Source organism: Gardnerella piotii, from assembly GCF_049815665.1.
GTDB classification, from domain to species: Bacteria; Actinomycetota; Actinomycetes; order Actinomycetales; family Bifidobacteriaceae; genus Bifidobacterium; species Bifidobacterium piotii.
Genome location: NZ_CP187450.1, coordinates 1 through 57,671, shown reverse-complemented (window position 1 = coordinate 57,671; position 57,671 = coordinate 1). Strand labels below are relative to the sequence as shown.

At 45.4% G+C, this 57,671-nt stretch carries 34 protein-coding genes, 2 tRNA genes and 3 rRNA genes (1 of these 39 running past the window's edge); 30 read left to right on the top strand and 9 right to left on the bottom strand.

The features are described from left to right. The 8 genes from ACPEIW_RS00195 to ACPEIW_RS00160 form a co-directional block, all read left to right on the top strand. On the top strand, window positions 1-884 hold the 3' end of the coding sequence (locus tag ACPEIW_RS00195; protein ID WP_020757050.1) for an HsdM family class I SAM-dependent methyltransferase. 919 nt of this gene lie to the left of the window's left edge; 884 of the gene's 1,803 nt are visible here — the last part of the coding sequence; its start codon lies beyond the left edge, outside the window; the stop codon is at window positions 882-884. Beyond that, window positions 877-1,953 (top strand): restriction endonuclease subunit S, encoded by a 1,077-nt coding sequence (locus ACPEIW_RS00190; protein ID WP_425663705.1) that lies wholly within the window; start codon window positions 877-879, stop codon window positions 1,951-1,953. Before ACPEIW_RS00195 ends, ACPEIW_RS00190 begins: the two co-directional genes overlap by 8 nt. Before the next feature lie 304 nt (window positions 1,954-2,257). Next, entirely contained in the window at window positions 2,258-4,645 is a 2,388-nt protein-coding gene (locus ACPEIW_RS00185) for a heavy metal translocating P-type ATPase (RefSeq protein WP_425663703.1), read from the top strand. Between the two features lie 192 nt (window positions 4,646-4,837). Further along, a complete protein-coding gene (locus ACPEIW_RS00180) occupies window positions 4,838-6,346 on the top strand; it encodes an FAD-dependent oxidoreductase (RefSeq protein ID WP_425663701.1) in 1,509 nt (502 codons plus the stop codon). Between the two features lie 184 nt (window positions 6,347-6,530). Then, window positions 6,531-7,574: a M48 family metalloprotease gene (locus ACPEIW_RS00175; protein WP_425663699.1), complete on the top strand. Its 1,044-nt coding sequence runs from the start codon at window positions 6,531-6,533 to the stop codon at window positions 7,572-7,574. A 99-nt stretch (window positions 7,575-7,673) separates the two neighbouring features. Next, a tRNA-Gly gene (locus ACPEIW_RS00170) sits at window positions 7,674-7,747 on the top strand. A 183-nt stretch (window positions 7,748-7,930) separates the two neighbouring features. Continuing rightward, entirely contained in the window at window positions 7,931-8,248 is a 318-nt protein-coding gene (locus ACPEIW_RS00165; protein ID WP_016635840.1) for a hypothetical protein, read from the top strand. Window positions 8,249-8,841: 593 nt separating this feature from the next. After that, on the top strand, window positions 8,842-11,589 hold the full coding sequence (locus tag ACPEIW_RS00160) for a sialidase family protein (RefSeq protein WP_050567570.1): 2,748 nt from the start codon (window positions 8,842-8,844) through the stop codon (window positions 11,587-11,589). A 520-nt stretch (window positions 11,590-12,109) separates the two neighbouring features. Here the strand turns inward: ACPEIW_RS00160 and ACPEIW_RS00155 are convergent. Further along, the gene (locus tag ACPEIW_RS00155; protein WP_016801883.1) at window positions 12,110-13,000 is read right to left on the bottom strand and encodes a Fic family protein; all 891 of its coding nucleotides are present in this window, start codon (window positions 12,998-13,000) and stop codon (window positions 12,110-12,112) included. Between the two features lie 925 nt (window positions 13,001-13,925). Here ACPEIW_RS00155 and ACPEIW_RS00150 point away from each other — a divergent pair. Further along, window positions 13,926-15,128, top strand: coding sequence for a hypothetical protein (locus ACPEIW_RS00150; protein ID WP_425663696.1), 1,203 nt, complete (start codon window positions 13,926-13,928; stop codon window positions 15,126-15,128). Window positions 15,129-15,608: 480 nt separating this feature from the next. On the opposite strand, the gene ACPEIW_RS00145 is transcribed toward ACPEIW_RS00150, so the two are convergent. Further along, the gene (locus ACPEIW_RS00145) at window positions 15,609-18,263 is read right to left on the bottom strand and encodes a Rib/alpha-like domain-containing protein (RefSeq protein WP_425663694.1); all 2,655 of its coding nucleotides are present in this window, start codon (window positions 18,261-18,263) and stop codon (window positions 15,609-15,611) included. Between the two features lie 268 nt (window positions 18,264-18,531). Here ACPEIW_RS00145 and ACPEIW_RS00140 point away from each other — a divergent pair, with 268 nt between their 5' ends. From ACPEIW_RS00140 to nagA, 10 genes are all read left to right on the top strand, one after another. Next, window positions 18,532-19,464 carry a DUF4862 family protein gene (locus tag ACPEIW_RS00140; RefSeq protein ID WP_425663692.1) on the top strand — a complete coding sequence of 311 codons (933 nt, stop codon included), beginning with the start codon at window positions 18,532-18,534 and terminating at the stop codon, window positions 19,462-19,464. A gap of 66 nt (window positions 19,465-19,530) precedes the next feature. Then, on the top strand, window positions 19,531-20,547 hold the full coding sequence (locus tag ACPEIW_RS00135) for an ROK family protein (protein WP_425663690.1): 1,017 nt from the start codon (window positions 19,531-19,533) through the stop codon (window positions 20,545-20,547). A gap of 98 nt (window positions 20,548-20,645) precedes the next feature. Next, window positions 20,646-21,314, top strand: coding sequence for an N-acetylmannosamine-6-phosphate 2-epimerase (locus ACPEIW_RS00130; RefSeq protein ID WP_425663688.1), 669 nt, complete (start codon window positions 20,646-20,648; stop codon window positions 21,312-21,314). A 322-nt stretch (window positions 21,315-21,636) separates the two neighbouring features. Continuing rightward, window positions 21,637-23,202, top strand: a complete 1,566-nt coding sequence (locus ACPEIW_RS00125; RefSeq protein WP_422112849.1) for an ABC transporter substrate-binding protein — start codon at window positions 21,637-21,639, stop codon at window positions 23,200-23,202. A 196-nt stretch (window positions 23,203-23,398) separates the two neighbouring features. Next, complete coding sequence (locus ACPEIW_RS00120; RefSeq protein ID WP_004131261.1) at window positions 23,399-24,304, top strand: ABC transporter permease; 906 nt, start codon at window positions 23,399-23,401, stop codon at window positions 24,302-24,304. A gap of 1 nt (window position 24,305) precedes the next feature. After that, window positions 24,306-26,330 (top strand): dipeptide/oligopeptide/nickel ABC transporter permease/ATP-binding protein, encoded by a 2,025-nt coding sequence (locus ACPEIW_RS00115; protein WP_004131264.1) that lies wholly within the window; start codon window positions 24,306-24,308, stop codon window positions 26,328-26,330. Further along, window positions 26,327-27,187 (top strand): ABC transporter ATP-binding protein, encoded by an 861-nt coding sequence (locus ACPEIW_RS00110; protein WP_016635891.1) that lies wholly within the window; start codon window positions 26,327-26,329, stop codon window positions 27,185-27,187. The genes ACPEIW_RS00115 and ACPEIW_RS00110 overlap by 4 nt, the downstream gene beginning before the upstream one ends. Window positions 27,188-27,365: 178 nt before the next feature. Further along, a complete protein-coding gene (locus tag ACPEIW_RS00105; RefSeq protein ID WP_016635892.1) occupies window positions 27,366-28,325 on the top strand; it encodes a dihydrodipicolinate synthase family protein in 960 nt (319 codons plus the stop codon). 213 nt (window positions 28,326-28,538) lie between these two features. Further along, window positions 28,539-29,351, top strand: coding sequence for a glucosamine-6-phosphate deaminase (gene nagB, locus ACPEIW_RS00100; protein WP_020757458.1), 813 nt, complete (start codon window positions 28,539-28,541; stop codon window positions 29,349-29,351). 70 nt (window positions 29,352-29,421) lie between these two features. Continuing rightward, on the top strand, window positions 29,422-30,681 hold the full coding sequence (gene nagA / locus ACPEIW_RS00095; protein ID WP_425663684.1) for an N-acetylglucosamine-6-phosphate deacetylase: 1,260 nt from the start codon (window positions 29,422-29,424) through the stop codon (window positions 30,679-30,681). Between the two features lie 103 nt (window positions 30,682-30,784). Here the strand turns inward: nagA and ACPEIW_RS00090 are convergent, their stop codons facing one another. From ACPEIW_RS00090 to tgt, 4 genes are all read right to left on the bottom strand, one after another. Then, window positions 30,785-31,576 carry a FadR/GntR family transcriptional regulator gene (locus ACPEIW_RS00090; protein WP_016636256.1) on the bottom strand — a complete coding sequence of 264 codons (792 nt, stop codon included), beginning with the start codon at window positions 31,574-31,576 and terminating at the stop codon, window positions 30,785-30,787. After that, window positions 31,560-34,274, bottom strand: coding sequence for an exo-alpha-sialidase (locus tag ACPEIW_RS00085; RefSeq protein WP_425663682.1), 2,715 nt, complete (start codon window positions 34,272-34,274; stop codon window positions 31,560-31,562). The genes ACPEIW_RS00090 and ACPEIW_RS00085 overlap by 17 nt, the downstream gene beginning before the upstream one ends. A gap of 179 nt (window positions 34,275-34,453) precedes the next feature. Further along, a tRNA-Leu gene (locus ACPEIW_RS00080) sits at window positions 34,454-34,536 on the bottom strand. Window positions 34,537-35,046: 510 nt separating this feature from the next. Then, window positions 35,047-36,372, bottom strand: a complete 1,326-nt coding sequence (tgt, locus tag ACPEIW_RS00075) for a tRNA guanosine(34) transglycosylase Tgt (RefSeq protein WP_425663680.1) — start codon at window positions 36,370-36,372, stop codon at window positions 35,047-35,049. A 293-nt stretch (window positions 36,373-36,665) separates the two neighbouring features. Between tgt and ACPEIW_RS00070 the strand changes: the two genes are divergently transcribed. Together ACPEIW_RS00070 and ACPEIW_RS00065 are read left to right on the top strand one after the other, a co-directional pair. Then, window positions 36,666-38,558 (top strand): S1C family serine protease, encoded by a 1,893-nt coding sequence (locus ACPEIW_RS00070; protein ID WP_425663678.1) that lies wholly within the window; start codon window positions 36,666-36,668, stop codon window positions 38,556-38,558. A gap of 9 nt (window positions 38,559-38,567) precedes the next feature. Then, window positions 38,568-39,278, top strand: coding sequence for a nitroreductase family protein (locus tag ACPEIW_RS00065; protein ID WP_425663676.1), 711 nt, complete (start codon window positions 38,568-38,570; stop codon window positions 39,276-39,278). Window positions 39,279-39,345: 67 nt separating this feature from the next. Here the strand turns inward: ACPEIW_RS00065 and ACPEIW_RS00060 are convergent, their stop codons facing one another. Both ACPEIW_RS00060 and rlmB read right to left on the bottom strand, forming a co-directional pair. Beyond that, window positions 39,346-41,127, bottom strand: coding sequence for an ABC transporter ATP-binding protein (locus ACPEIW_RS00060; RefSeq protein ID WP_425663674.1), 1,782 nt, complete (start codon window positions 41,125-41,127; stop codon window positions 39,346-39,348). Window positions 41,128-41,173: 46 nt separating this feature from the next. Further along, window positions 41,174-42,169 (bottom strand): 23S rRNA (guanosine(2251)-2'-O)-methyltransferase RlmB, encoded by a 996-nt coding sequence (gene rlmB, locus ACPEIW_RS00055; RefSeq protein WP_032815218.1) that lies wholly within the window; start codon window positions 42,167-42,169, stop codon window positions 41,174-41,176. A gap of 179 nt (window positions 42,170-42,348) precedes the next feature. On the opposite strand from rlmB, the gene ACPEIW_RS00050 reads away from it, so the two are divergent. The 6 genes from ACPEIW_RS00050 (at window position 42,349) to ACPEIW_RS00025 (ending at window position 50,966) form a co-directional block, all read left to right on the top strand. Then, window positions 42,349-45,306, top strand: a complete 2,958-nt coding sequence (locus tag ACPEIW_RS00050) for a cation-translocating P-type ATPase (protein ID WP_425663671.1) — start codon at window positions 42,349-42,351, stop codon at window positions 45,304-45,306. Window positions 45,307-45,396: 90 nt separating this feature from the next. Continuing rightward, window positions 45,397-45,978, top strand: coding sequence for a dCTP deaminase (gene dcd, locus ACPEIW_RS00045; RefSeq protein WP_016635257.1), 582 nt, complete (start codon window positions 45,397-45,399; stop codon window positions 45,976-45,978). A 280-nt stretch (window positions 45,979-46,258) separates the two neighbouring features. Continuing rightward, on the top strand, window positions 46,259-47,143 hold the full coding sequence (locus ACPEIW_RS00040; protein ID WP_425663669.1) for an alpha/beta hydrolase: 885 nt from the start codon (window positions 46,259-46,261) through the stop codon (window positions 47,141-47,143). Continuing rightward, a complete protein-coding gene (locus tag ACPEIW_RS00035) occupies window positions 47,140-47,604 on the top strand; it encodes a nucleoside deaminase (protein WP_032839364.1) in 465 nt (154 codons plus the stop codon). The genes ACPEIW_RS00040 and ACPEIW_RS00035 overlap by 4 nt, the downstream gene beginning before the upstream one ends. 240 nt (window positions 47,605-47,844) lie before the next feature. After that, window positions 47,845-48,813: a ketopantoate reductase family protein gene (locus ACPEIW_RS00030; RefSeq protein WP_032817083.1), complete on the top strand. Its 969-nt coding sequence runs from the start codon at window positions 47,845-47,847 to the stop codon at window positions 48,811-48,813. 182 nt (window positions 48,814-48,995) lie between these two features. After that, a complete protein-coding gene (locus ACPEIW_RS00025; RefSeq protein WP_425663666.1) occupies window positions 48,996-50,966 on the top strand; it encodes an alpha-glucosidase in 1,971 nt (656 codons plus the stop codon). A gap of 63 nt (window positions 50,967-51,029) precedes the next feature. Here the strand turns inward: ACPEIW_RS00025 and ACPEIW_RS00020 are convergent, their stop codons facing one another. Then, window positions 51,030-51,824 (bottom strand): SIR2 family NAD-dependent protein deacylase, encoded by a 795-nt coding sequence (locus ACPEIW_RS00020; RefSeq protein WP_425663664.1) that lies wholly within the window; start codon window positions 51,822-51,824, stop codon window positions 51,030-51,032. Between the two features lie 557 nt (window positions 51,825-52,381). Between ACPEIW_RS00020 and ACPEIW_RS00015 the strand changes: the two genes are divergently transcribed. The 3 genes from ACPEIW_RS00015 (at window position 52,382) to rrf (ending at window position 57,628) form a co-directional block, all read left to right on the top strand. Then, a 16S ribosomal RNA gene (locus tag ACPEIW_RS00015) occupies window positions 52,382-53,909 on the top strand. Window positions 53,910-54,286: 377 nt separating this feature from the next. Beyond that, window positions 54,287-57,345, top strand: a 23S ribosomal RNA gene (locus ACPEIW_RS00010). Window positions 57,346-57,511: 166 nt separating this feature from the next. After that, window positions 57,512-57,628 (top strand): 5S ribosomal RNA (rrf, locus tag ACPEIW_RS00005). The 16S, 23S and 5S rRNA genes sit together here, the layout of an rRNA operon. Window positions 57,629-57,671 lie beyond the last annotated feature (43 nt).

Sequence of the window (57,671 nt, the reverse complement as noted above, 5' to 3'; positions counted from 1 at the left end):
GCGGTAGCGGCGGCTTTTTGGTCAAGGCGATGGCAAATATGATTCAGGAGTCAGGTGGCTCACAGACCAATAAGGCAAAGGAAATCAAGAAACATCAGCTATACGGTATCGAATTTGACCGCGAGATTTATGCGCTTGCGTGTGCAAACATGTTGATTCATAAGGATGGAAAGACAAATCTCGAACAGCTGGATGCTAGAACGGAAAAGGCTGCAGAGTGGATTGGCAAACAGGAAATCACGAAAGTTCTGATGAATCCGCCGTATGAGAATAAGTACGGCTGCATGAAGATTGTCGAGAATGTTCTTGACAGCGTGCCTGCCCATACAGCCTGCGCGTTCATCCTTCCAGATAAGAAGCTTGAAAAGGCTTCAAAGGCTCAGATGAAGCGAATCCTTTCACATCATCGCCTGAAGAAGGTAATCAAACTTCCTGAAGACCTGTTCTTTGGCGTTGGCGTCACAACGAGCATCTTTGTGTTCGAGACTGGTATCGGACAGGACGCCAAGGACATTTTCGCTTGCTATATGGAGACCGATGGGCTTGCGACAGTCAAGAACAAAGGTCGCCACGATGTGTACGGTAAATGGGCTGCTATCGAGGACTACTGGGTCGATGTGGTCGAGAAGCAGTCAGGGGACGACACATGCCAGTGGGTCAAGTCTGACGAGCACCTGTCGTATCAGGTGCCGCAGAAGCCTTTCGAGATTTTCGAGGAAGACTTCAAGAAGACCGCTATGGACTATCTCATGTTCAAGGAAGGAATCGACGCAAAGGCATTTGGCGACAAGCTGCTTGAAACAGCAATGTATTCGAGCATAGTGAGCGCAGATGATGCGAGCGTGAATATTGCTCTGAAGAAGGGCGGTGAGAAGAATGAATAGGATTGATACGAGTAAGTGGAAGCCATTTGCCATTGGGGAATTGTTTGAGGTGAAACGACCTGTTGCTAGAAGTCAAGCAGCATACTCTGATGGTAATGTTCCATTTGTGGCATCTGGGAATTTCAATAACGGTGTAGTGAAATATTGTGAACCAAAAGATAATGAAGCATTGGATGCCGGAAACTGTATTACGGTTAGCCCATTAGATGGGTCTGCATTCTATCAAGCGAAAGATTTCCTTGGTAGAGGTGGTGCTGGGTCAGCAATTTTGCTTTTGTATAGCGATAAGCTGACTGAATTAACAGGATTGTTTATTGCGGCAGCTATACGAGCCTCGCTGACAAGATATTCGTATATTGACCAGCTAAATTCGCAAACAATTGTTGAAGAACATATCAAATTGCCTGCGGATAAATCAGGTAGCCCTGATTGGGCTTATATGGATTCGTTCATGCAGAATGTCATGAACGAATCTAAGGCTTGCCTTGGCAATCTAAGGCTTGCCAAGGAAGAGAAGTCTGCGGTTGATGTATCTAGTTGGCTGCCGTTTAAGATTGGAGACTTGTTCGAGAAGTTACAGTTGAATATCAAGAACCCTGACTTCAACAAGACGTTAGATGTTTCAGAGGAACAGACCAGAGAGTTTAATCTACCTCTGGTAAACGCTAAACATGGCAATAACGGCATTATGTATTACGGGCGTGAATCAGACTTTGAGACCGCTGAAATGACAATAGACATTGTGCAGAATGGAGCAATAGCTACAGGCGATGTTTATGCGCAGCCTCAGAAGACAGGGGTTTTATGGGATGCATACTTGATTAAGCCATTTGCAGATATTCAATCTGAGTATACGTTGATGTTCCTTTCCACAGTGATTGAACGTTCAATCAAGGAGCATTTTAGCTATGAAGATAAATGTGTGTGGAATAAAGTATCGCAGCTGTATGTGTCTCTTCCTGTTGATAAGGCGGGGTGTCCTGATTGGGCATATATGAATTCGCGCATGGAAGCTGTATTAACGCAAAGCAAGAAATCAATGAAAGAATTGAGGGAGGTGAATTATTAGGTGCCAAATAGAAAGAAGTTTAAGCAGAACGACAATAACCTAGCCGTTGCCTACTACCGCTACTCCTCGCACTACCGTCTTCTTTCGTGCGTTCCTTGTGCTTGCGCGCGTCTTGTTATGTGAGAATGCTTCTCATCAAGGCCTTTTGATAAACTAAATTTGTTAAGTCAATATAACCTCTTACGCCGTGTATTGGGCTTGCTGTTATAAATCTTATAAATATCTGCTCAATGGGTTAACAAGGCGTGAAATCGTGTGTTAGCAGCGTTTAGCGCAGTTAGCCTGATCAGCGTAAGGAAAGTGTATGCGTAAACTTTTAGCGTATTGCCGTCGTGCTCCTCAATTAGCAATAGTTTTAGTTTTGTTTCCGTTTATTGCGGCGTTTTATTCTAGAAATCTGACTTTTATACTCGACTTTTGCAAAGTTATAAGCAAGACGTTAAATTACCTATTTTCATTGATAAATTTTGATTTTAATGTGCAAATAAGCCTTACAATCGGGCAAAGTATAATAACATGTTTAGTTTTATACACATGTGTTAAGTCGCTTTTAAGTATGATTGATGATTTGGCGCATGGCACACTTGGAATTGACTTGCTTGCGTTTGTTGCATTGCTTGCAACGCTTTGTATAGGCGAATTTTGGGCAAGTTATTTGATTGTTGTAATGGTGTTTACAGGCGGTGCAATAGAAGACTTTGCGCAAGATGCAGCGCAGAAAAATCTATCTCTTTTAGTAAATGCGTCTCCTCAAACCGCGCATTTAATGACACTTCCTGGAATAGTGTGCGGTGAATCTTGTGAGCAATGTGCTCTGCTTGATCATAGTCATTTTAGAAAAGTCAGCGATGAATCTTCGCTAGAGGCATCGCAAGAACCTCAAGATTTTACTAGTTGTGAATCGTGTAAAAAATGTCACAATAACTCTAAAGAATGCCCAATATTGCAAGATGTAAAGTCTTCTAGCCAATTACAAAGATACAAAACAGTTCCAGTTGAAGATCTAAAAATCGGCAATGTAATAATTGTTCTTCCAGGGGAAACGGTTCCTGTAGACGGTGAGCTTTTAAGCGGTTCTGCTGTTCTAGACACAAGCGCAATAAACGGCGAGTCTCTTCCGCGCGAAGTGTTTGCTGGCGCACAAGTGTTGTCTGGATGCGTAAATGGTGGCGTTGTGTTAATTATGCGCGTAACTAAGTTATCGCAAAATTCACAATACCAAAAAATCATGAAGTTGGTGGAATCTGCAAGATCTTCTAAAGCCGCAGTAGTGCGATTCGCGGATATGCTTTCCGTTCCTTTTACGGTGATTTCTTTTGTGATTGCATTTAGCGCTTGGGCTGCATCTGGTCAGGCTTTAAGATTTGCGCAAGTGTTGGTGCTAGCTACGCCTTGCCCGCTATTAATCGCTGTGCCAGTGGCGTTTATGGCAGGAACAGGAAGGCTTGCAAAGCTTGGGATTGTTGTAAAAAGTCAGGATGTTTTAGAGCAATTAAGTTGTGTAAGTGATGTTTTCTTCGACAAAACAGGAACGCTTACTGTTAAGCAGCCTCAAGTTGTTAGAGTGGATTTAGCGAATCATCAAGATAGCGAAAATCAGGAAAATCAAGAAAATAGCGAGTTGCAAAATATAATACTAATGTTTGCAGGCGTTTTGGAAACATACTCGCAGCACATTCTTGCAGGAGGAATTGCAAAAGCTGGAGCAGATCTTTGGCAAAACACGCATCCGTCTGCCGTTCCGCAACTTCCAAGCGTGCGCGAATATCCAGTTATAAGCGGTGTTAAAGAAACTGCTGGCCAAGGTATATGCGCAAGTGTGGATGGTGTAAACGTTAGAGTTGGGCGAAAAAGCTACGTTTTGAATGCGCCAGCTGGCTGCCTCGAGGAAAAGTCGCAAGCAACCGAAGATAAAGCCAAACGTGCAAATGTAGAAAATATAGAAAATGCAGAAGATGCAAAAAATGTAGAAAATGTATCAAAAATAGAAAGCAATTTTGAAGAGCTTTCTGCAGACGAGATGGCAACATACGTTTCTTTTGATGGCAAACTTGTTGGGCGAATTGTTCTAAAAGATGTGCCTAGAGAAAATGCAAAATCAACGATCCAAAAGCTAAAGGAGCTTGGTGTTCGTTCAATAAGCATGCTTACTGGAGATGGTCTGCAGGCTGCTCAAACAATAGCAAAAAGTGTTGGTATTGAGCGAGTAAAGGCTAATTTGCTGCCACAAGACAAGCTTGAGTGCATAAAACAGCACTATAGCGGTTATAAAAGCGAAGAAGATTGCGGCAGTTTTGGCAGTTTTGGCAGTTTTGGCAGCTTTATGCATAAGAAAAAAGATAAGCGCGTAACGATGATGGTTGGAGATGGCGTAAACGATGCCCCAGTTTTGGCTGCAGCAAACATTGGCGTGGCATTAACAGATGGCACGGATACAGCAGCTTCGGAGTGCGCGCAAGTTGTGATTATGAACAACAACATTTATGCTGTAGCAAACGCTGTAAGCGTTGCAAAACACACGAAGCGAGTTATGATTCAAGCTGTTCTGTTGGGAATTGGTTTGGCTGTTATAAGCATGATTGCGGCTGCTTTTGGGCTGATTCCTGCTGTTCTTGGAGCTATGATGCAAGAGATGATTGATGTTGTGTCTATTTTGTGGGCGCTAACAGCGTTGAAAGGCAAGCGTGTGTAAGTGACAATATTCACTTTGCTCTTTTCTTGAATGAACCAAGGCGCTAGTCTAAGTAGTGGAGCATAAAAGCCAGCGATTTTATTTAAATCTTCAAAAAGATTAGGCTTAAGAATGCTCGAAACACGCAAAATGTAATGTTTTAACATAACAAAAGTTGAATAACAAAATTTGAATAACAACATGGGAAAATTTATGGAAATGAATTATGATGCGGATTCGCACGAATTGCGAATCGCAGTTATTGGCGCGGGGCCTGCTGGAATCTACTCGTCAGATATTTTCCTTCGTCAGCTTAAAAAACTAGGCGACGAAATGGGCTTAGGTACGGCAGCTAGAATCGATTTATTTGAAAAGCTACCAGTGCCATTTGGGCTGGTTCGATATGGCGTTGCTCCAGACCATCCGAGTATAAAATTCATTGCAGATGCTTTGGCTAAAACGCTTGATAATCCAAATATTCACTTGTATGCGAATGTCGAATTTGGCAAAGATATTACACTAGACGACTTGTTGCCAAGATATGATGCGGTATTGTTTGCTACTGGCGCTGTAGAAGATAAGCCGCTTAGTATTCCAGGCTCCTCATTGTGTGGCGTTTATGGCGCTGCAAAGTTTGTGGAATGGTACGACGGATATCCTACCAGCGAGCGTACATGGCCGCTTGATGCAAGCGAAGTGGCTGTTATTGGCGGCGGAAATGTTGCTATGGATGTTGCGCGCGAGCTTTTGCGAGATGCGGATTATCTTAGAGAGCACACGGATATTTCCGACGATGTTTACAATGGTTTGCTTAAAAATCAGGCTAAAACACTTCACTTGTTTATTCGACGAGGCGTTGCACAAGCTAAATTCTCTGTGCAAGAATTGCGCGAGATGGAAAAGCTTTCTGGCGTGCAAATAGTTGTAAACGAGAGTGATTTTGACCTGGACGACGAAACAATTGATGTTGCTGGAAAAGACAAGCTGACTCGCCAAATGGTAGAAGAGCTTTTTGCTATACGAGATTTGAGCGAAGATATGCAAGACGGTGGAAACGTTGACTTTGAAGGCAATCCTGCAAATAAGCGCTACGTTATTCACTTTAACGCAAATCCAGTTGAGATTCTGGGAGAAAATGGGCAGGTTGTTGCGATTCGTGTAGAGCGCACGGCTACAAGCGCGGATGGCAAAATGACTTGCACTGGCGAGTTTGAAGAATATCCAGTTCAGGCAGTTTACCATGCGATTGGATATAAGCCTGCGCAAGTTAGTGGAGTTGCTTACGATTCTTCTCGCGCACTTCTTGCAAATAGCGATGGTAGGATTTTAACTTCTGCGCAAAATGGGGTTGTTTGCCCACGCTTGTATGCAACTGGTTGGGCTAAGCGAGGGCCAGTCGGGTTGATTGGTTCTACAAAGTCGGATGCTTTGCAAGTCGTTGAAAATATGCTGGAAGACTTGGCAAAAAGCTCGACCGAAGAATGTGAAACCGCGCTTCCTGCGCTTTCTGAGATTCCTGCACTTCCTGGAAGATTGGCAACAGATAGAGATCCTAAGTCTATTGAAAATCTTCTTAAATCTAGAGGAGTCAAAGTGGTTGATTTTGAAGGGTGGAAGAGGATTGATGCTTTCGAGGTGGAATCTGGATTAGCGGAAAATCGCGCTCGCAAAAAAGTCGTATCTAAACAAATGCTTATGGATATAGCGGAAATTAAACAATAGTTTATATTGAGTGTACGCATTGATTAGTAAACATTGATTAGTGGTCATTAACTGTAGCCAAATTGCGCAGAAAGTGGCCACTTTTCAACATTTATTCACCTGTTTTAAGTGTGTTAAATCATAAACATTAAATATACAGTTTTCATTCAGCAAAATTACAGTTGCGATTATTAAAATCAAAAGCATGTTTGGCAACATGGGTATGCGCTATTGCAACAATTTGAAAACAGTAGTGTTGTTTTCTCTAATATGGCTATTTGCTGCTTTGCTGTGGATTGTTGCTGGATTGCGTTTGTCGATGCTGGTTTGGTTTGCAATTATTGCAATAATTTTAAGCTTATGCGCTTATTGGCTTTCTGGAAAAGTTGCCACGCGCATTATGAGTGCTAGCGAAATTAGCGAGAACGAAGAACCTGTTTTATACGGCATTGTTCGCGAGATTTCTGCGCAAATCGAAAAGCCTATGCCGCGCATTTATGTTGCTCCAACAGACAGTCCAAATATTTTTGCAATCGGTAGAAGCGAGCGTCACGCAACAATTTGCTGCACTCGTGGTCTTTTGAATATTCTAAACGAGCGCGAGTTGCGTGGCGTTGTAAGCCACGAGCTTATTCATGTTTATAATCACGATATTTTGAATTCAACGGTTGCATCTGCAATCGCAACAGTTGTTACGTATTTTGGGTACGTGCTTATGTATTCGGGAAGTGAGTGTGCAAAATCTGCTAAAAGGCGTTGCCCTGCGCTAAAAGTTATTGGCAAGGTTTTAAGTGCCATTTTTGTGCCGCTTGGTTCTCTATTTGTTAAGCTTGCGATTTCTAGAGTGCGCGAGCTGGATGCAGATCGAAGTGCAAGTATGCTTACTGGCGACCCTGCGGCTTTGGCATCTGCTCTAAACAAAATTTCCTACGGAGTTAAGATGCATAAGATGGATTTGCATTCGGGAGTGCAAGCTATTGCTTCACTGATGATTGTAAATCCGTTTGCAAACTACGATTCCAAGCTTTTAAAGCTGTTTTCTAGGCAGCCAGATGTTAACAAGCGAGTTGACTCTTTAATGCTTATGTCTAGTAAGATGGAAAGTCTTGTGCAAGAAGATGCACGTGGAGAAATCGATCATATTGAGCATGATGGCGATAGCGTGTTTCGTTTTAAGAATGGCGCTAAATACAATGTTGAATACGGCAAAGGTGTTTCTGGCGGAGTTGTAGCAGTTAGCGGAGCGTGATATTCTTAGATGGTTTGCTTTTTAGATTGATTCTTGAGCGCTTATTTGCTTGTTTGTAGGCAGATTATCGGTAAGGATTAATCGCAAACAACCGAACATGCGGACATAGTTCATCGGTAGAATGGAAGCTTCCCAAGCTTCAGAGGCGGGTTCGATTCCCGTTGTCCGCTCCATGTAGAAAACGTTGATATATCAACGTTTGTGGCTTGTTCTTATGTCTTAAAAATACGCTAAATGTGAAAATAATGTGCAAAATTCTATAATTTTTTTTTTAATATTGACACGAAAATCTTAGTTAAATTAAAATCGTATTAAATCCGCTACTGTAGAGGATTTAATTGGGCAGGAGGTTTTTTATGTTAGATATGTTGTTTGCACTTGTTGCGGTTTTATCAATGTTAATAGGCTTGGTTTTGTCTGTAATGCTTTGGGTTAAAAGCAGCAAATCAGCTAAAGAGTTGTATAAAAACGCATATGTATATGCGATTGTTGATGTTGTATTAGGTGTATTGTCTTGGGCAACTTATGCTGCGACTATCAATTCCGTAGATGTTGATGTGCGTGAATTCTACACAAATTATTTTGCGGCGCCATTGATTGTTCTTGCTGTTCTTGTTGTAAGTATTGCCGCTATAACCATCTTTAAGAGTAAAAAAGATAGCTATGTAGCATAACTAGATTAAACAGTTTATTAAAAATAATAGCCTTCTGAGATTAATTAAAATTCAGAAGGCTATGTTTGTTATATGTTGTGTTTGGTTTGATTGTGATTTATTGATTTCAGTCTGAATTCTGTGTGTGATATTTACACAAAAAATACGTTTTTTGTGTATACAAGTTTTATAATCGCGCGCTTGCAGCGCATGCATTTGAATAAATATTGGATTATAGGCCAAGCAGAATCTGTGGCAAAGTCAGAGCTGCGCTAAATTTGGATATTTTTGTTTAGAATGATTTTGCAAGTAAAGAATAACACACATTTGATTGCTGCAATACGCTTGTATTGCAATAAGCTAGACATGATTTTTTACACAGTTTTGACCTATAACTTTCTTATCTGTTGGTATATTTTGTAAAAATATGCTATATTTCTATAAAAATGTGAATATTTTTGTGAAAATTTATTAAAAAAGCGTTAATATTGCGGATTAGTCCATCAGACATCATATCATCTGATGTAATGATTCCTACATTGGTGTAGGTATTGTTCATGATTTTTACAATGCTGTGGAATTCATGTAAAACAGTTACAAAAATAGGAGTGCGTATGCGTAGAAGTGTCATAGAAGATGCAAAGCGCGTTGTTGGTACTGTTGTTGGAATTACTCTTGCAATAGGCTTATGCTCTGGCGTAGCTAATGCTACTTCAGAAAAATCCAGTAAACCCAATAGTTCAGTTTTGCAAATATCACTTAAAAGAACTGATGGCCTTAAAGATAATGTCCAATTAAATAGTAGGCTAACATATACGGTTACATATACAAATAAGGGTTCACAACCAATAACTGCGTATCCGTATGAAAGTAATATTTCCGATATTAGAGTTGGGGATTCAAACAATTGCCGCTGGGCAAATCTTAAGCCAGGTGAAACTCAGCAGTGCGGCTTTGGGTACCATGTTGTAACCGAAGAGGATGCCAAAGCGGGTAAATTCACACCTAAAACAGTTTGGAAAGTTTCAAAAGATAGGGACGGTAACCAAGTAATCGAAAATAACATTGTTGTTGAAGACAAGCCTGTTACTGGTATAAAGAATACAGAATTTGACTCATCTTTGGGTCTTAAAACGGTAAAGCTTACAACTAGAACCAATAGCGTTTGCTACAGGATTCCAGCAATAACACAGACTGCAAATGGTTGGATTTTAGCAGCATACGATAAGAGGCCTGGTAATTGCTCCGATGCACCTATGCCAAACTCCATTGTTCAGCGAATTTCAAAAGATGGTGGTAAAACATTTGAAGCTGAAACTGTTGTTAAGCAAGGGCATTATGGCGATGAAAATACTAGATGGGGATATTCGGATCCGTCTTATGTGCTAGACCGTGAAACTAATGAAATTTTCCTGTTTTCTGTAAAGTCTTACAGAAACGGCTGGGGTGGGTCCAGCGCTGGAGTAGATCCAGAAAACAGGAACGTTTTACACGCTTCAGTTACTAGCTCCAAGGACAATGGTGTCACTTGGAGCACTCCAAAAATAATTACTAAAGATGTGACTGCAGATGTTGGGCATTGGAGCTCTAGGTTTGCGGCATCTGGTCACGGCATTCAGCTTCGCCATGGCAAGTATAAGGGTCGTTTGTTGCAGCAGTATACAATAAACAACTCGAGAAGGATTCAAGCAGTAACGGTTTACTCCGACGATCATGGTAAGACTTGGAAGGTTGGCAAGCCTGTTGGGTTTAGAAGTGAAAAATCACATATGGACGAAAACAAGGTTGTAGAACTTTCTGATGGACGAGTTATGTTGAATTCTAGGCCTCAGAATTTTAGGCATCGTCTTGTTGCAATATCAAATGATGGCGGCGAAACTTATGGCGAAGTAAAAGAAGAGATGCAGCTTCCAGACCCTGCAAACAATGCTCAGATAACTAGGGCATACCCAGATGCGCCTATGGGGTCTCCAGAAGCCAAGGTTCTTGTGTATTCTTCTTCTTCGGCGTATGGGCGTAGTGACGGCTTAATTCGCGTATCGTTTGATGATGGTGCAACTTGGGATACGGGCAAATTGTTTAAGTCTGGTCCTATGGCTTATTCTTGCATTGAAGTTTTGAACAAGCAGCATGGTGGCGGATTTGGACTTTTATATGAGGGCGATAATAGCAATATTATTTACACTCATATATCTGAAGATTGGCTTGGTTATACTCCTGTAACCGCAGATAATAGCGTTATTGACGTTCCGAAAAATGCCAAAAATATTGAAGTTAAGATTAAGAATCTTGGAAGCCATGATTATTCCGACTTAAAGCTTTCTATGAAGGATTTAGGTAAACAATCTGAATTAAATAAAGATTGGAAGATTCAAGATAAGACTGGTATTTCTGTAAAGCCTTTTGCTAACGCAAACATAAAGTTAGATATTGCAATGCCTAAGGATGTTAAAGAAGGAACGACCGTTTCGATTCCAGTGCGATTTGCGTCTGCAAAATATGCAGTGGGAGATTCTTTGCCAGGAATTCAGTCTGTGATTAATATTCGCGTTGTAAAGGCGGTGGAAAGCCATAGTGTTGTGCCTTCTGTTCCTTCCGTTGATGTAAAGCCTTCTGTGGATACTCCATCTGCAGAAAAACCTTCTGCAGAAAATCCTTCGCAAAATCCGCCATCGGAAACAATTACACCTACCGAGCCTTCGCAAAATCCAGCGCCTGCAAGAGAACAGGCGCCACAGGTTAGCAATCAATCTAGGAATGAAGCTAATACTCAGAAAGCTGATGAGCAAAAGTCTGAGCAAAAGAAAGAGGATTCTAAAGCAAAATACGATGTTGTTCCAGCTCCTCCAGCCAGCGTTGATCAGTTGGATAAATCCCTAAAGGGAGCTATTACTGTTGGGAATAATAATCAGATTGTTGCTGGTGAGCCTGTAAAGATTTCTGGAAAGATTTCCAACAAGGAGTTTGCGCAACAGTTGCAAAAGAATGGTTCAGCAAAGGCCTATGCGTTTATATATTCTACGCCTAAAGCCTTAAAGGACTCTGATGGCAATTCGTTTATAACGGTTCGTGGATCTGCAGACAATGCACAATTTTCTGTTGATATTCCAGACGGATATTCTGGAAAGCATACAATCGTGCTTGTAAACGAGAAGGGCGAACAGCTTGCCTGGAATGAGGTAACAGTTAGCGCAAATCCAGTTGCGGACAAGAAGGATAGTAGTAGTGAAAAATCGGATTTGAACCGTAATGCATTTAGTAAAGTTTCAACGGGAAGTTCAATGTTGATTGTTCTTGCGGTTGTAATGCTTCTTGGTACTGCTGGATTCTTTGCAAAGGCAATGCGCAATAAGATTGCATAACCAATATTGCTAACTCTAGATTTTTGTAGTTAGTTGTATACGTAAAGCGCTGATTCGTTTAGATTATTATTAACAAGTTTTGTTAAATTAGATTCTATTGAATTAGCGCTTTACTGTTTTGTTTTTTTTTTTATGTGCGGAAAACACATTCGATTGTGGCAAAACGCTTGTATTGCAATACGCTAGACATGATTTTTTACACACTTTTGGGGCTTCGGGCCCTTGATTTCAGTCTGAAGTGTGTGTGATATTTAGACAAAAGATGTATAAATCGTAGTTTTTGTACATTGGATGTATAAAAAATTGTACATTGAATGTACAAAAAATACGTTTTTTGTGTATACAAGTTTTATAATCGCGAGCTTGCAACGCAATGCATTTGAATAAATATTGGATTATAGGCCAATCAGAATCTGTGGCCAAGTCGGAGATTTGACCACAGTGCTGTTAATAGTTCAGTCAACTATCTGAGAGAATAACAGTAAAGACGATTGCGCGTAGCTTTAATTAAAAATGACCATTACTCTAAAATAGACAAATACAAATCAAGTCTTTGATTTAAATATCTTGCAAACAAGTTTGCCATGGCAGACACGTTATGTTTTGAGTGATACTCATCAAAAGCTTCATAATATTTCAAGCGATCAGTAAATTTTATATCTATTGGTGGGTAACCTGCTTTCATCAATTCCAAATTGACTAGCAGTCTTCCTGTTCTTCCATTTCCATCAATAAAAGGATGAATGCTTTCGAATTCTATATGAAAACGAGCAAGTTTAGTAACAATATCTTCATCGCTATTTTTGTATTTTTTCAATAATTCTTCCATTTTTGAAGCGATTAAATATGGTTGTGGTGGCTCATGTGTAGATCCCATAATTCGAACGGGAACTCTTCTATAAACGCCTCTATCTTCTTTCTTATTGGCTAAAACTAAATAGTGTATGTCTTTTATAACTTTTTCATTTATTTGCTTATTTTTGCTAACAAGATGTTTTACGTAATCAAAGGCTTCTTTGTGTCCAATAACTTCTAGGTGCTCTTTTAATGATTTTTGATCAACAGTAAGCCCTCTAAGAACCATGTCTGTTTCGCGCAGTGTTAAAGTGTTTCCTTCAATTGCGTTTGAGTTATATGTATATTCTATTAGAAATTCTTCATTAAGTCTTTCTAATTCTCCTTCAGTTAGGGGTCTTCTTGTTTTAAGGGTTTCTAATTTAGTTTTTATGATTGGAATTAGCGATTCGCTAATTTTATATCTTCCGTCGGTTGGCTTTGCTGCGTCATGCGGTATTTTCCAGGATCTTCCTTCTCGATATACTCCTGGAATTTTCCCTTCGGAGCATAGAATTCTTACTCGTCTATCTGATATGCCCCATTTTTCAGCAGCTTGCTTTACTGTTATGTACATAAAATACCCTTAATCATTGTTGCATTTTATTATATTTTAACGTTTTATCGGAATAACATAAACAGTAGCGGAACAACATATTTAATTTATCGGAACAATAGTGATTGATAAAACTAGTAACGTGAATCTGTGTTAAATATTGGGATATCTTTGTTTAGAATGATTTTGCAAGTAAAGAATAGCCCAGATTCGATTGTGGCAAAACGCTTGTATTGCAATACGCTAGACATGATTTTTTTACACACTTTTGGGGCTTCGGGCCCTTGATTTCAGTCTGAAGTGTGTGTGATATTTAGACAAAAGATGTATAAATCGTAGTTTTTGTACATTGGATGTATAAAAAATTGTACATTGGATGTACAAAAAATACGTTTTTTGTGTATACAAGTTCTTATAAGCGCGCTGTAAGTAACGCGCGATCGACATGATCTTCTATTCCGCTTTTTGTACGTGTTTTGGGTCAAATTTGGTACAAAATGCGTCAATTGGTTCCGCTTTTTGTTGCTCAACACGCTGATTATAACTACAAAAAGCGGAAAGTTTTCCCGAGTTTGTTTCTCTACGCACTTAAATCAGCTACAAAGTGCGGAATCAAGCGGCGCGACACGCGCGAAAAGCTTTCCTTAAAAAAACCTGGGAAAATTCTTCAAAAACCTTGAAATGCGTATTTTTACGGTTTAAGTGTTGTTTATCCACAAATTTTACGGCGAGAGTGGCCTTAATTGTGGATTAGTTTGTGTATGACATCATTTTTTTCGGTTTAGCATGTGTGGCTGGGGCTTGACTTTTTCAAACGGGGGGGGGGGTATGTTAATAGCAAACATGGCCGCACCTAGTTTGGCCGTGTGCCACAGTCCGCTTTTGGATTGTGGAGCAAATTTTTCTATGCGCCCCTAACGCATAGGAGAAGAAGAAAGGAAATAAAATGATGAATAAGAAGGCTATCGCCGCTTTCGCTGCTGGCGCAACTTTGCTTGCTGGCTTCGCAATGGCAACCCCAGCTTTTGCTGAGACTCCAACCGCTCCTAAGATTACTAAGTCTCAGGCTGCTAAGGATGTTAAGACTGCTAAGGACAACTTGGATAAGGCTCAGGGCGAGCTTAAGGCTTTAGAAGCAGGTAAAGAAGAGGCAAAGGCACCAACTATTGCTGGTGTAACTTTAACTGATTGCTATACTACTAAAGATGGTAAGTTTGAGCCAGTTGAGGCTAAGATTGGTGCTCTTAAAGAGGAACAAGCTAAGCTAGTACGTAAGTATATTAATGAGTACAATGCTCATGTTGATTACACTAAGAAGGCTGAAGAGGTTCAGAAGCTTGATGCTGCTTACAACAAGGCTCTTCGTGAACAAGCTGAAGCTGTAGATGATCCTACAACTCCATCTGATGAAAAGCTGCAGGAAGATGCTATCGAAGCTGTTATGAATGCAAAGGGCACGCTTGATCGCTCCCGTGTGAAGAAGAACAAGCTTAAGGCAGAGGTTAAGAAGAAGTATCGTGTTCTTAAGGATGCTGAAGCTAACGAAAAGAGCGCGCAGAAGGCGCTTGATGCTGCTAATGAAGAGCTCCAAGACTTTAAAGATAGCGGTGTGGAAGATTCTGCTCGCCTTAACAAGCTTGAGTTGAAGGTCAGCCGCGCTGAGGCTAAGCATGATGCTGCTAAGAAGGATCTTAAGAAGGCTGTAAAGGATTATGACGAAGTTCATAATAAGTACACTGATGAAGTGTTGCCAGCTTGGAAAGCTGCTAAGAAGACGTATGATGATGCTTACGATGCAGCAATTCGTCTTGGTGTAGATCCAGCTAAGCTTCCATTAGTTTCTACTGCTGAAGACCCATTGGAGAATGACTTCCTTGGTGATCCAGGTACTGCTGCTGATATTTTGTCTGGTAAGACTCCTGCTCAGCCAGGTGCTAACGGTGCTGCAGCTGGTGCAAATGGTGCTGCTGGTAAGGCTGGTGCCAATGGCTCTGCCGCTGCTGGCGCTAAGGCTGAGGTTGAGAACAAGAAGGACAAGGACAAGCGCGGTAACACCCACACTGGTACTGGTGTTGGCGTAACTTTGACCGCTTTGGCTGCCACCATGCTTGCTGGCATGGGTGCTGCTGTTCGCAAGGCTCGTCACTAAGCATTGCGCGCGCACTTATGCTAAGTGTGTGAGTGCGCGCTTGAAATAGGCTTGCGTTAGGCGGCGGCGCGTGTTTTGTGTGCTGCAGCTTGCACGCGGGGTTTAGAGTTTGCTCGGTTTGCCGAAATTTCCTTTTCTTACCGTGTAGGTTCTTTATTCTGCTTGCGGGTGCTTAATGCTTGTTGCTAGAGATGGTTTTCCGCTAGGGACGGGATTCTGTTCTTTAGTTTTAAAGGCTTGTTAGGTTTCTAACAAGCCTTTTTCTTTTCTGTGTTTTGTTGCTCAATGCGCTAAGTATTTGGATATTTTTGTTTTAGAGTGATTCTACGAATGAAGAATAATCATATTTGATATGCTATGAGTCTTGCTGCAACAAGGGCTATGAGCTGATTTGCGCACTTTTTAGCATATAGCCCACCATCTTGGTTGTTTGCAAGCTGGTGGGCTATATAGTATTTAGTATCTAGTTTTTTACATTAGCTATTTAGTTAGATGTGATTTTCTTGCAGCTGTAATGATTGCGCAAACAAACAGCATTAATGCAGTGCTAAAAACAGCTGGAATCACTTGTATTCCAGTATTAGGAAGCTTGTTGTTTACACTAGCGCTATGTGTTTGCGATGAAACAATTCCACTTGAAGAATTATTTTGCAAAGATTCGTTTTTCTTTACCAACACATTAGTCCATGCAACTTGCTTGCCATTTTCGTCGATAAGAACAATAGTGTGATTGCCGCTATATTCTTGCGGAATAATCGCATCAAATATTGCTTTGCCCTGTTTGTTGATGCGAACTGTTACATGCTTTGTTCCATTTACGCTATAAAGAAGCTTAGGGCTTGAATAAATGTATGCGTATGCTTTTACTGCTTTGTTTAGTTGCAATTTACGCATGAATTCTGCTGTTGTGTTTAGAGAAACAGTAATCTGATTGTTCTTTCCTGCATAAGCAATGTTATTGTTTCCAACAGTTAGAGTGTTGGTTAATTCTGGCAGCAAATCAGCAATGCTCTTTGGTGCTTCTGGCACTTCTGTTGATTCTGGTGCCTGCTTCTGATTTGTGAGCGATTCTGTATTGTTGTTAATTTCCACAAAGCTTTTGCTTGGTGAGTTATTGTTAGCATTAGGAGCTTGTGGACTATTAGTCTCGCTAGGCGGCTCATGAGATTCCGCATTTGGGGTTGGCTGATGAGTTTGATGAGTTTGATGAGTCTGATGAGTCTGCGGTGTTGTATTGTTTGTAGGGTTTGCAGGCTCTGGATTTGGTTGCGGTGTAGGTGGAACTGGAGTCTGTGGGTGCTCTGGTTGAGGATGTGGTTGAGGTTGAGGTGGTGTAGGAATATTAGGCTCTGGTTGTGGTGCTGGTGTTGGTGTTACTGGCGTTGCTGGCGTTAGCTCCGCCCACGGTGTTGATTTCTTTGCTGGAGTTAGCTCCGCCCACGGTGTTGCTTCATAGATTTTTACGGGAATCTTTACCGTTCGCTTAGTGCCGTTAACAAAGCTTACTTTTACGGTAATGTCTTGTACGCCCTTAGTGTTCATATTTGGCGTATTGAGCAAAGAAACTTTAGCGTCGTTAGGTACGCCATCAAGATATTTCTTAGCGTCAAAATCGTTAGGGAATGTAGAATTTAGCTCAAAACGAAGGTTGGCATCGCTTTTAACAGTGACTTCTGGCATATTTACTACGCGTATAATAAATTCTTTTTCAATCGTTTTAGTGCCATTTATTTTTATCTTAAGCTTGCCTGTATAGTCTCCAGCTTTAGAGATGTTAATTAAATCGCGATTTGTAACATCTTCAAAAGTTGCTCCTTGAGGAAGATCCTTAGCGTTTGCTAAAGCATCCTTAAAATCGCTTGGTAAAGGCTCGCCATTTGCAAGAAGAATTTCTTTAACTTCTGGCTTGTAAGTTTCTTCGTAAGGCTTTACTTCTGCAGGTTTTGGAGTTTCTTTAACTTTTGTAACGCCTGGGTTTACTGTTCCAGTGCCATCAATCTGTTTTCTGTTTCCAACGGTAAATCCTGGCTGATTGTCCATCTTTTTATCTAGGAAGTTACGTGAACTGTGACCATTGTTTCCAGTGTCTATAATTTTTGCACCATCAACATGACCAATAAAGCTTATAAGCGTATCTTTCTTTGTGGCATAATGCTCAGCGTAACCTTTTTTAGTAAGTTCGTTTAGTTCTTCGGCTCGTTGCTTCATTGATGGCCTAAAAATGCTTCCCTTAATTTTTGGAGCATTAAATGTATAAGCTTTAGTGAACCAATCGTAATTTTTTCGCTTAGCATAAACAAGCGCACGTTCTGTTAAATATCCGCCTAAAGAATGGCCAGTAACGTACAGATTGCTTACTAAATGTTCACTGTTTAATTCATCCATAAGTTTTTCTGTAGTGGTTGCTTGGCTAATTTCTCCGCCAAAGAATAGCTTGAAATCCATTCCTGCGTCTTTTGAGCCTTGGGTTCCGCGGATTCCAAGAACTTGCACGCCGTCTTGCTCAATAAATGGGTATTCAGGATTAACATTTTCAAAAAGTACTGCATCAAATCCATCGGACTCGTGGTATGTTTTCTTTACTTTCCAATATGGCGCAAGTTCGTTATGCATAAGCTTATATTCGTTGCGATCTTTGTAAATATCTGTAAGCTCATGCTTGTCGTCAAGTACTTTATTTACGTAATTATCATCCCTATACACAAGTTCCATAAACAGAGCCATGTCGCGGGGGCTAATATCCCACCTGCGAGGATTTTTATCGTCTTTGTCGTTTAATCCGTCGCCATCGGTGTCTTTAATCAAAGGATGTGACTTGTATCCGTAGTAGGTTCGTCCATCTTTTGTGTACGTGTAAAGCTCTTCGCTGTTCTTAAGGTCATCGCCATCGCTGTCTTCATTTGGATCTAGAGCTGGCTTTCCATACAACAATTGGTCAATTTGGCCATTTTCTAGGCGAATTCTGCCAGTTGAAATGTCGTGAGCGGTTTGTGCGGTAAGAGGTGTGGTAGATGGCAATGTCTCACTTGCAATTGCTGTTGATGTTAATACTGGAATTCCAAGCAGTGACGAAAAAACCAATCCAAAAGTTAATACAATTCCACTAATTGTGCGAATAGTACTTACCTTTCTCATACCACAATCCTTACTTTATATAGTTTTATTTTGACGATTTGGAAAGTCTTATTGAGAGCAATTCAATCGATTTTACTCAACCTTGTAATTTTATCAAATTTAATGTTTTTTACAAAAGCTGCTTTAGTTTGCAAACAATTTAGTCGCAAGTACAAAGATTTATCAGACGTCTGACGAATTGTAGTGATATTGGTGTAATCTACGAATCAAAAGACAAATCGAAAGATAAGTCGAAAGACAAATCAGCTACGATTTCAAGGAGGATATCATGCTGAAAGCTAAGTTTGTTGTAGGCGCATATGCATCGTTGCCAAAAACTCGCGAAGATCAAGAAAAATACTACGATTTGCTGGGCAAGCAAAGCTGGATTGAGGGAACAGAGATTCCATACCCAGGAGATTTGGCAGACGCACAAAGCCGCGCGTGGTTAGCAAGCGCAATACCATCGCATTGGCATGCAAACACGATTACGGCAATTCCTGGAACAATGCGTCACATAAACTTTGACCCAGATCCAGAATTTGGACTTGCAAGCCCAAGCGAAGAAGGCAGGCATCGCGCGCTCGCATTCTTTAAGGATATTCGCGAAGCAATCGCAAACGTTGTAGACATTAGAGATAGCTGCGATATATCTCATGTAGAAATACACACGGCTCCGACTCGCTTAGCGCAAGCGGATGCAATGAAAAAGTCGTTAGAAGAACTCGCTCAGCTTGATTGGTGCGGAGCAAAGTTGGTGATTGAGCATTGCGATAGATATATTGAAAGCCAAAATCCAGAAAAAGGATTCCTGCCGCTAGAAGAAGAGATTCAAATTGCAAAAGAAGCGGGAATTGGAATCACAATCAACTGGGGAAGAAGCGTTGTAGAAGAGCGAAATGCTCAAGCGGCAGTGGAACACGTGCGTGCGGCAAGGCAGGCGGGAGTTCTGCAAGGATTAATGTTCTCGGGAGCTGGCCCAGATGCAACGCAATACGGATACGAGTGGATTGATGGCCACTTGCCAATGAGCCCAGATGAGCCGACTTCGTTAATGACGTCTAAAGAAATTCAAGAAACCACTCGCGAAGCGCTAAAAGACGATTACGCAATCGATTATTTGGGCGCAAAAGTGTGCGTTCCGCAAGACGTGAGCGTTGAAGAGCGCTTGGGATATTTGGCGCGCATTCACGATGCTGTGGCTGGTGCGCAGGGTGAGTGAATAGGTAAAGTCGAGTAAATAGTAAAAATAAAGTCGCAAACGCAAGAAAGAAAACGGAAATTAGTTATGGACGAAATAAAAGATTCTCGCTCTACGTATCTTGCTTTTGATATAGGCGGAACAAAAATCGCGTACGGATTGGTGACTTTGCCAGAGTCTTTAGAATCTTCAGGGTCTAGCGTTGGTAAAGAAAGCGAAGATTGTGCTTCTCCAGCAGTAGAAGACTATGGTTCTATGCCAACAGAAGCTGCAAAAGGCGGAGAAGACATAAAGAATCGCTTAGTGGCACGCGCAAAGCAAATATTGGAAGATGCGGCGAAAAGTGGCAAAACCATTAGCGGAATTGGAATAGCGGCTGCAGGAGTGCCAAATAGCAAAACTGGCGAAATTGTAGCTGCTACAGACATTCTGCCAGGTTGGCGAGGTCAGCGAATTTATGACGCGTTTAAGCGCGTAACTGACTTGCCAGTTTATATGATTGGCGATGTTGGTGGCCACGGCCTTGGAGAGGCGATTTACGGTGCTGGCCGCGGAAAGTCGATTGTGTTTTCTGTTGGCATAGGCACTGGAATTGGCGGCGCGATTATTGTAAACGGCAAGCTGTTTACGGGCGCGCACGGAGTTGCAGGACACGCTGGCCATGTTGTTAGCGATTTGGGAGTTGGCTTTGACTGCTCTTGCGGAGCGCATGCTGGCCACATTGAGCCAGTGGCCTCTGGAACTGGGCTTGCCACTCTTTACAACAGCAATCTTCCACAAGGCACAGAGCTTGCGCAAAACGGCTACGAGGTTTGTGTGCGCGCAAATTCTGGGCAGGATGAGCATGCTAAAGAAACGCTGGCTAGAAGCGGTAAGGCTTTGGGGCAGTGCGTTGCAGGAATGGCGAATCTTATAGATCCAGACGTGATTGTGCTTTCAGGGTCTGTTGTAGAAGCTGGCGATATTTGGTGGAATGCTATGCGCGCTGGATTTGAAGATTCGGCATTAACGTTGATTAAAAGCACGCCGATTGTTAAGGGCAAGCTTGGTGGGTCTGCTCCGCTGATTGGTGCGGCTTGGGCTGTTCACTCAAATCGCGTTTAGTCGCGTTTGATTGCGATAGGTCGCGTTTAATCGCGCTAGCGTTTGATTGTGTTTAATTTTGTTTAGTTTAGTCATATTTGAAAAAAGGAGGAATCGCTATGAATCCTGTGATTGAAAAAATCAAGGGCGGCCTAGTGGTTAGCTGCCAGGCGTACCCAGGGGAGCCGCTTAGGCACCCAGAAACAATGGCACAAATGGCAATGGCGGCCGTAGAAGGCGGAGCTGTTGGTATTAGATGCCAGGGGTTGTCGGATATTTCTGCGATTAAAGGGCAGGCTGATGTTCCTGTAATCGGAATTTGGAAAGATGGCCACGAAGGCGTCTACATAACTCCGACTTTGCGTCATGCGCGCTGCTGCGCTGCTGCTGGAGCGGATATTATTGCGATTGATGCAACCGATAGACCACGCCCAGATGGATTGACTTACGAGCAAACTGTTCGCGCTTTGCACGACGAAGGCATAGTTGTTATGGCCGATTGCGGCAACTTCGATGATGCCAAGCGCGCGGCGGATTGTGGAACAGATATTATATCTACCACTTTGGCTGGCACTTCTCCTGGAAGGCCAAAAACGGACGGCCCAGATTTTGAGCTTTTAGGTCAGATTTTGCAAGCTTTCCCAGATTATCCAATTATTTGCGAAGGGCGTATTCACACTCCAGATCAGTTGCACAAGGTTATGCAGATGGGCGCTTGGGCTGCTGTTGTTGGAACGGCGATTACGCACCCAACGTCGATTACGCGCTGGTTTGCAGCAAAGTTGTAGGCGGCGAGCAGGTAGGCGGATGCGGCTGGTGGCGCTAAGGAAAAGTCGCAAGCAGCCGCAGATTCGCCGAGCGCGCGTAAGTAACAAATAAAGAAAAATAGTGGTTATATGTGTGTCGATTATGTGCGATTTTGTTCTAATTTTTCGTGATTTAAAAAATAATCAAAATTTTCACAAATTCGACACACGCATAACTTGACATCAGACATCAGACCTCTTATGTTTGAAGTAACGTGAAAATAACGCACGCGCTATAATTTAAAATGTTTTCGCATTCGAAGACGAAATGCAAAAAACCCAAACTCAATGGTGAGGAGAAAATATGGCACGAATTAACTCGAAGCTAACCGTGGCAATCGCCGCTGGTGTGGCCGCATTAATGATGCTTTCTGGCTGCGGTGGAGCAAAAACCCACAAGGCAGCAAAAGCAAAGACTGCTGTTAAAGACACAATTACTGCACAGGTTGCATACGCAAGCCGCGACTTTGCGCCATCTACAACCTCTGGCGCGTTGCCAATGGCAGCAAACTGGCACGTTACAGAGCCACTTTACGCTCTTGATTACAGCAACTTTAAGGTTTTCAACGCTCTTGCAAAGGGCGAGCCAAAGAAGATTTCCGATACCGAATACGAAGTAACAATTCGCGATGCTGCTAAGTTCTCGGACGGAACGGAAGTAACAGCGGCAGACGTAGTGTCTTCCTTTAAGCGCACAACCGCAAAGGGCAGCCTCTACATCTCTATGCTCGACTTTATTGATTCTGTAGAAGCAAAAGACAATCGTCACGTAATCTTTAAGCTAAAGAAGGCGTTCCCACTGTTCAAGCAGCGCCTTGCTTTGATTCAGATTGTTCCAAGTGCAAAGTCGGATGCAGATCTTAAGAACATGCCAATCGGCTCTGGCCCATGGAAGTATGTTTCGATTACAGATAACCAGGTAAAGTTTGAGCGCAACGATCTTTACAACGGCAAGTACAAGGCGCAGACCAAGAAGATGGTTTGGAACGTAACCGTTGACGATACTGCTCGTGTAACCGCAATGCAGGGCGGCAAGACCGACGTAATGGAAATGGTTCCAGCACAGGCATTCAACACTTTGAAGGCATCTGGTTCCGAGCTTAAGACCGCACAGGGCTTTACTCTTCCATTCGTTATGTTCAACACAAAGCAGAAGCCATTCGACGACAAGCGAGTTCGCCAAGCAGTTCTTTACGCGATTGACGTAAACAAGCTGATTACAAATCAGATGAGCGGCCAGGGCGAGGCAGCAACAAGCTTCTTGCCAAAGAACTACGCAAATTACCACAAGGCAAAGAACGTTTACACCAAGAACATTGCTAAGGCAAAGAGCTTGCTTAAGGAAGCTGGCGTAAATGGCCCACTAAAGTTCACTCTTTACACAACGGACCACACTTGGATTACTCAGCTTGCTCCACAAATCAAGAATGATCTTGCAGAGATTGGTATGGATGTGGAAATCAAGTCTATGAAGTCTTCCGCACTCTACCCACAGATTACCGACCGCGACGATGCAAACTACTCCATGGTTCTTGCTCCAGGCGATCCATCCGTATTCGGCAACGACCCAGACTTGCTTATGAGCTGGTGGTATGGCGACAACGCTTGGACCCGTCAGCGCTCCTTCTGGAAGAACTCCGAAGGATACACAAAGCTCCACGAGCTTATGGACAAGGCTTTGGCTGCCAGCAAGCCAGCTGAGCGCCAGAAGTATTGGAACCAGTGCTTCGATTTGATTAGCGACGAAGTGCCTCTGTACCCACTCTTCCACCGCAAGACTACGACCGCTGTAAAGAAGGGCGCATTGGCTGAGTGGAATGCAATCGGCTCCACTGGCATCAACCTTGTAAAAGCAAAGCTAACAAAGTAGGTGCAAGTCAAAGTAACAAACTTCATTTTCCCTAACCTCTAACCGCAAAACCGGCCCAACTGTTTACCTTTCTCGCCTTTGTGCAGATGGGCCGGTTTTGTTATGCAAAAATAATAATTTTCTTCAATGGATGTGTGGATGTCTTATGAGTAATTTTCTTAGACTTTTAGGTAGGCGACTAATCGCCCTGCCGTTCATGGCATTCGGTGTTACGTTCCTCGTATTCTTCCTTATGTCATTTTCTAAATACGATCCAGCAGTTGCAGCATTAGGCGAAAACTCGTCTCCAGCAGCTCTGGCAGCCTTCCGCCACGAAATGGGCTACGACAGGCCATGGTGGGAGCAGTTTGGGTCCTACATAGTTGGACTCTTCCAAGGAAACATGGGTGTTTATGGTGTAAACAAGGATTCCGTAGCTCAGCGAGTGGCGGACGCCTTCCCAATCACCTTGCAACTAACCTTCATTGGCTTGTTAATCGCAATAGTCTTTGCAGTAATCTTTGGCGTTTTTGCAGCGCTTTACCGCGATACTTGGGTTGACCAAACGGTTCGCGTGCTTTCGATTATTGCAATCGCAACTCCATCCTTCTGGCTCGGCGTTCTTTTGATTTACGTCTTGCAAATCAAGCTCGCATGGCTCCCAGGATCTGGCGATTTTGTGCCGTTCTTTGAAGATCCAGAAGCGTACATTGCAAGAATGGCAATGCCTTGCTTCGCATTAGGCCTTCCAGTAGCAGGTCAGCTTACGCGAATCATACGAACCTCGATGGTAGAAGAATTGGATAAGGATTATGTGCGAACTGCAATCGGCGCAGGTATTCCAAAGAGCGTAGTGGTTGCTAGAAACGTGTTCCGCAACGCTTTGATTACACCAATCACAACTCTTGGTATGAAGATTGGTTACCTTATGGGTGGCGCAATCGTTATTGAGGTGATTTTTGCACTACCAGGAATGGGTACCGCAATGTTCGACGGCATTAATGGCAACCAGCCAATGCTTGTGCAAGGCGTTGTTTTGGTTGTTGCAATCGCATTCATCTTTATAAACATTATTGTTGATTTGCTTTACGTGCTAATCAACCCAAGAATTAGGACGGTGTGACATGCTATTTGGAAAAAGTCAGGTAGTAGATGCCGCATCTAAGCCAGGCATCAAATTTAACAGATTTAAAAGCATGAGCTTAGGCTCTAAAATCTCGCTTATTGTGATTGCAATATTGGCGTTCTGCGCAGTATTCGCGCGATTCCTAGCGCCATGCGACCCAGTAAAGATTACGCAAAACTATCAGCCGCCAACAGGAGCGCACTGGTTTGGCACCGATAACCTTGGTAGAGACGTGTTCTCGCGCGTTATGTACGGCGCTCGCTACTCGCTGGTAATCGGCTTGTCGTCTGTGCTCTTTGCGTTGGTGATGGGCGCAATAATCGGCGCAATCGCAGCTGTGAGCCGCACTTGGATATCTGAGCTTATAATGCGATTGATTGATATAGTAATGTCTATCCCAGGAATCGCATTAGCGGCTGTGTGCCTTGCAATTCTTGGACAATCCATGATTGGTATCATCATTTCCATTGGTGTGCTTTACGTTCCACAAATCGCAAGAATTGTGCGCGCAAACATAATAAGCGAATATGGAAAAGACTACGTGCGTGCAGTAATCGTTTCTGGCGCTCGCGCACCTTGGATTTTGCTCAAGCATGTAACGCGTAATATTGCAGCTCCAGTTATGGTGTTCACAACGCTTTCTGTTGCAGACGCAATCGTGTTCGAGGCTTCTCTTAGCTTCATCAACGCTGGTATTCCAGAGCCAACGCCAACATGGGGCAACATTTTGTCTTCTGCTAAGGCAGGCGTTATCTTTGGATACTGGTGGCAGGCATTGTTCCCAGGCTTAGCAATCATGATTACCGTTTTGTGCCTTAACATTCTTTCTGAGGGCATTACGGATGCAATGGTTGCAGCTCCAACCGCTCCAGTAGCTAAGAGTGCTGCAGATGCGGATGCTGCTCGTAAGGAAGACAGGATTCTCACCGACCCAGTGGCAGCTTACAAGGAGCAGCACGACGCTTTGGTTGAGTCTTTGGCAAAGCTTCGCGAGGCCGAGTTAAAGCGCACGGATCGCTTGCAGCCAACGTCTACGGAGCCTCCAGTTATTGAGGTTAAAGACTTGTGCATTCAGTTCCCACGCTACGGCAGCGTAAACGTTGTGGATCACTTGAGCTTCTCTGTTCGTCCAGGCGAAACAATGGGCTTGGTTGGTGAATCTGGTTGCGGTAAGTCAATCACTTCGCTTGCGATTATGGGCTTGCTTGATCCAAAAGCTAAGATTAGTGGACAAATCCTCTTTAATGGCAAGGATCTTGTAAAGCTTAGCCCAAAGGAGCACAATGCTTTGCGTGGCCACGAGATTGCAATGGTTTACCAAGACGCGTTGTCTTCCTTAAACCCATCAATGCTTATTAAAGCGCAAATGAAGCAGCTAACTTCTAGAGGTGGCACTCGTAGCGCCGAAGAGTTGCTGGAGCTTGTAGGCTTGGATCCAAAGCGCACGCTTGAATCCTACCCGCACGAGCTTTCTGGCGGCCAGCGTCAGCGCGTGTTGATTGCAATGGCACTTACGCGAGATCCAAAGTTGATAATCGCAGATGAGCCAACAACCGCTTTGGACGTTACTGTTCAAAAGCAAGTGATTGACCTTCTTAACGAATTGCGCGAAAAGCTTGGATTTGCAATGGTGTTTGTAAGCCACGATTTGGCTCTTGTTGCTAAGGTTGCGCACTCGATTACCGTAATGTACGCAGGCCAGGTTGTTGAGCAAGGCTCCACTAAGGAAATCCTCACCGATCCGCATCATGAGTACACGCGCGGCTTGCTTGGCTCCGTAACTTCCATTGAGGCTGGTGCTCCAAGATTGCACCAGGTTCCAGGAACGGTTCCAAGCCCATCCGACTTCCCTAAGGGAGATCGATTCGCGCCGCGTTCTTCTCACCCAGATCAAGGACTTGACGTGCGCCCAGTAATGAAGCGCATTCCAGGAACGTGGCACTTCTACGCTGCGCCTCCAGAGCCAGAATCGGATGTGCCTTCCGCAATTTTGACCAACTCCGATAAAGGAGATGTGCGATGAACATGAATGTTAACGAAACAAACAAAACTCAAAGCGAAAATGGCGATGTTCCAATCATCGAGCTGCGCGACGCCGAAGTGGTGTTCACTACTCGAGCAGGATCTGGCTTATTCCATAAGAACAAGATTACGGCCGTAAACAAGGTGAATCTTAAGCTTATGCCAGGTAAGACGATTGGTATTGTTGGCGAATCTGGTTGCGGAAAGTCTACCACTGCAAACATTATGTGCGGACTCCAGCAAGTAACAAGCGGCAAGGTTTTGTTCAAAGGTCAAGACGTTACGCATAGAACTGCAAAAGAGCGCATGGATATTGGACGCGTGGTTTCCGTTGTGTTCCAGGATCCAGCAATGGCTTTGAATGCGCGCATGAGTGTGATTGACCAGTTGATTGACCCGCTTGTTGTGCACAAGATTGGAAGCAAAGCTGAGCGCGATGCTAGAGCCAAGGAGCTAATCCGAATGGTTGGTTTGCCTCATTCTGTTCTTGGTGCTTTACCAGGTCAGCTTTCTGGCGGACAGCGTCAGCGCGTGGCAATCGCTCGTGCGCTTTCGCTTAATCCAGATGCAATAATCGCAGATGAGCCAACTTCCGCTTTGGATGTTTCTGTGCGTGCTCAGATTTTGAATCTTCTTTCCGACTTAAAGAAGAAACTGAATCTTTCAATGGTGTTTATTAGCCACGATATTCAAACAATTAGATACATATCCGACGAAGTTGTTGTTATGAATCACGGAACGATTGTTGAGCGCGGCGAAACTCACCAAGTGATTAACAATCCGCAGGATGCGTACACAAAGATTTTGATGGGCGCGGCTCCTTCGCTTTTGCACCCAACGGAAGAAGAGTGCAAATAGTGTGAGCGGTGCGAGCAAGCGCTAGTCGCTAGTCGTTAGTCGCTAGCTTGAATGCGCGGGCGGTCTGTTAAGACCTTGCAGTAAATCCATGCAGGCCGCCCATTAATTGCAAAATCTAAAGTCATAAATCATAAATCAATAAGTCATAAATAATAAAAAATACGAAAGAAGTTTAATCATGGCAGAAAAATTCCACGGCGTTATTCCACCAGTAGTTACGCCATTAACGGCAGACGGCGAAGTAGACGTTGTTAGCTTTGAGCGCTCTCTTAACCGAATGATTGAGGCAGGCGTAGACGGCCTATTTACGCTTGGATCTTCTGGCGAAGTTGCGTTTAGCACAGATAAGCGCCGCCGCGAAATCATTGAAACCGTAATGCGCATTGTTGACGGCCGCGTGCCAGTGTTGGTTGGGTGCATCGATACGGAAACAAACCGCGTTATTGAGCATGCAAAGGAAGCTAAGGAGCTTGGGGCTTCTGCGATTGTTGCAACAGCGCCATTCTACGCACTTGGCGGCATGGCAGAAGTTGAGCGCCACTTCCGTCTTATTCACGAAGCTGTTCCAGATTTGCCTCTGTTCGCTTACGATATTCCAGTTTGCGTGCACACAAAGCTTCCAGGCGGTTTGCTTGTAAAGCTTGGTAAAGATGGCGTGCTTGCAGGCGTTAAGGATTCTTCCAACGACGACGTGTCGTTCAGGTTCCTTGTAGACGACAACAATAAGGCTGGCCATCCATTGACTTTGCTTACGGGTCAAGAGGTTGTTGTTGACGGCGCATACATGGCTGGCGCAGACGGTTCTGTTCCAGGACTTGCAAACGTTGAGGCCACTGGCTACGTGCGCATGTGGAAGGCTGCTCAGGCTGGCGATTGGGCAACGGTTAAGAAGGAGCAGGATTGGCTTGCTGCTTTGATGCGAATCGTTACTGTTCCTAGCGGCGTGGCAGGCTTTGGCGCTGGCGTTGGAGCGTTTAAGACCGCAATGGCGTTGCTTGGCGTGTTTGACACAAATCAGATGCCAGATCCAGTTTGCCCACTTAAGGGAGAAAACGTTGAAGCCGTTGCTGGCGTTCTTAAGGAAGTTGGCTTGACTTTGGCAAAGACTCCGCAAGAAGTGAGCGATTCCACAAAGTAACGTCTTAAGCGGTTTTTATTAGATTAATAATTTATTAGATAAATCACTTAAATAATTCGTTTATTTATTGGCATAGTAAGTAAATAGCGTTGCGGTGTGCGTTAATTCGTATGCCGCAATGCTAATAAATGCTAATAATTGCTTATAATTACTGATTAATGTTGCTTAAAAATTGCTAATTATGCTAATTAAAGCTTTAAAGGAGAAGCAAAGATGGCAGAAGTTATTATTGTAAAAGATCAAGATGAAGCTGGCGAGCTTTACGCAAAAGCAGTTGTAGATTTGATTAGTCGCAAGCCAGATGCAGTACTTGGCTTAGCTACGGGATCTAGCCCATTAAAGGCCTACGAACATCTTGCAAAGCTTGTTAAAGAAAATAATGTTGACGTAAGTCGCGTGCGCGGATTTGCTCTTGACGAATACATTGGATTGTCGTTAGAGCACGAACAGTCTTACCACAGCACAATCCGCAGAACCGTAACCGATTTAATCGGCCTAAACCCAGATTTAGTTCATGTTCCAGGAGATGTTCTTAACGGAGCGCCATTAAGCGAGGGCAGCAAGATTGCGCACGCTGGAGCTGACTACGATGCTGCTATTGCTGCTGCTGGCGGAATTGACGTGCAAATCTTGGGAATTGGCTCCGATGGCCACGTTGGATTCAACGAGCCAGGCTCTTCGCTTGCGTCTGGTACGCGCGTTAAAACACTAACCGAGCAGACTCGCGTAGATAATCGCAGATTCTTCGACGGAGATATTAACCAAGTTCCAACTCATTGCATAACGCAAGGAATTGGAACGATTTTGCGCGCTAAGCATCTTGTTCTTCTTGCGTTTGGCTCAAATAAGGCAGATGCTGTAGCTGCAACGCTAGAAGGCGGAGTAAGCTCGCTATGCCCAGCTTCCGCGCTTCAAATGCATCCGCACGCAACTGTGATTGTAGACGAAGATGCAGCAAGCAAGCTTAAGCTGGCAGACTACTATCGTTGGGTGTATGCAAATAAGCCATCTTGGCAAGGAATCTGATACTCAAGTCTAAAATTAAGTAACGTATTCAAAAGCACAAACTTCAAAAGCACAATCGCAGGTGAGTGAAATGTCAAAAAATGCATATTTAGACGCCGTAAATAAGATTGATGATTCACTAAAATCAAGTGAGGGGCGCAATTTTGTAGTGCGTAACGTGAGCGTTGTAGACGTGCGCGGAATTGTTCCTAACGCTTGGATTTTGGTTAAAGATGGCGTGATTATAGAAACGGGCATTTTAGATGAGGATCTTGCGCTTGCGATTAATGCTTGCGGATTGCGCGCATCTGACTTAAGCGTTGTAGACGGGCGTGGCTGTTTTGCTGCGCCAGGCTACATTGATTTGCACGCTCACGGAGCATGGGAGCATTCGTTTGACGATGGTGCTGAAGGGATTGCCATTGCGCGCGCGTATCACATGCTTCATGGAACAACTAGGCAAGTTCTTAGCTTGATTACAAACCCTCTTGACGTAATGCAAGAGAATTTGCGTACTGTTAAGCGCGTTATGCAAACGCGACCAGATGTGCTTGGATCTCACTTAGAGGGGCCGTTCTTGGCGCTTTCTAGAAAAGGAGCGCACGATCCTAATTGCCTAGTGGACCCTACTCCCGAGCGCGTTGAGGCGTTGCTTGAGGCGGCGGATGGCACTTTGCGCCAGATTACTTTGGCTCCAGAGCGCGAACACGGCATGGAGGCGATTAAGCGTTTTGTAGAAGCTGGCGTGATCCCAGCAGTGGGGCATTGTGACGCGGATTATAAAACCGCGCGCGCGGCTTTTAACGCTGGCTCTACGCTTATGACTCACATGTTTAACGCTATGAACGGCATTCATCACCGCAAGCCAGGCCCAATTCCTGCAGCCTTGGAGGATTCGCGTGTAACGATTGAGCTAATTAACGACGGTTTCCACGTTGAAAACCCCGTTTTGCGAATGGCGTTTAAGGCAGCGGCTGGAAGAATTGCGTTCGTAACGGATGCTATGGCTGCAACAGGATGCGCAGATGGCGCTTATAAGCTTGGCGCTTTAGACGTTACAGTTACGGGCGGCCACGCAAGGCTTGTTTCTAATGGCGCTATTGCGGGGTCTACTTTGATTCTAGAAGTTGCTATTAAGCGCGCTGTTAAAGAGCTTGGAATCGGATTGCCAGAGGCGATTGCTGCTGCGACTATTGTTCCTGCTCGCGCGCTTGGAGTAGATAAGCCGAATGCTATAACTAGTGCTCCTTTGGGCTTAGTTGAAAAGGGGTACGCAGCCGATTTGCTTTTGCTTGATCCAGGAACTTTGGCAGTTGAGCACGTTTGGTGCGACGGCCATAAAATTTCGTAACGTAAATCGTATCGTTGCGATTAATCGTGATGCTGTAGTACTCAGGCATCACCATTGAAGATGAAAGAACCGCTCTCGTTAAGTGAGCGGTTCTTCCATTTATTTAGTGCTTTTGCAGTCTATTAAGCAAAATCGACTGAATAGGCTCGTAATGGTCGTTCACAGCTTGCCTATATCCGTCTGCGTCTCCAGCAATAGCCGTTTTTAGCATAAGTTCGTGCGCTCTAGCGGTTTTTTCAAGCTCGTCCGAAACTTCCAGCCCCAATTGTGGCAAAACAGCCATATGTACAAGCCACAAGCATCGCACGAATTGCTCTGCAATCGTATTGTTTACCGCGCGCAAAATGCCCGTGTGAAAAGCAATGTCTTGTTCCAAGAACGTTTTTCCAGCATGCGCTTCTTTAGTCATTATTTCCGAAAGTGCTTCCAGCTCTGGATGCTGCGTTCCTTTAAGTGACTCAACCACCTTATCCGCGCATCCAAGGTCTAGGAATTTTCGCATTTCTACAACGTTATTCAAGTCTTCAAAATTCTTATTAATGGAGATTAAGGAGCGAAAAGCGAGTGTTTCCACCATTGGATCCAAAGATAGCGAGCCAACAAACATGCCTTTTCCTTGCTTAACTTCCACAATGTTAAGCGCTTCCAGCTTGCGAATCGCCTCGCGAACCGACGACCTTGATGCGCCAATCAAATTGCATAGCATTGGCTCAGTTGGCAGCATGTCTTTTGGTTGCAAGCGTTCTCTTAAAATAAGCGATCTGATTGCGTCCATTGTTTCATCGCAGCGCTTTCTTGCTGCGATTGGAGCGGAGTTAGAGCTTGCTTGCAATAACGATAAGCGGTCTAGTGTTGTCATCTCATCGTCTTCGCGGCTGCTAAATGTCTCTTCCATTTTGGCTCCTTTCAGTTCGCTTGAGTCTTCTCTCTTTTGTATCTTCCATTTTTTCGTTTTTGTGTACTTTGTTTTTGTGTACTTTGTTTTTGAAACCTGTGTGCAAACTATCTTGCTGCCAAAGTGAGGAATCTATTTCTGTTATATAAATTCCAGTAGTCTCTCTTTCCCACATTAGTTGCAAAGTTCGTTTATTGCTAGAGCTAAGGCATTGATAAACGTGGTGGAACGGGTTTATACACACGCTTTTTGCCCATGTTTTTCCGCCGTCGTAGCTAAATCTCACAACTCCGCGACCGCGGTACGGCATCATTTGGCTTGCGTTTGCAAATGCTATGCAGTCTGCGTTTTGTGCGTTTCTATCGTTTTCGCTGCTAAAGCAGGTTGCGCTCGGCTGGCTGAATATCTCTGGCAAACTTGTGTCAAAAATCAGCTCGCTCCACGTTTCTCCACAATCGTGACTAATGGCTTTGCCTACACATCCCGAGCGATTTTGATTGCGGAAGAAAGCTAGAATATCGCCATTTTTGCGTTCAACAAACACAGTTTCGGAGCTTGTTGCATCGTCGTCTTGCATTGTTGCAGGGTCTACGATTTTTCCGTTGATTAATCGCCCTTCGTTAATCATTTTGCCTCGGCTCCACGTTTTGCCGTCGTCGTCTGAAATAAGTGCTCCCGAAGAATAGTGCGATTTGCTTTGGCCGCTGCAATAAAATGGCACGAGTATTCTGCCGTAATGTTTCTCGCTGTGTCTAATAACAATTCCGTTCCCTGGGCACACTCCCGCAAAGCTCATCCACGGCTCCTTAACCATGTGGTCGATTAAGCGTGGCGCACTCCATGTTTTGCCGTCGTCGTCCGAATAGATTTGCGCTATATAACACGTTTTTTCGGCAAATAATGGCTGACTTTCGCTTGCAATTTCTGGCGATTTCCATATGTTCCACGTGGAACAGTCGCAAGTTTGATTACTGTTCAAGATGTTGTTTGAATCGTCATTCAAATCGTCATGCGAATCGCAATTTTTTATGCTTCCGTCTGGGAAAACTAGCCACTTTGTTGCGAATTCTTTTTCGCTAGAATCGCATGGCAATTTTACGGCCGCACTTGCGTCCATTGCCGCCGCGTACTTGCCGCCTAAGCGGTCTATAAGCTTGATTCTTCCGCATTCGTCTACGCCTACAACGGTTTTGCAATTTGTTAGCCCAATTCCGCCAGGATTAATGTCGATTAATACGTTAATTCTTTCGCTTTTGCCTTCTGGGTCTAAAACAGGGCAGGAGTCGATTGCGCTCGCGCCTAGTTTTCCAAGGTTTTTGCCAGGCATGTTGATTACGGTTTGCAAAGGATCCCACGTTTTTCCGCCGTCCGCGGATCTGCGAATCACAAAGTTTATGTGGTTTGGAGCGTCGTTTGAAACGCTGGTTCGCTGGTCTGCTCCTGCGATTAGCGTTCCCATGTGCGTCTTTACGAGCGACGGTATTCTGTAGCTGCGAGAGCCCGCATATCCCGTGTCAAATAGTGCAGTTGTTACAAGTGGCTTTACTCTTGATATTCTTTGGATTTGGCCTTCGGTTAGTGCGCTAAAATAGATTCCGCCTATTCTGGCTTCGCCCATTAATCGCACTCCGCGCAAGTCTTCGCCAATGCTTACGGCGTCTAAATCTGGTATGTTTGCAAACCAGAATTGCCCTATGTTGTGCGACTGGCTGTATCCGTCTACGTAAATGTCGGTTGCTCCGCGATTTGCGCGAATAATCAAGTCGTGCCATTCGCCGTCGTCAACGCTTGCGGCTGCTTCGATTACGCTTTTTACGCACGTTTCGCTGTCGATTAGCGTGATTTTTATGCCTTCTGGCCCTGCGTACACGCTTATTTTTTCGCTAGATTCTAGATTAGTTTTTGTTCCAGCAGTTCCAGCAGCAAAAAGCACTCCGTGTTGGCCTGGGCCGCGCAATCTAAATTGAATGTGCAGCGTTCCGCTCGCTTTGCAAGATACGCGTTTTATGTCTCTTGCGCAAATCGTAGGTCCTGCAAACCATATGTCTGGCTGTGTCTGTGTGGCCGAATTTGCGATTTCTTCTGGATTTGGCAAGTGGTTTGAGTAGTAAAAGTAGTAGATTTGCGAAGATTCTGCCTGCGCTGCACACACTTCGGCCGCTTTTTCGCTCACTCTTTGCGGCCCAAGATTCGTTGCGCTCGCAAAGCATTGGTATCCGTCTAAATAGAATCGGCTTCCAAAACTGCCGTACGTTACTGCAAAATCATGTTCGCGCCCGTCGCATGCGCCTAGCGCATCTTCCATGTGTAGCGCAATTTCTTTCGCACCGTTTGCGTCTGCGCTATCTTCTAAAAGATTTTGCGCAACAAGTAGTGGAGCATCTTCTTTAATACTTATTTTTATTATTGGAGTTGCGTGCTCTTGATGCGCGGAAGCTTGCGATTTTTGCGCGGGCTTAATATTTAATAAATCGCAATCCGCATTTGCTACAAATTTGAACCTTATTATTCCTTCGTTCTGATTTATTCCATCGTTTTTATCTTTACGATTGATGCTCGATGCGTTTTCTCTATATTCTTTGATTTCGCTAGATGGTGTAATTTTTATTGTGGCATGGCTAAATCGCGTATGCGTCGAACCCTCGATATCCGCGATATCTTCAATAAGGTTCGTCGTCTTCGTTGAACGACGTTCCATTTTAGTCCTCCATGACCGTAAAAATTAAAACACCAATGTTTTAACACGTATGACGTCTTATGACGTTCACTATTCAGTCTATCACACATTTTTAAGCAAATGCACAATTGTTGCACATGATGTTGCAGTCGTTGCCACAAAATAAAAAAGAACGTTGAAAAATCAACGTTCTTAAAGAGTGCGAACGGCGGGACTTGAACCCGCACGAGTATACACTCACTGCCACCTGAAGACAGCGCGTCTACCATTCCGCCACGTTCGCATACAGACCACAAAGCTACCATATTTGCGCGCTTTTAGCAAATACTACCCTTGTGTGTTGCGCTCCGAAGTGCATTCGACTTAGAGCGCGCTCACGTCTTTGCTTGGTATTGCGCGAGGTTTGAGTATTTCTCTCCTCGCAAGTGACGCGCACTTTTGCGGATAGTTTATGAACGTTAATATTCTAAGGTTTTAGGTTTTGGGATGGCGCTATTTATTGCTCGTAGAGAAATACATCAAACCTTCTGAATATCTAGAACTTTTGCGTGGTTTTCATCGCCGAGATTCTCGATTTTTCTTCTTCATTCGATGAATCACCATTTCATGCTGAGGTTCATCTCATTCAGTGCGAAAAATCTCGAATCTCTACTTCACTTGACGTAACCTATGTAATCTTGTAACGCGTGAACAGATGTGACGCACTTTGTACCATATTTGGCCTAAATCACGTACAAAACGCGGAAAAGCAGATCATGTTGCTGCGCGGTCAAAGCGCGCAGCAACAAGCAAACTATCCACGCGAGCCATTTTCGTAGTAGTGCGCAAGCGATTCATCGCGGAACTCTTCAAAATATCCGCCGTCAATCGACGCGCGAATGTCGTCTAGAAGCTTAACAAAGAATCGCTCGTTGTGAATAGTGGCAAGCGTGTATCCGTTCATCTCTTTAGCGCGCAGCAAATGGCTAACATACATGCGCGAATAATGCGTGCAAGTGTAGCAATCGCATCCAGCTTCAAGTGGTCCCTGGTCGTGCTTAAATTCCGCGCGCTTTACGTTGTAGCGTCCGTGGCGAGTAAAAATCGCGCCGTTTCGGCCGCATCGCGCAGGGGCAACGCAATCAAACGTATCTCCGCCGTTTTCTACGCAAGCAAAAATGTCGTCTACTGCAGCAATTCCAAGCACGTGGCGAGGGCGATTTTCTGGCATAGCATCGCAAATCCAAGCGCAAGTGTCTCCAATAATGCGCTTTTCAATCGCTCCGCCAATTCCAACGCCGTCAAAGTCGAGTGAAGCAATCTGCTGCGCCGCGCGCCTACGCAAATCCTCGTAATTTGCTCCTTGAACAACTCCATACAACGCCTGATACGGCTTTCCTAATCGCGCCTCGGTCAATCGCTTGTGTTCTTCAACGCAACGCTTAGCCCATCGGAAAGTGCGCTCAACAGACTCCTCCTGGTAGCGGCGAGTGTTCATAAGCGTTGTAAGCTCGTCGAAAGCAAACATAATATCCGCTCCAAGCTTGTGCTGAATCCCCATTGAGATTTCTGCGCTGAATCTGTGAGTTGATCCGTTTAGAGGAGACTTAAAAGTAACGCCATCTTCGTCAACGAATGCCATGCGCTCTTTGCCAGCTGCGATTACGTCGTCGGACTTCATGCCAGTAACGTCCATGGCAAGCGTCTTTTTGAATCCCGCTCCAAGCGAAAGCACTTGGAATCCGCCAGAATCTGTGAAAGTTGGACCATCCCAGTTCATAAACTTTGCAAGGCCGCCAGCTTCGTCTAAAATGTCTTCGCCAGGGCGCTCATACAAGTGGAATGCGTTAGAAAGCATGCATTGGCCGCCCAAGTCTTTGATTGATTCTGGTAGCACGGCCTTCATTGCGCCTTGTGTTGCAACTGGCACAAACGCAGGCGTGTGAATATCGCCATGAGGCGTGCGAATCACACCAGTTCGCCCGTATCTGGCTCCGTCTTTTCCCTTGCCGTCTGCAGCATTTTCTAAACGTGTTTTTGTTGTAAACGAGAATTCGCTGCGATCTCCTGGCTTACCAGGCTCTGCTCCGCGTGGGTGTTCAATAAGATTAGTCATACCTTTTACTCTATTAGAAGGCATGACGATACGCGCATAAGTTGCGGTATTGCGCGCGGAAAAGTCGCAAGCAGCCGTTCGTTAAATTTTACGTGTTTTTATAATTTTTATAAAAATAGTTAGCTAATTTATGGGTTATATGTGGTATTTATACGGCATTTATACTACTAAATATTCAGGTAATTTTAAGAGCGGCACGTTTAACTCGTATTGTAAACGAAAAATTGTGTAAAAATTGCACATTAATTGCATATTAGCTTGTATGAATTTGTGTAATCAGATTAGAGTATGCTTTGTAAAAGATTTAAGGAGGATTAATGGCTGACGATATTTACGATTCTAAGGCCTACGATTCTAGTGAAGAGCATAATGGCAATGCTTCACAAAGCCAATCGGAGCCAACGAGCGCGCAGGAAAATCATGTGGAGTCAGAGCAGATTTATAGACCAGCTCCAGAATACGGAGCGTATGGCCCTGTAGACGCGAGTGATGCAAATAATGGTGATGCAAATAAAAATAGCGGTGATTCTAATCATTCTGGCGAATCGTTGCAAAATCAAGAGCAAATTGGCGCGAATGGTGCAAGTGTAGCGAATAGCGCAAATAGCCGTGATTATGCAAATTCAGAATACGGAAACGGTTTAGATAACCCATTTTTGCCATATGGCGATCCATATAATGCAAATGGCGAGCAAAAGCGAACTAGATTCGGCAATCCTTACGATTTGAGCGATGACAATAGCACGGATAGTAGCGATGACAATAGCGCTGATAATAGCGCGGAAAGTCAGCCTGCTGAAGCGCCAAATCAAGTGCTAAATCAAGTGCCAGATCAAGCGTCAAGCCAAATGCAAAGCCAAACTCCAAATGTGGTTTATAAAAAGCGCAGGTTTAAGGCGGAATATAAAGAAAACTCAACAATAATGGTGGCAATTGTGTCGTCCATTATTTCTGCAATTGTGTGCGTTGTTGTAATGGCGTTTGTTCTTACTCAAGGCTTGATTCCTATTCCAGGCGCTGGAACACTTGCAGATGTGGGTGCGCAAAGTCCTTCAAAAGGAACAGCCGTAGTAAAAGGCGGTCAGTCTCCCGATTGGCGCTCGGTTGCTAAAAATGTTTCTGGCGGCGTTGTGTCTATTCAAGCGCGCAACAGCAAAAACATGAGCAAAGGCTCGGGTGCAATAATCGACAAGCAGGGTCACGTTGTTACAAACAACCACGTTATTGCTGGCATGCAACAGCTTCAAGTAACGCTTTCTAACGGTCAGATTTACAAGGCTAAGCTCGTTGGAACAGATAAAACAACTGATTTGGCTGTGCTTAAAGTAGACGGTTTGCCTAGCAGCATAAAGCCAGTTGATTTTGCGGATTCGGACGCGCTCGCAGTTGGCCAGCCAATAATGGCAATCGGAAATCCGCTTGGATACGACGATACTGCTACAACAGGCATTGTTTCTGCGCTTAATCGCCCAGTTTCTGTTATGGACGATCAAAGTCGTTCGGAAATCGTTACAAATGCTGTACAGATTGATGCCGCAATTAATCCAGGTAATTCTGGCGGCCCAACTTTCGACGCTTCTGGGAAAGTGATTGGTATTAACTCGTCTATTGCAGCAACTTCTGCAAGAGGTGGCACAGCAGGCTCTATTGGAATCGGCTTTGCTATTCCTTCTAACCTTGTTAAGCGCGTGGTAAACGAGATCATTAAGCATGGTTCTGTAAAGCACGTTGCTCTTGGAATTATGGTTAAAAGCGTAAACGTAACGCAAAATAACATTACGCGCGGAGGCGCTCAAGTGGCGTCTGTAACGCCTGGTGCTCCTGCTGCAAAGGCGGGAATGCGTGCTGGAGATACAATCGTAGCGTTTAATGGCAAGTCGGTTACAAGCAACTACTCGCTGCTTGGATTTGTGCGCGCTACCGCTTTGGGAGATAAAGCAACAATAACGGTTGTTCGTGGAAACGGAACCGTCAATTTAACTGTTAAGTTTAACCAAGAAGAAGCTGCGGTTAATGGTGCAACTCGCCAAGACCCTCGCTCGCTAAGAAGGCGTGGCAATAAGAAGCCTGATTCTTCCCAAAATAAGAGCCAAAAGGGCAGCGGCGGCGATTCTTCGGATGACGACGACGATCCTTTGGATCAGCTTCCTAGAGGCGGAGACGACGATTCCGACGACGGAGGCATTTTTGACCCATTCGGTTTTTGGTAAACTGATAGTATGACTTACAAAGATTTTGGCCAACTTGCATCGGAGCGGTTTTCTGCACGCGACTTTTTGAATAAGCCGATTGAGCAAAACGTTTTAGAGTCAATATTGCACACTGCTTCTCTTGCGCCAAGCTGGAGCAACACAAGAGCTTACGCGCTTGCGATTGCGCAAGGTGGCAAAAAAGACAACATTGTAAAAGCTTATTTAGATAAGTGCAATGCAATGCTTAAAGCCAAAGATAAGAGTTTGAGCGAATCTGAGCGCGCTCAGTTTGCTCAAGAGTCAGCGCCTAATGGCGACGTTCCTGTTGCAAATCCGTACCCTAGCGACTTAAAGCAGCGAAGCGCTAAACTCGGTCTAGCGTTATATTCGCATTTAGGAATTGAAAGGCACGATTTTGCAGCCAGGAACGCCCATACGCGCAGAAATTTCGAGGCTTTTGGAGCGCCTGTTATTGGCTTTGTTTTAGCTAGGCGTGATTTTATGCCGTTTGCTGCAATGGACGCTGGCCTTATGTTGCAAACGCTGTTTCTTGCTGCTAAAGATTTAGGCGTTGACTCTTGCCCGCTTGGCGTTTTGGCAACTTGGCGAGATCCGCTAGACGCGGAGTTTGATGTTCCAGAAAACATGGAGCTTTTAACTGGATTTGCGCTTGGGTATGCTAGTGATTCGCACACGAACGAGTTTAGGGCCGAGCATCCAAAGATTGAGCTGCTGTAGCGGTTGTTTAGTGATTGCTCAGTGGATGTTTAACGGTTGTTTAGCGATTGCTAAGCAACCGTTTTGCCTATTTTATATGCGCTTTGCGCTCGTAAATAGTGGCAGTGCTTTCCCAAACAAGAGCCTTCCAAGATGTTTTAACGTTAGAAACAGAATGCGCTTTGTAATGCGAAATGTTGTAGTTTAATGCCAAGAAGTAGTACCACGGTTGGTTGGATTCGCTAACAAAAAACTCTGGCTCGCCCTTTGCAGCGCACGCCGCCAGCTCTTTTTCTTGTTGGCTTGCGCTAGAGCTTTCGTTTGTTATAAAAGTCTTGTTTTTGTAAGCGCAATCTATAATATTCTTAGAAAAATAAGGGTTTGCGCCCACTAAAAGCCACGAATATTGGTGAGTGTCGGCTTCTTCGTGCGAAATAACGTTTCCACTTTCGTCAACTTGCTCGTAATTATGGAGCCAAGATGCTACAAAACGCTTATTTTGCAAGTGATTACTAGATATGTATTGTGCTACAGCTCTAGACGGCGAATAGTCAAACAGAATGTCGTTTACGCAAGCAAACGCGTTCCAAATTAGGCTTGGTGCAAGAATTATTGAAATTAGCACGTTGATTTTCAAAGCTTTGTTTTTGGTAAGTCTTGTTTTATTTTTATAAAGATTAGTCGGCTTGACTTTAGCAAGTGCAGATTTTGCAAAAATGGCAACTTTAACAAAAATCGCAGGAATATCCTTGCTGCTAAGAGGCTCTTTTATGTGACTAATCCAAAGCACACTAAGCAAAAACACAAAGATTAGACCTGCGTGGTGAAGCGTAAAATAGCGAACAGCTACGATTGTAAGAACAAGATAAGGGATTACAAGAACCGCAAGAAGTTTTCTGCGCTTGGCGATTCTAATTGCAAATGCCCAAATCGCAAGGCTAAACAGCGTGCATATTGCAATTGGCAAAAAGTCAAAAGGCATTCTTCGCATTGAAATATCGCCATAAAAGCTTGTAAACATGCTTTCGGAAGGCATTACAAATATAAAAGCGAAGCATTTTGCGATTGTTGAATTGCCATCAATCGTTGCGCGAGTGGCGAACGCATTTTTTGCGGGCCATGCAAGAGCAAGGTTTGCAACGCCAAAAATGGCGATTAATCCCCAAGATATAAGTCGCGCCAAATTTAATGAGATTGTTGTTTTAATCGCGTGAAGAATGTCACTAAAATTAAGAGTTTTGCCACATGCTTTGTTACATGCTTCACTGATATTTTTGCTAAAAACTCGCCAAATCCAAGCAATTGTAAATCCTGCAGCAAACGCGATTCCATACACGCTAAGCAAGCACATAAACATAAGACTAATCGCAAGTTTGCAAGCGCTAGAAGTCTTAGAATCCGCACTATTCCAGTAATGCGCCGCTACTAACAAGCTTAAGCAAAGCAAGGCATATGGTCGCGATGTAACTCCGTATTGGAAGCAAACAAAATAAGTAAAAGGAATAAGAAAAGTTGCAAGGCTGCTTGCGTGCTTAAAAGGCGACTTAAAAATAAGCCACGCGCCAAGTAAGCTTGCGCAAACCAGCTGAATTCCCTTAATTCCAAACTCGTATGGAACGCCATTTTTGGCTGCAATCGCAAGTAAAAGATTCCAAAAAGGAGGGTGACCTTCGTAATGCGTTCTAACGCTAAAAATGCTTGCGATTGGCGAATCGCGCGCAATCAGCCAGCTTTGAGCTTCGTCAAACCAAGGTTCGTGGAAACACATTACGATTGCAATAATCGCAATGTATAAAACAAAAGCCAATAGTTGTGCCAATGTGCGCGCGTTATGTGAGCTTTGTAAATTGCGTAGCTTTAAAATCCGCATTACCGTTAACTCTTAAATCCGCAATACTCTCAATTGCAAACAATTGCTAATTTTGACTTAAAGCGGCAAGCCTACGCGCATTAGCAACAGCATACAAGCTGATTCCAGCAGCAACGGATGCGTTAAGCGATTCAACAGCGCTAGAGATTGGGATTCCAGCAATAGCATCGCAAGCTTCGCGCGTTAGGCGACTCATGCCTTTGCCTTCGCTTCCAAGCACTACTACAAGCGGATCGGTTTCAAAGCCAGTTTCGCCAACAAGCTTATCGCCGCCGCCATCCAGGCCAATCGCGTACCATCCGCGTTCGCGCAAACCTTGAATCGCCTTGTTTAAATTCACAACTCGAGCAACAGGCAAGTGCGCTGCGGCTCCTGCAGAAACCTTCCAAGCTGCAGCCGTAACAGATGCGCTTCTGCGCTCTGGCAAAATTACGCCATTTGCGCCAAAAGCGGCTGCAGATCGAATAACAGCACCAAGATTTTGCGGATCGGTAACGCCATCTAGCGCTATAAACAATGGGCGTGCGTTAATGCGTGCAGATGCAGAATCCGCTGCTTCCATAGCGCGAGCCTTCTTTTCTGCGCGATCAACAAGCTCTTGCAACGAAGAGTATTGATAAGGCTGCACCTTTAAAATAATGCCCTGATGATTAGTGCTGTGAGCAATGCGATCCATCTCCAGGCGATCCGCCTCCAAAAGTCGCAAGCCCTGCATGCCAGCAAGCTTAACGATTTCGCGCGTGCGATCGTCGTGCTCAATGCGATTTGCAACATAAAGCTGCGTGCTAGGAACGCCTACGCGCAAAGCTTCAAGAGCTGCATTTCGCCCAATAACCAACTCATCGCTATCTGTGCCCAACTTATCTACTCTGCGTCTTGCAGCCAAACGCGGATCGGCAAAAGTGCGCTTGATTGCAGCCTTTTTAGCAAAATAAGCCTTATGGTAAACGCGGTCTTCTGCCTTAGGAGTAGGACCCTTGCCGCGCAATGCATTACGATGTTTTCCACCCGACCCCTTGGTCGGTCCTTTTTTCATAGCCATATTCTTATTTTCACACGCCCCCGAGGCATTAGTATTTGGCGCTTTATGTGGCATAATAGAACGGTACTTAATTATTGTTATTGCAATAATCCACAACCGCGCAATAATCAAGATTTTGAGTCAACTTTGCATAAAATTTTGATTATTGACTACTCCGCGGCGCTCCCAAGGGGGAAAATATGGTTGATCAAAGCGATCAATCCAAAGATCCGTCATTGCAAGACGCACAAAGTGTTGCAGATGCGCTTAATGTAAATGTTTCTACTGGTTTAAGTAGCGATGAGGCTTCTAGAAGGCTCGAGCAATTTGGCCCGAATGCTCTAGCTGGTGCTCCTAAAACGCCAGCGTGGAAGAGGTTCCTCGAACAGTTTAAAGATCCGCTTGTTTACTTGCTTATAGCGGCAACTATTATTTCCGCAATCGCATGGTTTGTTGAGCGCGCACAGCATGGTGGCGAAAGTGGCGGCGAAGTTTTGCCGTTTGACTCAATAGTTATAATCGTGATTCTTATAGCGAATGCAGTTTTGGGCTATATTCAAGAGTCGCGCGCGCAAGAAGCGGTTGAGGCGCTGGCAAAAATGAGCGCTCCACAAACGTCTGTTCTTAGAGATGGGCGAGTTATGCGCATAGATACGGCGGATGTTGTGCCTGGAGATATTTTGGTTCTTGGCGAAGGCGATGCTGTTTCTGCAGATGCAAGGCTTATTGCAGCAGCTTCTTTGCGCGTTGCGGAAGCAAGCCTTACGGGAGAATCGGTTGCCGTTAGCAAGCGTCCAGAAACTCTAGCTTCGCCAAAGTCTTTGGCAGACCGCACAAACATGGTGTTTAATGGCACTGCCGTAACGCAAGGCACTGGCCGCGCAATCGTCACGTCTACGGGCATGAAAACTCAGGTTGGAAAAATCGCAGATATGCTTTCTAGTGCGCAAGAAGAAGCCACTCCTCTCGAGAAAGAGATGGTTCGCGTATCTAAGGTTCTTGGAATCGCAGTGTGTATTATTGCAGCCGTTGTGCTTGCGTCTATGTGGGCTCTTGAAGGCTTCCATACTATTGAAGACGTTATAGATTCTTTGCTTCTTTCTGTTTCTCTTGCTGTTGCTGCTGTTCCAGAAGGCTTAGCGGCTATTTTAACGGTTGTTCTTGCTTTGGGCGTTCAGCGCATGGTAAAGCATCATGCTGTTGTTAAAAAGCTTTCGTCTGTAGAAACTCTTGGCTCTGCATCTGTTATTTGCTCCGACAAAACGGGTACTCTAACTCGAAACGAGATGACTGTTGAGCGCGTTATAACACCTAGCGGCCAAGTACAGCTTACGGGTAGTGGGTATAAGCCAGAGGGACGAATGGTTTTGCTGGATTCTTTAGATGCGGATTTGGCGGTTCCTCCAGCTCTAGCTACAGAGGTGATTGGAGCGCTCGGCTCTGGGTATTTAGCAAACGATGGCGATTTGCACTACAATGAATCGTCTGGCGCATGGCAGCCAGTTGGCGACCCTACCGAGGTTTCGCTTATTGTTGCGGCTCGCAAAACCAAGGCAGACAAGCGTTACGCTCATCTTAGTCGCGTTGCGGAAGTGCCGTTTACTTCTGAGCGCAAGCGCATGTCTGTTGTTGTTAAAGACGATTCGGATTCTGGAAATCTTATTGTTTGCGCAAAAGGCGCTCCAGATGTTTTGCTTTCTTATTGCACGCGAATCGCAGTAGCTGGCGCTGTTCGTCCGCTTACAGAAGGAGACCGCGAAGAAATTCTTGCAAACGTGGAAAAGCTCTCTGGCGAAGCTTATCGCACGCTTGCAATGGCGTATAGGCCGCTTGGCGTAGATAGTTTAGCTAAAGTTAGCGGCATGGTTTCTAATGCTGCAGGTCAAATCGCAGATGTTGCCGAGCAAAGCGACGTTTTGGAATCTGATTTGATTTGGAACGGCATGGTTGCGATTATTGATCCTCCTAGAATCGAAGTTCGAGATAGCGTTGCTCAAGCGCATCGTGCTGGAATCCGAACTGTTATGATTACTGGCGACCATCCGCTTACGGCTGCTCGAATCGCTAGCGACCTTGGCATTATTGGAAAAGATGAGCATGCTCTTACTGGCGATGAGCTTGACGAGTTGCTTTCTAGGGATGACGACAATATTGCTTTCGATGATGCTATTAGCAAAGTGAGCGTGTATGCGCGCGTTGCTCCGGAGCACAAGCTTGCGATTGTTTCCTCGCTTCAAAGGCAAGGCAATATTGTTGCTATGACTGGCGATGGCGTAAACGATGCTCCTGCTGTAAAGTCGGCAGATATTGGCGTTGCAATGGGCATTACGGGTACGGAAGTCACTAAAGAATCTGCCAAGATGATTTTGGCGGACGACAACTTCTCTACAATCGTCGCAGCTGTGCGCGAAGGTCGCGGAATTTTCGACAATATTCGTAAATTCTTGAGATATTTGCTTAGCTCCAACGTTGGCGAAGTGTTCACCGTGTTTGGTGGCGTAGTGTTTGCTGGCGCTTTGGGAATTACGCAGCCAAACTCTGTAGGCGTGACTTTGCCTTTGCTCGCAACGCAATTGCTTTGGATTAATTTGCTTACGGACGCGGCTCCTGCGCTCGCAATGGGTGTTGATCCGCAAACGGATGACGTTATGAATAGGCGTCCGCGAAGACTTACGGATAGCGTTATAGATAAGCCAATGTGGGGAGACATTGTGTTTATTGGTGTGATTATGGCAGCTATAACGTTGATTGGCATGGATATGCATTTGGCTGGCGGATTGTTTACGGACCGCTCCACAACTGTTTTAACTCATGCTGCTCAAATGACTCACGCGCGCACAATGGGCTTCACTATTCTTGTGTTTGCGCAAATGCTTAATGCTCTTGCATCTCGCTCGCATTTACAAAGCGTGTTTGTTGGCTTGTTTGCAAATCGTTGGCTTTGGGGTGCAATCGCAGTTTCCGTAGTGTTGCAGCTTGCTGTAATTTATATACCATTCCTTAATGGTCCGTTTGGCACAGTTCCGCTCGACTTTATGGAGTGGGTGGAGTGCCTTGGTCTTTCAATGGTTGTGCTTATTGCTTCGGAGTTAAGAAAGTGCGTTTTGCGTTTTATTGCTAAGCGCAAAGCTGCATCTTCTGTTGCAATGTATGCCTAATATTTTCGACCGCGGCACGCGCTACACTTGGCATATAAGTGTGTTTAAGTGTTTATTTTACGAAGTTTTATCGCAAGGAGATTTGACGTTATGCTGTTGTCTGATCGCGACATTCTCAAAGCTCATGACGAGGGTCATATTGATTTGACTCCATGGACCCCACAAATGGTGCAGCCTGCGTCGATTGATGTGCGGCTCGACCGATTTTTCCGCTTGTTTAATAATCACGCTTACACGTACGTGGATCCTGCGGAAAACCAGGGGGAGTTGACTGAGCAGTTTGCGGTTGCACCAAATGAGCCTTGGATTTTGCATCCTGGCGAGTTTGCGCTTGGCTCCACTTGGGAGTATGTGAAGTTGGATTCTACGATTGCTGCGCGCTTAGAAGGCAAAAGCTCGCTTGGTCGTCTTGGAATTTTGACTCATTCCACGGCTGGCTTTATTGACCCAGGTTTTGAAGGTCACATTACTTTGGAGCTTTCAAACGTTAGTACGCTGCCAGTTAAATTGTGGCCAGGCATGAAGATTGGGCAAATGTGCTTCTTTAAGCTGAGTTCTCCATGCGAGAATCCTTACGGTTCTTCTGTTAACGGATCTCACTATCAAGGTCAGCGCGGTCCAACTCCGTCTAGGTCTTACGAGAACTTCTATCGCGCAAATTTGGAAGATTAGTATTAATTAAGATTTGATTATCCTCGATTAGTCTTGATTAGTCTCGATTTTTAAGAAAAATCAGGGGAAAAGTAGAAAACTTTCAGCAAGTTATCAGCTAGTTTACTAGCAGCGCTAAGGATTATGTGTTTTCATAATATTAGTGAAAAACTTAAAAGGTAATTCACGAAAGCTTATTCATATTTTTCCTTAAATTTAAACCCCAGTCCAATCGGCTGGGGTTAAATTTTTATGCAGTGTTCGCTGTGTAAATGCCAAAGCTGTGCCGTATGCTGTAGTTATGACTAATCATAACGGTGTGATCTCTAGTGAGTTCGACAACGGCGAATTTAACAATAATGATTTTGGCGGCGGAGATTTTGGCGGCGGAGATTTTGGCGGCGGAAATAACGGCAACAGCAACGCCAATAATGGCGATTTTGGCAGCGAAGACAATGCTTCTGGAGCTTCAAATGGCCTTCATGCTGGCCGCGAATCTAGTGTTGTTCCAGGCAGATTCGGCGAAGATTTGCATGTAAGCGTTGCTAAGTATTCTCGAGGCGAAGCAGCTGTATACGCCACAAGGCCTCTTCTTTTGCTGTTGCACGGATGGGGTTCAAACGAGGACGATTTGCTTGACTTAATGCGCGTTGTGGCACCTTATAACGATGCGATTTCTTTGCGTGCTCCGCTTCGCTTGGCTCAAGGCGCTTACAGTTGGTTCCATGATGCTGTGCCTAATGGAGATGACTTAGACCGAGATATGTATGCTGCGGCTGCTGCGATTGATGAGTGGGTTGCGGCGAACGTTCCCGAAGACCGCGCTGTTGTGCCATTTGGTTTTTCGCAAGGTGCGGCTCTTGCGATTCATGTTCTTAGGCTTAATCCAGATCGCTATCGCGCATCCGTTGCGCTTTCTGGCTTCGTGGCTCCTAATATTGCTAAAGATATTTCTCTTAACGACGACGTTCTTGCGGATCTTAATACGCCTGTTTTCTTTGGCTACGGCTTGGATGATGCTGTTATTGCTCCTTACGAATTTTCGGCGGCTGCAGCATGGCTTGAGGAGCATACGTGGCTGGAAGAGAAGCGTTACCGCGGCCTTGACCACGCAGTTCACATGGAAGAACTTGGCGATATTCGCTCTTGGTTTGCTTTGCACAATATTTCTTCGGGGTTAATGTGACTTTGCGCGCGCGCGAATATGTTTCGCTAATGCAAGAGGCGCTGCGACTTGCGCAAGTTGCTGCCGATTGTGGAGAAGTTCCAGTTGGCGCTGTTGTTGTAGATGGTTCTGGGGTGATTATTGGCCGTGGCTCTAATCTTCGCGAGAAAGACGCGGATCCTCTTTCTCATGCAGAAATTCTTGCGATTAGGCAGGCAGCAGAGGTGCGCAAGTCTTGGAATCTTAGCGATTGCACGCTTGTTGTTACTTTGGAGCCTTGCCCAATGTGCGCTGGCGCAATTTTACAAACGCATATTAGTAGCGTTGTTTTTGGCGCATGGGATTCAAAACTTGGCGCATGTGGATCCGTTTGGGATATTTTGCGAGACCCTCATATTGGCTCCCATCCGCAAGTTTTTGGCTCCGTTTGCGAATCGCAGTGTGTGCAGTTATTGCGTAATTTTTTCGAAAATCATCGATAAAACTGAATAATTTTTTAATTAGAAACGCTGTAAAGATGTAATTAGAAAAATTTTGACATTCTCAAAAAACTGTGTAATATGCTATAAAAACCAAAGAGCAGTTGACTGATTGTTTTTCACTCATTCAGTCTTCTGCTTTTTGTTATATTCGTGGTTGCTTCCGCGTAATCCATGTAAATGAAAATTTATGAATTTATGTGCGGCTACCACTTTACTTACAAGCCTACATGGAGGTGTCATATGAGTGACATGAAATATGCAATGATCGGTTCTGGAGCTATGGGGTATCGCTATGGCGTTTTGTTGCAGGAAACGGCTGGCATTCATGTTGATTTCATTGATGCCTGGGATGAAAATGTGAATAAGGTTCGCCAGCAAGGCGGTGTAATGGTTAGCCGAGATCACGAAAATCGTCATCTTGTGCCAATCAATATGTATACTCCAGAAGATTATGACGGCGATCCAGATGTGTGGATTGTGTTTATGAAGCAAATGCAGCTTGCGGAGATGTTGGAGCGTTGCAAGCATTTGTTTAAGGATCATCAGGTTGTGTTTGCTGCAATGAACGGTTGGGGTCATTTTGAGAAGCTTCAGCAATATTTCTCGGACGATCGCATTTACGGCGGTACTGCAATGATTGCAACTGTGCTGAATGGCCCGGGCGATGTTGATTTTATTGGTAAAGTTGGCGTTGGCACAATGAATATGTGTGCGTTGAACGAGCAAGTGAGCGATGTTGAGCTTGCTATGCGAGATGATTTTAAGGCTGCTGGCTTGAATCCTACTATTACGGAAGATTTCAAGGGTACTTGCATGGCAAAGGTAGTTTTTAATTCCGTAGTTAATACTTTGTGCACAATGTATCAGATTCAAATGGGTCAGTTTATTTCGTACCCAGGGGCTATGGATATGGCTCGTCAACTTATTAACGAAGCGTACGACGTGTGCGATCGTGCAGGAATTCGTATGGTTAATACGCGTCAGCAGGAGTTGGAGGCTATTGACTACGTAAGTCGCGTGGCAAATCCTTTGCACTATCCTTCAATGTATCAAGATATGAGTCGTGGACGAAAAACAGAAGTTGATTATATAAACGGATATATTGCAAAGCTTGGTCGCGAAAATGACTACGTTTGCCGCACTCACGAGTTCTTGACTCACGGAGTTCATTTGGCGGAGCTTGCATTCAAATTGCATAATCAGCAGTGATTTGGAGAGTATTCTGCAATTCGTACAATGAATGAGAAGGAGGCACGGCTCGTAGTTTTTACTGCGGGCCGCTTTTTATATTGTTAGTGCTTAAAAAATGTGCTTGTAAGATAGTTAAAGTATAGAATTGTAAACGTTGTGAATAATAAAAATAAATAATAAAAATAATTAATGGGGAATGTATGACTACTTTTAATAGAGCAAACTTGCCGCAATCCGTGCGCACAAACGGCGCTACGCCAAACCCTTGGTGGGCAAATGCAGTTGTGTATCAGATTTATCCGCGAAGCTTCCAAGATACCAACGGAGACGGCATTGGCGATTTGAAGGGAATCACTTCGCGCCTTGACTATTTGGCTGATTTAGGCGTTGACGTGCTTTGGCTTAGCCCTGTTTACAAATCTCCACAATACGATAACGGCTACGATATTTCCGATTATCAAGATATTGATCCGCTTTTTGGCACTCTAGAAGATATGGACGATCTTTTAGCACAAGCGCACAAGCGCGGGCTTAAAGTTGTTATGGATCTGGTAGTAAATCACACTTCCGACGAGAACGCTTGGTTCCAGGCTTCAAGAGATTCTTCTAGCGACTACGCGGATTGGTATTGGTGGAGGCCAGCGCGCAAAGGATGCGTGCCTGGAGAGCCAGGTGCGGAGCCAAATAAGTGGGGTTCGTATTTTGGCGGCTCGGCGTGGACGTATGATCCAAAGCGCGGCGAATATTACTTCCATCAGTATTCGCCAAAGCAGCCAGATTTGAATTGGGAAAATCCTGCCGTTCGCGCTGCAGTGTACAAGATGATGAATTGGTGGATGGATCGCGGAATTGACGGCTTCCGCATGGATGTTATTACGCAAATTTCTAAGCGCGTAGATAGCGAAGGGCGTTTGCCAGGTGAGTACGGTTCGCAGATTGAAGATGCGCCAGCAGGCGACGACGGCTACTCTTCTCCGTATTTCTTCTGCTCCGACGGCCCTCGTTTAGACGAGTTTTTGCGCGAGATGCGCGAAGCGGTTTTCAAGGGTCGCGAAGGTTTCTTAACTGTTGGCGAGGCTCCTGGAATTTCCGCGCATCGAAACACTTATATTACAAATCCTGCTAATGGCGAGCTAGACATGCTCTTCTTGTTTGATCAAGTTAATGTTGATTGCGCGAATGGCACTAAGTGGAATCCTACTCCTCTTAAGTTGACTACATTAAAGCGTGCAATGGCAGATCAGCAGCAAGCAGTTAGCGAGTCTGGTTGGGCGAGCCTGTTCTTTAATAATCACGATCAGCCGCGTGCGCTTTCTCGCTGGGGTAGTGAGGCTAGTGATGAGATGCGCGTGCTTTCTGCTAAGGCGATTGCAATGCTTCTTCACATGCATCGCGGTACTCCGTACGTGTATCAGGGTGAAGAAATTGGCATGACAAACGCGCACTTTACGCGTCTTGAGCAGTATCGCGATTTGGAAGCGTTGAATATGTTTAAGCAGCGCGTAGAAGAAGCGCATATTCAGTCTGCGGAGTCTATGATGGATGCGCTCGCAAAGCGCGGTCGCGATAATTCTCGAACTCCAATGCAATGGAATGCGTCTAAATACGCGGGATTTATGCCTTTTAATGTTCCGTCGCAAAATAATGCGCAGCCTTGGATTAGCGTGAATCCTAATTATGTAGATGTTAATGCTGCTGAGCAGATGGAAGATTCGGATTCTGTTTATTCGTTCTACAAGCGTTTGATTGAGTTGCGTCATTTGCAGCCTGTTGTTTCGGCTGGTTCTTGGAATTTGGTTGATGCGGATGACGAGTGCGTTTACGCGTTTATTAGGCAGGTTGAGCAGGTTGAGCAGACTTGTGAGAATGCTAAGGCAGATGAGGCATGTGAGGCAGGTAAGGCAGGTCTTGAGAATGATGTGAATTCTCCAAGCACGGTTGCTTGCGATTCGCCTTGCGCTTCGGTAAAGAAGTTGCTCGTAATGATAAATATGACGGATTCTTCTGTAGCAATACCTGCTCAAAGTGCCGAATTGTTGCGTAATATCGCCTCTAACGGCGCATCGTATGATGATGTGATGATTTCTACCTACAGCGCGGATCATGCCCTTAAATCGCTTAAAAATGGCACGCTTGCGCCTTGGGAGGGAATCGCTGTTAGCTTGCAATAATTATTTTGGAATGTTTACTTTGCAATGTTTACTTTGCAATAGTGAATAGTCACTTTGTAATAGTCACTTTGCAATAGTTTCGTCTACTAACTTTGGCAGAGCTTTCGCAATATCTTCGCGTATTATGCGCTCTGCCAAATAATCGTATTGCGTAGCGCCCAGGTTCATTATTGTAATCGGCACTCCTGCGCGAGCAGCTAGTGGCACAAGGCTTGCAGCTGGAAACACTTCTAGCGTAGAGCCAATAACCCACAGTTCGCTTGCGTGCATAATCGCCTGCGCGCTGCGTTCCATTGCACCTTCTGGAAGAGCTTCTCCAAAATATACAACGTCTGTTTTTATAAGACCATTGCAAGGCATGTTTCCGCGGTACGGCAGCGCGCGCCTGCAATGTGGGTCTGGGTGTGCGTCTAAGTCGCGCATAATATCGGCTGTATTGTAGCTCGCGTGGCAGCTCATGCAATGCGATGTTCCAATGCTTCCGTGCAAGTTCACTACAATGTCTGGGCTGTTTCCAGCTTTTTCGTGAAGCGCATCAAAGTTTTGAGTGGCGATTAAGTCCAGCATCCCAGCTTTCTCAAGTTTTACTAGCGACTTATGTGCTGTTCCAGGCTGAGCGTTCCAAACTGGCGACTCTTTTTGCCATCTCCAAGAGTACATGCGTTCTTCTTCGCTGCTTAAAAATGCGTCAATGTCGTAGACGCTCATTTGTTCTGGGTGTTTAGTCCAAACTCCATCTGGGCCTCGAAAGTCTGGAATACCCGCACTTGTAGATATTCCTGCGCCTGTTAACACAACAATATGATGGTGTGCGCTGTTGTGTGCGCTGCTCTTGCTGTTTTTCTCGCTATTTCTCATACACCTATATATAGCACGCGCATATGTTGTGTGCATATATGTAGTTTGTTTTGATTATTTTGCGTATTCGGCTTGTGTGATTTTGCGCGACACTCCCGTGTTTTGGTTTTTGGGGGTGTTTTTCTTGTTTTTTTGGATTATTTTTGTTGTGTTTTTGTTGGTGTGTGGTTGCGTGGCGTTTTTTTGCGTGTTTTAGCCGTGTTTTCAACACGCCGATGTTTTGGCTTTGTTTCAATGGTTTTGGCTTGTTGGTTTGGGTGTGATTTGCTTTTGGGCTTGCTTTGGTGTAAGTTTATCTCTTGCTGCTCAGCGCGGCTGGTTCTCCTCGGTTGAGGTTGATGAGCCGGCTGGTGTGGTGGTGGTTTGAGAACTCAAGAGCGTGTCTGTACTACTTATTAGTTAATTATTGCCAGTTCATTGTCAGCCTCACAGATTGTGGGGTGCCTGAGAGATGGTTAAATGATGGTGAGGTTTTTTGTTGGGATGTTCTTTCCTTAAAGAATGTCTCGTCTTTTTCTTTTATATTGGAGCCTTATGTTGGCTCTTCATTGAAGTTTTTCGTGGAGGGTTCGATTCTGGCTCAGGATGAACGCTGGCGGCGTGCTTAACACATGCAAGTCGAACGGGATCTGACCAGCTTGCTGGTTGGTGAGAGTGGCGAACGGGTGAGTAATGCGTGACCAACCTGCCCCATGCTCCAGAATAGCTCTTGGAAACGGGTGGTAATGCTGGATGCTCCAACTTGACGCATGTCTTGTTGGGAAAGTGTTTAGTGGCATGGGATGGGGTCGCGTCCTATCAGCTTGTAGGCGGGGTAATGGCCCACCTAGGCTTCGACGGGTAGCCGGCCTGAGAGGGCGGACGGCCACATTGGGACTGAGATACGGCCCAGACTCCTACGGGAGGCAGCAGTGGGGAATATTGCGCAATGGGGGAAACCCTGACGCAGCGACGCCGCGTGCGGGATGAAGGCCTTCGGGTTGTAAACCGCTTTTGATTGGGAGCAAGCCTTTTGGGTGAGTGTACCTTTCGAATAAGCGCCGGCTAACTACGTGCCAGCAGCCGCGGTAATACGTAGGGCGCAAGCGTTATCCGGAATTATTGGGCGTAAAGAGCTTGTAGGCGGTTCGTCGCGTCTGGTGTGAAAGCCCATCGCTTAACGGTGGGTTTGCGCCGGGTACGGGCGGGCTAGAGTGCAGTAGGGGAGACTGGAATTCCCGGTGTAACGGTGGAATGTGTAGATATCGGGAAGAACACCAATGGCGAAGGCAGGTCTCTGGGCTGTTACTGACGCTGAGAAGCGAAAGCGTGGGGAGCGAACAGGATTAGATACCCTGGTAGTCCACGCCGTAAACGGTGGACGCTGGATGTGGGGCCCATTCCACGGGTTCTGTGTCGGAGCTAACGCGTTAAGCGTCCCGCCTGGGGAGTACGGCCGCAAGGCTAAAACTCAAAGAAATTGACGGGGGCCCGCACAAGCGGCGGAGCATGCGGATTAATTCGATGCAACGCGAAGAACCTTACCTGGGCTTGACATGTGCCTGTCGACTGCAGAGATGTGGTTTCCCTTCGGGGCAGGTTCACAGGTGGTGCATGGTCGTCGTCAGCTCGTGTCGTGAGATGTTGGGTTAAGTCCCGCAACGAGCGCAACCCTCGCCCTGTGTTGCCAGCGGGTTATGCCGGGAACTCACGGGGGACCGCCGGGGTTAACTCGGAGGAAGGTGGGGATGACGTCAGATCATCATGCCCCTTACGTCCAGGGCTTCACGCATGCTACAATGGCCGGTACAACGGGATGCGACATGGTGACATGGAGCGGATCCCTTAAAACCGGTCTCAGTTCGGATCGTAGTCTGCAACTCGACTACGTGAAGGCGGAGTCGCTAGTAATCGCGAATCAGCAACGTCGCGGTGAATGCGTTCCCGGGCCTTGTACACACCGCCCGTCAAGTCATGAAAGTGGGCAGCACCCGAAGCCGGTGGCCTAACCCTTTTGGGATGGAGCCGTCTAAGGTGAGGCTCGTGATTGGGACTAAGTCGTAACAAGGTAGCCGTACCGGAAGGTGCGGCTGGATCACCTCCTTTCTACGGAGTTTTTGTGCACGCTCAGAATGAGTGTGGTTACTGGTGTGGAAAACAATAGTTGACGTTTTGTGAGTGTGTTGGGCATGCTTTTGGGTTCCCGGATTGCCACCCCCCCCCCCTTTTGTTGGGGTTGCGGTCCTAGCCCTTGGATTACAGGTTGAGGCTTTATTGTTTTTGGCTTGTGTTCTTGGTGTTTGGTGGTTTGAGAACTGGATAGTGGACGCGAGTAAGAATAGTGAGACTGTTTTTTGGTTTTGCTTGTTTTTACTTTTATCAATTTCAACCGGCTCCATTTTGGTGGAGTCGCTTGATCGTTTTGTGATCGTTTAGTGTGATGATTTATTGTCTAGAGAGTTAAGCGATAGGCTTTTTACTGGTGTATCACTGGTAAGGGCGTATGGTGGATGCCTTGGTAGACAGGACCGATGAAGGACGTGACGGGCTGCGATATGCCTCGGGGAGCTGCCGAGTGGGCTTTGATCCGAGGATTTCCGAATGGGGAGACCCGGCCACTGTTATGGGTGGTCACCACAGTTTTTGTGGGGGGTACGCAGGGAAGTGAAACATCTCAGTACCTGCAGGAAAGGATACTCCGTGAGTAGTGGCGAGCGAAAGCGGATCAGGCTAAACCGAGTACGTGTGATAACCGTCAGGTGTTGCGTATTCGGGGTCGTGGGATTGACTGTTCAGCCTCTGACGGGGTTGAGGAGAGTGATAAAACATCGTGTTATGTGAATGGGATTGAATTCCCAGCCGTAGAGGGTGATGGCCCCGTAGCAGGTCGTGCGATGTCTCTTTATGTTTATTCCCAAGTAGCGCGGGCCTCGTGGAATCCCGCGTGAATCTGCCCAGACCGTTGGGTAAGCCTAAGTATTCCTGTCTGACCGATAGTGTACTAGTACCGTGAGGGAAAGGTGAAAAGCACCCCGGGAGGGGAGTGAAATAGTTCCTGAAACCGTGCGCTTACAATCCGTCGGAGCCTTCTTGTGGGGTGACGGCGTGCCTATCGAAAAATGAGTCTGCGAGTCAGTGGTATGTGGCGAGGCTAACCCGGGTGGGGGAGCCGTAGCGAAAGCGAGTTTTAAAAGGCGTTTTAGTCGCATGTCCTGGACCCGAAGCGGGATGATCTAGCCCTGAGCAGGTTGAAGCGCGGGTAAGACCGTGTGGAGGACCGAACCCACCTAGGTTGAAAACTGGGGGGATGACTTGGGGTTAGGGGTGAAAGGCCAATCAAATTCCGTGATAGCTGGTTCTCTCCGAAATGCATTTAGGTGCAGCGTCATGTTATTGCTTACAGGGGGTAGAGCTACTGGATGCTTGCGGGCCCATACCGGGTACTAATAGCAGCCAAACTCCGAATACCTGTTAGGTTTATCATGGCAGTGAGTCGGCGGGGGATAAGCTCCGTCGTCAAAAGGGAAACAGCCCTGATCGTCGTCTAAGGTCCCGAAGCGCGTGCTAAGTGGGAAAGGATGTGGAGTCGCATAGACAGCCAGGAGGTTGGCTCAGAAGCAGCCATCCTTGAAAGAGTGCGTAACAGCTCACTGGTCTAGTGGTTCCGCGCCGACAATGTAGCGGGGCTTAAGCACGCCACCGAAGACGCGGCTGCGTGATTTTTTCACGCGGGGTAGGAGAGCGTCCTGTATGGGGTGAAGCGGCAGTGTGAACTTGTCGTGGACTATACGGGAGTGAGAATGCAGACATGAGTAGCGAGAGACAGGTGTGAATCCTGTCCGCTGAATGACTAAGGGTTCCGGGGCCACGTTCGTCGTCCCCGGGTGAGTCGAGTCCTAAGGCGAGGCCGACAGGCGTAGTCGAATGGATGAACGGGTTGATATTCCCGTACCGGTGTTACACCGTTCGAACTGAATCTGAGAGTACTAACCTTCGTTATTCTGGTTGATTGCCTTTCGGGGTTTTCTTCTGGTTTAGTGTTGGGAGCGTATCGGTAGTAGGTTAGCGTGGGAGTGACGCGGGTAGGTAGCCGGCTGCGGAGGTGGTTTTCCGTGGCTAAGCGTGTGGGCTGTCTCCTAGGTAAATCCGGGGGATGTTTAAGCTGAGGCGTGATGGGTAGGCCGTATGGCTGATTCCGGTGATCCTGCTTGCCGAGAAAAGCTTCAACGTGAGGTGTGATTCCGCTCGTACCCTAAACCGACACTGGTGGTCTGGTAGAGTATACCGAAGCGATCGGGCGAATCCTGGCCAAGGAACTCGGCAAATTACTCCCGTGCCTTCGGCATAAGGGAGACCCTTGATGGTGATGTTTTTTACAAGCGGAGCTGTTGGGGGTGGCACAAGCTAGGGGGTAGCGACTGTTTACCAAAAACACAGGAGCGTGCGAAGGCGTAAGCCGCTGTATACGCTCTGACGCCTGCCCGGTGCCGGAAGGTTAAGAGGATCCGTTAGCTTTGGCGAAGCGGTGAATTTAAGCCCCGGTAAACGGCGGTGGTAACTATAACCATCCTAAGGTAGCGAAATTCCTTGTCGGGTAAGTTCCGACCTGCACGAATGGCGTAACGACTTCCCCACTGTCTCGGCCAGGAGCCCGGCGAAATTGCAGTACGAGTAAAGATGCTCGTTAAGCGCAGAAGGACGAAAAGACCCCGGGACCTTTACTATACCTTGGTATTGTCGTTAGGTGTGGATCGTGTAGCATAGGCGGGAGGCTGTGAAGCGCGGGCGCTAGCTTGCGTGGAGTCGATAAGTGAAATACCGCTCTTTCCATATCTGGCGTCTAACCTCGACACGTTATCCGTGTTAGGGACAGTGCCTGGCGGGTAGTTTAACTGGGGCGGTTGCCTCCTAAAGAGTAACGGAGGCGCTCAATGGTCCGCTCAGCCCGGTTGGCAATCGGGTGTTGAGTGTAATCGCACAAGCGGGCTTGACTGTGAGACTGACGGGTCGAGCAGGGACGAAAGTCGGAGATAGTGATCCGGTGCCGGCGTACGGACGTGGCATCGCTCAACGGATAAAAGGTACCCCGGGGATAACAGGCTGATCATTCCCAAGAGTCCATATCGACGGGATGGTTTGGCACCTCGATGTCGGCTCGTCGCATCCTGGGGCTGGAGCAGGTCCCAAGGGTTCGGCTGTTCGCCGATTAAAGCGGCACGCGAGCTGGGTTCAGAACGTCGTGAGACAGTTTGGTCTCTATCCTCTGCGCTCGTTGGAATGTTGAGGAGACCTGCCCATAGTACGAGAGGACCTGGGTGGACGAACCTCTGGTATGCCGGTCGTCACGCCAGTGGCGCTGCCGGTTAGCTACGTTTGGAAGGGATAACCGCTGAAAGCATCTAAGCGGGAAGCCTGCTCCAAGATTAGCATTCCTTGCACTTTGTGTGTGAGCCCCCATGTAGAACACGTGGTTGATAGGCTGGATGTGGAAGCCCTGTAAGGGGTGGAGCTGACCAGTACTAATGGGCGATTGTGATACTACTTGTATTGCTTATCGTTTAATTCTCTTAGATAGTATGGAGTGTTAAACGGTCATTTTATGGTTAAGTTGTTGATTTTGATGATTGTTCTTCTTGTTGCTCGCGTTCATGTCCGGTTCCCAAACCGCCAGCTTGCCACTCGCTTATAGTGAGTGTATAATCTAGTTTTGCGGTGGTCATGGCTCAGGTGAGACGCCCGGTCCCATTCCGAACCCGGAAGCTAAGGCCTGATACGGTGAGGGTACTGCACTCGATAGGGTGTGGGAGACTAACACGCTGCCGCATTATTCTTCTAGCGGGGAACTTGATTGTTCCCCGCTTTTTTTTT

Coding starts and splice junctions, on each gene's coding strand:
- ACPEIW_RS00105 (WP_016635892.1), top strand. CDS start 27,366: ATGGCAGAAAAATTCCACGGCGTTATTCCACCAGTAGTTACGCCATTA.
- ACPEIW_RS00050 (WP_425663671.1), top strand. CDS start 42,349: ATGGTTGATCAAAGCGATCAATCCAAAGATCCGTCATTGCAAGACGCA.
- ACPEIW_RS00145 (WP_425663694.1), bottom strand. CDS start 18,263: ATGAGAAAGGTAAGTACTATTCGCACAATTAGTGGAATTGTATTAACT.
- ACPEIW_RS00190 (WP_425663705.1), top strand. CDS start 877: ATGAATAGGATTGATACGAGTAAGTGGAAGCCATTTGCCATTGGGGAA.
- ACPEIW_RS00130 (WP_425663688.1), top strand. CDS start 20,646: ATGAATCCTGTGATTGAAAAAATCAAGGGCGGCCTAGTGGTTAGCTGC.
- ACPEIW_RS00110 (WP_016635891.1), top strand. CDS start 26,327: ATGAACATGAATGTTAACGAAACAAACAAAACTCAAAGCGAAAATGGC.
- ACPEIW_RS00065 (WP_425663676.1), top strand. CDS start 38,568: ATGACTTACAAAGATTTTGGCCAACTTGCATCGGAGCGGTTTTCTGCA.
- ACPEIW_RS00155 (WP_016801883.1), bottom strand. CDS start 13,000: ATGTACATAACAGTAAAGCAAGCTGCTGAAAAATGGGGCATATCAGAT.
- ACPEIW_RS00140 (WP_425663692.1), top strand. CDS start 18,532: ATGCTGAAAGCTAAGTTTGTTGTAGGCGCATATGCATCGTTGCCAAAA.
- rlmB (WP_032815218.1), bottom strand. CDS start 42,169: ATGGCTATGAAAAAAGGACCGACCAAGGGGTCGGGTGGAAAACATCGT.
- ACPEIW_RS00175 (WP_425663699.1), top strand. CDS start 6,531: ATGTTTGGCAACATGGGTATGCGCTATTGCAACAATTTGAAAACAGTA.
- ACPEIW_RS00085 (WP_425663682.1), bottom strand. CDS start 34,274: ATGGAACGTCGTTCAACGAAGACGACGAACCTTATTGAAGATATCGCG.
- ACPEIW_RS00135 (WP_425663690.1), top strand. CDS start 19,531: ATGGACGAAATAAAAGATTCTCGCTCTACGTATCTTGCTTTTGATATA.
- nagB (WP_020757458.1), top strand. CDS start 28,539: ATGGCAGAAGTTATTATTGTAAAAGATCAAGATGAAGCTGGCGAGCTT.
- ACPEIW_RS00070 (WP_425663678.1), top strand. CDS start 36,666: ATGGCTGACGATATTTACGATTCTAAGGCCTACGATTCTAGTGAAGAG.
- ACPEIW_RS00160 (WP_050567570.1), top strand. CDS start 8,842: ATGCGTAGAAGTGTCATAGAAGATGCAAAGCGCGTTGTTGGTACTGTT.
- ACPEIW_RS00125 (WP_422112849.1), top strand. CDS start 21,637: ATGGCACGAATTAACTCGAAGCTAACCGTGGCAATCGCCGCTGGTGTG.
- ACPEIW_RS00180 (WP_425663701.1), top strand. CDS start 4,838: ATGGAAATGAATTATGATGCGGATTCGCACGAATTGCGAATCGCAGTT.
- dcd (WP_016635257.1), top strand. CDS start 45,397: ATGCTGTTGTCTGATCGCGACATTCTCAAAGCTCATGACGAGGGTCAT.
- ACPEIW_RS00115 (WP_004131264.1), top strand. CDS start 24,306: ATGCTATTTGGAAAAAGTCAGGTAGTAGATGCCGCATCTAAGCCAGGC.
- nagA (WP_425663684.1), top strand. CDS start 29,422: ATGTCAAAAAATGCATATTTAGACGCCGTAAATAAGATTGATGATTCA.
- ACPEIW_RS00025 (WP_425663666.1), top strand. CDS start 48,996: ATGACTACTTTTAATAGAGCAAACTTGCCGCAATCCGTGCGCACAAAC.
- ACPEIW_RS00165 (WP_016635840.1), top strand. CDS start 7,931: ATGTTAGATATGTTGTTTGCACTTGTTGCGGTTTTATCAATGTTAATA.
- ACPEIW_RS00120 (WP_004131261.1), top strand. CDS start 23,399: ATGGCATTCGGTGTTACGTTCCTCGTATTCTTCCTTATGTCATTTTCT.
- ACPEIW_RS00020 (WP_425663664.1), bottom strand. CDS start 51,824: ATGAGAAATAGCGAGAAAAACAGCAAGAGCAGCGCACACAACAGCGCA.
- ACPEIW_RS00060 (WP_425663674.1), bottom strand. CDS start 41,127: ATGCGGATTTTAAAGCTACGCAATTTACAAAGCTCACATAACGCGCGC.
- tgt (WP_425663680.1), bottom strand. CDS start 36,372: ATGCCTTCTAATAGAGTAAAAGGTATGACTAATCTTATTGAACACCCA.
- ACPEIW_RS00090 (WP_016636256.1), bottom strand. CDS start 31,576: ATGGAAGAGACATTTAGCAGCCGCGAAGACGATGAGATGACAACACTA.
- ACPEIW_RS00185 (WP_425663703.1), top strand. CDS start 2,258: ATGCGTAAACTTTTAGCGTATTGCCGTCGTGCTCCTCAATTAGCAATA.
- ACPEIW_RS00040 (WP_425663669.1), top strand. CDS start 46,259: ATGACTAATCATAACGGTGTGATCTCTAGTGAGTTCGACAACGGCGAA.
- ACPEIW_RS00030 (WP_032817083.1), top strand. CDS start 47,845: ATGAGTGACATGAAATATGCAATGATCGGTTCTGGAGCTATGGGGTAT.
- ACPEIW_RS00150 (WP_425663696.1), top strand. CDS start 13,926: ATGATGAATAAGAAGGCTATCGCCGCTTTCGCTGCTGGCGCAACTTTG.